The 57671-nt window shown below is 49.4% G+C and carries 49 protein-coding genes and 2 tRNA genes (1 of these 51 running past the window's edge); 43 read left to right on the top strand and 8 right to left on the bottom strand.

Features of this window, described 5'->3' with window-relative positions:
- Window positions 1–138: 138 nt before the first annotated feature.
- Entirely contained in the window at window positions 139–576 is a 438-nt protein-coding gene (locus tag JUF10_RS07520; protein WP_236008186.1) for an SDR family NAD(P)-dependent oxidoreductase, read from the top strand.
- 53 nt (window positions 577–629) lie between these two features.
- Here the strand turns inward: JUF10_RS07520 and JUF10_RS07525 are convergent, their stop codons facing one another.
- On the bottom strand, window positions 630–2582 hold the full coding sequence (locus JUF10_RS07525) for an ABC-F family ATP-binding cassette domain-containing protein (RefSeq protein ID WP_203641604.1): 1953 nt from the start codon (window positions 2580–2582) through the stop codon (window positions 630–632).
- Between the two features lie 237 nt (window positions 2583–2819).
- On the opposite strand from JUF10_RS07525, the gene JUF10_RS07530 reads away from it, so the two are divergent.
- From JUF10_RS07530 to groL, 4 genes are all read left to right on the top strand, one after another.
- Window positions 2820–3455 (top strand): redox-sensing transcriptional repressor Rex, encoded by a 636-nt coding sequence (locus tag JUF10_RS07530; RefSeq protein ID WP_143462934.1) that lies wholly within the window; start codon window positions 2820–2822, stop codon window positions 3453–3455.
- A 392-nt stretch (window positions 3456–3847) separates the two neighbouring features.
- A complete protein-coding gene (gene rsgA / locus JUF10_RS07535) occupies window positions 3848–4921 on the top strand; it encodes a ribosome small subunit-dependent GTPase A (RefSeq protein ID WP_203641605.1) in 1074 nt (357 codons plus the stop codon).
- Between the two features lie 496 nt (window positions 4922–5417).
- Window positions 5418–5702, top strand: a complete 285-nt coding sequence (gene groES / locus JUF10_RS07540; RefSeq protein WP_048736247.1) for a co-chaperone GroES — start codon at window positions 5418–5420, stop codon at window positions 5700–5702.
- A 58-nt stretch (window positions 5703–5760) separates the two neighbouring features.
- A complete protein-coding gene (gene groL / locus JUF10_RS07545) occupies window positions 5761–7386 on the top strand; it encodes a chaperonin GroEL (protein ID WP_203641606.1) in 1626 nt (541 codons plus the stop codon).
- A gap of 84 nt (window positions 7387–7470) precedes the next feature.
- Here the strand turns inward: groL and JUF10_RS14220 are convergent, their stop codons facing one another.
- Window positions 7471–8349, bottom strand: coding sequence for a CatB-related O-acetyltransferase (locus JUF10_RS14220; RefSeq protein WP_203641607.1), 879 nt, complete (start codon window positions 8347–8349; stop codon window positions 7471–7473).
- Window positions 8350–8897: 548 nt separating this feature from the next.
- Between JUF10_RS14220 and kimA the strand changes: the two genes are divergently transcribed.
- Window positions 8898–10736 (top strand): potassium transporter KimA, encoded by a 1839-nt coding sequence (gene kimA, locus JUF10_RS07555; RefSeq protein WP_203641608.1) that lies wholly within the window; start codon window positions 8898–8900, stop codon window positions 10734–10736.
- Between the two features lie 428 nt (window positions 10737–11164).
- On the opposite strand, the gene lrgB is transcribed toward kimA, so the two are convergent.
- The gene (lrgB, locus tag JUF10_RS07560) at window positions 11165–11974 is read right to left on the bottom strand and encodes an antiholin-like protein LrgB (RefSeq protein ID WP_203641609.1); all 810 of its coding nucleotides are present in this window, start codon (window positions 11972–11974) and stop codon (window positions 11165–11167) included.
- A 45-nt stretch (window positions 11975–12019) separates the two neighbouring features.
- Entirely contained in the window at window positions 12020–12460 is a 441-nt protein-coding gene (locus tag JUF10_RS07565) for a CidA/LrgA family protein (RefSeq protein ID WP_048732419.1), read from the bottom strand.
- Between the two features lie 409 nt (window positions 12461–12869).
- Here JUF10_RS07565 and JUF10_RS07570 point away from each other — a divergent pair, with 409 nt between their 5' ends.
- Complete coding sequence (locus JUF10_RS07570; RefSeq protein ID WP_203641610.1) at window positions 12870–13964, top strand: glycosyltransferase family 4 protein; 1095 nt, start codon at window positions 12870–12872, stop codon at window positions 13962–13964.
- Between the two features lie 207 nt (window positions 13965–14171).
- Here the strand turns inward: JUF10_RS07570 and JUF10_RS07575 are convergent, their stop codons facing one another.
- Window positions 14172–14831, bottom strand: coding sequence for a YigZ family protein (locus JUF10_RS07575; RefSeq protein ID WP_203641611.1), 660 nt, complete (start codon window positions 14829–14831; stop codon window positions 14172–14174).
- Between the two features lie 68 nt (window positions 14832–14899).
- Between JUF10_RS07575 and JUF10_RS07580 the strand changes: the two genes are divergently transcribed.
- The 30 genes from JUF10_RS07580 to JUF10_RS07725 all read left to right on the top strand — a co-directional run bounded on the left by JUF10_RS07580 (window position 14900) and on the right by JUF10_RS07725 (window position 50478).
- Complete coding sequence (locus JUF10_RS07580) at window positions 14900–16216, top strand: ATP-dependent helicase ComFA (protein WP_203641612.1); 1317 nt, start codon at window positions 14900–14902, stop codon at window positions 16214–16216.
- On the top strand, window positions 16213–16890 hold the full coding sequence (locus JUF10_RS07585) for a ComF family protein (RefSeq protein ID WP_203641613.1): 678 nt from the start codon (window positions 16213–16215) through the stop codon (window positions 16888–16890). Before JUF10_RS07580 ends, JUF10_RS07585 begins: the two co-directional genes overlap by 4 nt.
- A gap of 140 nt (window positions 16891–17030) precedes the next feature.
- Complete coding sequence (hpf, locus tag JUF10_RS07590; RefSeq protein WP_203641614.1) at window positions 17031–17585, top strand: ribosome hibernation-promoting factor, HPF/YfiA family; 555 nt, start codon at window positions 17031–17033, stop codon at window positions 17583–17585.
- A gap of 1101 nt (window positions 17586–18686) precedes the next feature.
- Window positions 18687–21050 carry a preprotein translocase subunit SecA gene (gene secA, locus JUF10_RS07595; RefSeq protein WP_203641615.1) on the top strand — a complete coding sequence of 788 codons (2364 nt, stop codon included), beginning with the start codon at window positions 18687–18689 and terminating at the stop codon, window positions 21048–21050.
- A gap of 475 nt (window positions 21051–21525) precedes the next feature.
- Window positions 21526–22642, top strand: a protein-coding gene (gene prfB / locus JUF10_RS07600) for a peptide chain release factor 2 (protein WP_203641616.1) whose coding sequence is annotated in 2 segments (ribosomal slippage) — window positions 21526–21597 and window positions 21599–22642 — 1116 coding nt in all. Because the reading frame shifts where the segments join, the coding sequence is not laid out codon by codon here.
- 115 nt (window positions 22643–22757) lie between these two features.
- Window positions 22758–23912, top strand: coding sequence for a PDZ domain-containing protein (locus JUF10_RS07605; protein WP_203641617.1), 1155 nt, complete (start codon window positions 22758–22760; stop codon window positions 23910–23912).
- 4 nt (window positions 23913–23916) lie between these two features.
- Window positions 23917–24624 carry a response regulator gene (locus tag JUF10_RS07610; protein WP_203641618.1) on the top strand — a complete coding sequence of 236 codons (708 nt, stop codon included), beginning with the start codon at window positions 23917–23919 and terminating at the stop codon, window positions 24622–24624.
- Window positions 24621–25985, top strand: a complete 1365-nt coding sequence (locus JUF10_RS07615) for a sensor histidine kinase (RefSeq protein WP_203641619.1) — start codon at window positions 24621–24623, stop codon at window positions 25983–25985. Before JUF10_RS07610 ends, JUF10_RS07615 begins: the two co-directional genes overlap by 4 nt.
- A 665-nt stretch (window positions 25986–26650) precedes the next feature.
- Window positions 26651–27532, top strand: coding sequence for a phosphate ABC transporter substrate-binding protein (locus JUF10_RS07620; RefSeq protein ID WP_203641620.1), 882 nt, complete (start codon window positions 26651–26653; stop codon window positions 27530–27532).
- Entirely contained in the window at window positions 27533–28468 is a 936-nt protein-coding gene (gene pstC / locus JUF10_RS07625) for a phosphate ABC transporter permease subunit PstC (RefSeq protein ID WP_203641621.1), read from the top strand.
- A complete protein-coding gene (pstA, locus tag JUF10_RS07630; RefSeq protein WP_203641622.1) occupies window positions 28468–29352 on the top strand; it encodes a phosphate ABC transporter permease PstA in 885 nt (294 codons plus the stop codon). Before pstC ends, pstA begins: the two co-directional genes overlap by 1 nt.
- A 72-nt stretch (window positions 29353–29424) precedes the next feature.
- A complete protein-coding gene (gene pstB / locus JUF10_RS07635) occupies window positions 29425–30213 on the top strand; it encodes a phosphate ABC transporter ATP-binding protein PstB (protein ID WP_203641645.1) in 789 nt (262 codons plus the stop codon).
- A gap of 17 nt (window positions 30214–30230) precedes the next feature.
- The gene (gene pstB, locus JUF10_RS07640) at window positions 30231–30989 is read left to right on the top strand and encodes a phosphate ABC transporter ATP-binding protein PstB (RefSeq protein ID WP_048732388.1); all 759 of its coding nucleotides are present in this window, start codon (window positions 30231–30233) and stop codon (window positions 30987–30989) included.
- An 11-nt stretch (window positions 30990–31000) separates the two neighbouring features.
- Complete coding sequence (gene phoU, locus JUF10_RS07645; RefSeq protein WP_203641623.1) at window positions 31001–31678, top strand: phosphate signaling complex protein PhoU; 678 nt, start codon at window positions 31001–31003, stop codon at window positions 31676–31678.
- A gap of 723 nt (window positions 31679–32401) precedes the next feature.
- On the top strand, window positions 32402–32749 hold the full coding sequence (locus JUF10_RS07650) for a PspC domain-containing protein (RefSeq protein ID WP_203641624.1): 348 nt from the start codon (window positions 32402–32404) through the stop codon (window positions 32747–32749).
- A gap of 1 nt (window position 32750) precedes the next feature.
- Window positions 32751–33122, top strand: a complete 372-nt coding sequence (locus tag JUF10_RS07655) for a phage holin family protein (protein WP_048732382.1) — start codon at window positions 32751–32753, stop codon at window positions 33120–33122.
- A gap of 90 nt (window positions 33123–33212) precedes the next feature.
- Window positions 33213–34148 carry an HPr(Ser) kinase/phosphatase gene (hprK, locus tag JUF10_RS07660; RefSeq protein ID WP_048732381.1) on the top strand — a complete coding sequence of 312 codons (936 nt, stop codon included), beginning with the start codon at window positions 33213–33215 and terminating at the stop codon, window positions 34146–34148.
- A gap of 3 nt (window positions 34149–34151) precedes the next feature.
- A complete protein-coding gene (gene lgt, locus JUF10_RS07665; protein WP_203641625.1) occupies window positions 34152–35015 on the top strand; it encodes a prolipoprotein diacylglyceryl transferase in 864 nt (287 codons plus the stop codon).
- A 15-nt stretch (window positions 35016–35030) separates the two neighbouring features.
- A complete protein-coding gene (locus JUF10_RS07670; RefSeq protein ID WP_203641626.1) occupies window positions 35031–36044 on the top strand; it encodes an NAD(P)H-dependent glycerol-3-phosphate dehydrogenase in 1014 nt (337 codons plus the stop codon).
- 35 nt (window positions 36045–36079) lie between these two features.
- Window positions 36080–36991 (top strand): UTP--glucose-1-phosphate uridylyltransferase GalU, encoded by a 912-nt coding sequence (galU, locus tag JUF10_RS07675; RefSeq protein ID WP_203641627.1) that lies wholly within the window; start codon window positions 36080–36082, stop codon window positions 36989–36991.
- Between the two features lie 65 nt (window positions 36992–37056).
- Window positions 37057–37998 (top strand): thioredoxin-disulfide reductase, encoded by a 942-nt coding sequence (gene trxB, locus JUF10_RS07680; protein ID WP_203641628.1) that lies wholly within the window; start codon window positions 37057–37059, stop codon window positions 37996–37998.
- Window positions 37999–38642: 644 nt separating this feature from the next.
- Entirely contained in the window at window positions 38643–39290 is a 648-nt protein-coding gene (locus JUF10_RS07685; protein ID WP_048732372.1) for a YfbR-like 5'-deoxynucleotidase, read from the top strand.
- The gene (locus JUF10_RS07690; RefSeq protein WP_203641629.1) at window positions 39287–39814 is read left to right on the top strand and encodes an acetyltransferase; all 528 of its coding nucleotides are present in this window, start codon (window positions 39287–39289) and stop codon (window positions 39812–39814) included. The genes JUF10_RS07685 and JUF10_RS07690 overlap by 4 nt, the downstream gene beginning before the upstream one ends.
- Window positions 39815–40330: 516 nt before the next feature.
- Entirely contained in the window at window positions 40331–42337 is a 2007-nt protein-coding gene (gene uvrB / locus JUF10_RS07695; RefSeq protein WP_203641630.1) for an excinuclease ABC subunit UvrB, read from the top strand.
- Between the two features lie 20 nt (window positions 42338–42357).
- Window positions 42358–45213 carry an excinuclease ABC subunit UvrA gene (gene uvrA / locus JUF10_RS07700; RefSeq protein ID WP_203641631.1) on the top strand — a complete coding sequence of 952 codons (2856 nt, stop codon included), beginning with the start codon at window positions 42358–42360 and terminating at the stop codon, window positions 45211–45213.
- 163 nt (window positions 45214–45376) lie between these two features.
- Window positions 45377–45922, top strand: coding sequence for an HdeD family acid-resistance protein (locus JUF10_RS07705; RefSeq protein WP_203641632.1), 546 nt, complete (start codon window positions 45377–45379; stop codon window positions 45920–45922).
- A gap of 928 nt (window positions 45923–46850) precedes the next feature.
- Window positions 46851–47735 (top strand): RNase adapter RapZ, encoded by an 885-nt coding sequence (gene rapZ, locus JUF10_RS07710; protein WP_203641633.1) that lies wholly within the window; start codon window positions 46851–46853, stop codon window positions 47733–47735.
- The gene (mgfK, locus tag JUF10_RS07715) at window positions 47732–48745 is read left to right on the top strand and encodes a gluconeogenesis morphogenetic factor MgfK (RefSeq protein ID WP_048732358.1); all 1014 of its coding nucleotides are present in this window, start codon (window positions 47732–47734) and stop codon (window positions 48743–48745) included. Before rapZ ends, mgfK begins: the two co-directional genes overlap by 4 nt.
- A 2-nt stretch (window positions 48746–48747) precedes the next feature.
- On the top strand, window positions 48748–49686 hold the full coding sequence (gene whiA, locus JUF10_RS07720; protein WP_203641634.1) for a DNA-binding protein WhiA: 939 nt from the start codon (window positions 48748–48750) through the stop codon (window positions 49684–49686).
- Window positions 49687–49914: 228 nt separating this feature from the next.
- Window positions 49915–50478, top strand: a complete 564-nt coding sequence (locus JUF10_RS07725; protein ID WP_203641635.1) for a GNAT family N-acetyltransferase — start codon at window positions 49915–49917, stop codon at window positions 50476–50478.
- Between the two features lie 459 nt (window positions 50479–50937).
- Here JUF10_RS07725 and clpP read toward each other — a convergent pair whose 3' ends face one another.
- Window positions 50938–51534: an ATP-dependent Clp endopeptidase proteolytic subunit ClpP gene (clpP, locus tag JUF10_RS07730; RefSeq protein WP_048732353.1), complete on the bottom strand. Its 597-nt coding sequence runs from the start codon at window positions 51532–51534 to the stop codon at window positions 50938–50940.
- A 406-nt stretch (window positions 51535–51940) separates the two neighbouring features.
- On the opposite strand from clpP, the gene JUF10_RS07735 reads away from it, so the two are divergent.
- A complete protein-coding gene (locus JUF10_RS07735; protein WP_203641636.1) occupies window positions 51941–52387 on the top strand; it encodes a LytTR family DNA-binding domain-containing protein in 447 nt (148 codons plus the stop codon).
- A gap of 6 nt (window positions 52388–52393) precedes the next feature.
- Complete coding sequence (locus JUF10_RS07740; RefSeq protein WP_203641637.1) at window positions 52394–53131, top strand: LiaF transmembrane domain-containing protein; 738 nt, start codon at window positions 52394–52396, stop codon at window positions 53129–53131.
- An 88-nt stretch (window positions 53132–53219) separates the two neighbouring features.
- Here JUF10_RS07740 and JUF10_RS07745 read toward each other — a convergent pair.
- Window positions 53220–53291, bottom strand: a tRNA-Arg gene (locus JUF10_RS07745).
- 127 nt (window positions 53292–53418) lie between these two features.
- Here JUF10_RS07745 and JUF10_RS07750 point away from each other — a divergent pair.
- The gene (locus tag JUF10_RS07750) at window positions 53419–54021 is read left to right on the top strand and encodes an ECF transporter S component (protein ID WP_203641638.1); all 603 of its coding nucleotides are present in this window, start codon (window positions 53419–53421) and stop codon (window positions 54019–54021) included.
- Window positions 54022–54179: 158 nt separating this feature from the next.
- Here JUF10_RS07750 and JUF10_RS07755 read toward each other — a convergent pair.
- Window positions 54180–54251: transfer RNA gene (locus tag JUF10_RS07755), tRNA-Arg, on the bottom strand.
- A 258-nt stretch (window positions 54252–54509) separates the two neighbouring features.
- Between JUF10_RS07755 and JUF10_RS07760 the strand changes: the two genes are divergently transcribed.
- The 3 genes from JUF10_RS07760 to JUF10_RS07770 all read left to right on the top strand — a co-directional run.
- Window positions 54510–55538 (top strand): sugar-binding transcriptional regulator, encoded by a 1029-nt coding sequence (locus JUF10_RS07760; RefSeq protein WP_203641639.1) that lies wholly within the window; start codon window positions 54510–54512, stop codon window positions 55536–55538.
- Window positions 55539–55606: 68 nt separating this feature from the next.
- Window positions 55607–56617, top strand: coding sequence for a type I glyceraldehyde-3-phosphate dehydrogenase (gap, locus tag JUF10_RS07765; RefSeq protein WP_203641640.1), 1011 nt, complete (start codon window positions 55607–55609; stop codon window positions 56615–56617).
- Between the two features lie 179 nt (window positions 56618–56796).
- A protein-coding gene (locus JUF10_RS07770) for a phosphoglycerate kinase (protein WP_203641641.1) crosses the window boundary here: on the top strand, window positions 56797–57671 show its 5' portion. 328 nt of this gene lie beyond the right edge of the window; only the first 875 of its 1203 coding nucleotides appear in the window; its start codon is at window positions 56797–56799; its stop codon lies off the right edge, out of view.

A 57671-nucleotide genomic window follows, 5' to 3' on the forward strand; every position in this document is an offset into this window, starting at 1 on the left:
CAGAGGTGATATGCCTCTTTTTTTATGCAAAAATGGTGTCGATGGATTTCTCCATCAACACCAAATATCATAGAACCCTTTTAGTTTGGCTCATTAGTGGCAACACGGTGGTGACCTTCGCCTTACCGGCCGCCAGATATGGCAAACTGGAATAAGGTCATCGCCATTGACCTGACAGGTGTTGTGCTGACAAACAAGGTTGCCGTGGCCCAGATGGTCAAGCAGGGCAACGGTAGCGTTATCAACATGAGCTCGATTCTGGGCGTAGTCGGCGCAGCTAAGTCGCAGGCCTATTCTGCAGCGAAAGCCGGCGTTGCCAACTATACCAAATCACAAGCAGTCACCTATGCCAAACAGGGGATTCGATTTAACTCGGTCGCTCCGGGCTACGTGGCAACGCCGCTGTTGAAGACCTTACCTAAGGAGGTCACGGACCTCATGGTGGATAAGATGCCAATTGGACGACTGGCCCAACCAGCAGAAATTGCGAACGTGATCGCCTTTGTGGCCAGTGACGAAGCGTCCTTTGTGACTGGAGCGACTATCAATGTAGATGGTGGCTATACCGCACTGTAAAAAACTGCTTAGTTAACAGGTCGTTAGGGCCATTAACTAAGCAGCTTTATTTTTTAATCATCAAAATCTTCCAAGGATAGACTCTTTTCGGTCCATTCTTCTTCGGTTGCGTCGAGGTCGGTGGTGACTGCGGTCAGTTGGGCCTGAAGATCAGCCAGCTTTTCGGCGTCGTTGAAGTTTTCTGGCGAACTCATGGCCGTTTCAATCGTCGACTTTTGCGTTTCGAGGTCACCAAGTTTGGTTTCCAGCGCATCGACTTGCCGACTGAGTTTCCGTTTAGCCTTTTGTTGTTCCTTCTGTTGTTGGTAGTCGACTTGTGTCTGTTTAGGCACGTCGATCGTAGGATTAGCCGCTTCGGCTTCGGCCGCTTCTTTGGCAGCGTAGGCGTCTTGTTCGGCCTTCTTTTCCACGTAGTAGTCGTAGTCACCCAAGTAGCGTGTCGTGCCGGCAGGGGCTAATTCAACGACTTGCGTGGCAACTTGGTTAATGAAGTACCGGTCATGGGAAACGAACAAGATGGTGCCGTCGAATTCATTCAATGCGTTTTCCAGGACTTCCCGACTGTCGATATCCAAGTGATTGGTCGGTTCATCCAACATTAAGAAATTGTCGTGGCGCAGAGCCAATTTCGTCAAGAGTAAGCGCGCCCGTTCACCACCACTTAGGCTGTGAACGCTCTTGTCGACATCGCTACCGGTGAACAGGAAGCTGCCGAGAATGGAACGGATGTCGCCCTCGGGTGTTGTGGGATGATCGTCCCAGAGTTCGTGCAGGACGGTCTTCTTCTCGTGCAAGGTCGCTTGATCTTGGTCGTAGTAACCGGTATCGACGCCGGTTCCAAAGATGATCTGACCCTGAATGGCGGGGATACGCCCCAGAATGGTTTTTAACAGGGTGGATTTCCCGATACCATTGGGGCCAACGATAGCCACGGCCTGGTGTTTCTTGATATCTAGGTTGACCGGTGCACAGAGAATCTGTTGGTCGTACCCAACCGCACCGTTGACCACGTCCAAGACGACGTTACCACTTTGCCGGTGAGGTCTAAACGTGAAGCGGGCAACCTTTTCGTCACCCTCGGGCTTCGCCATTTTGTCCATTTTCTCAAGCTGTTTCCGCCGGGATTGGGCCCGTTTGGTCGTGGAAGCCCGGACGATGTTTTTGTTCACAAAGTCTTCCAGTTTGCCGATCTCGGCTTGTTGCTTGTCGTATTCCTTCCATTCGCGCCGTAGCCGTTCGGCCTTGGCCTCGATGTAGTGGGAGTAGTTGCCGGGATAGTGCACCAAGCCACCATGGGCCATGTCGTAGACGTCGTTGACTACGTGATCGAGGAAATACCGGTCATGGGAGACGACGAGGATGGCGCCAGAGTAACCTTGGAGGTAACCTTCCAACCAAGTCAACGTTTCAACGTCCAAATGGTTCGTGGGTTCGTCGAGGATTAACAAATCGGGCCGTTCCAGCAGCAATTTCGCTAGGGCCAGCTGCGTCCGTTGTCCACCAGAGAGTTCGTTGATGGGCTTGTCATAATATTCTTCGCCGAACTCAAACCCGTGGAGTACGCCGCGGATCTCGGCTTGATAGCCATACCCGTTCTGGTCGCTAAAGTCTTGTTGGAGTTGGTCGTAGGTCTTGCTGACCTGCGTAAACTGTTCCTGGTCCGCAATAATCGCGGGATCACTCATTTGCTGCTCTAACTCGTGCATGCGCTGCTCCATTGCCCGGAGTTTGGCAAAGACGTCGAGCATTTCGTTCCAGACGGTCTTAGATGAGGCGAGGCCGGCATTTTGCGCCTGGTAGCCGATGGTGAGCCCGCGTTTCGTCGTAATTTGGCCGACGTCCGGCGTCGTTTCGCCAGCAATCATTTTAAGTAGGGTGGACTTGCCGGCACCGTTGCGGCCCACCAGCGCCACCCGTCCGTGTTCGGGAACGTCAAGGCTGACGTTTTCAAAGAGCACGGTCGCACCAAAGCGGCGCGTGACTTGTTGAACTTGTAAAAGAATCACGGTAAATGGACCTCCTTTTTGTTTTTCGCATAGGTTGATAGTTCTTATTCTAGCATATTTACCGGATAGACCGAAATATAGAAAGAATTGTGAAAAATATTTGCAATTTCTTTCACAAGACGGGCGGTTATGCTATAATCTGTAAGAAAGCAAATTTCACAATCAAAAAGCTATTTAGGGAAAGTGTCACCGTCGGTTGGCGATGACCAGTATTTATTGATTAGGAGGTCTCATGTTTTGACAGATCAAAAGATTCCTCGCGCCACAGCTAAACGGCTCCCCATCTACTACCGTTATCTAAACATTTTGCTGGACGCGGACAAAACTCGTGTGTCCTCGACGGAACTTTCTGAAGCCGTTAAGGTTGATTCAGCAACCATTCGTCGAGATTTTTCTTACTTTGGGGCCCTCGGTAAACGGGGCTACGGGTATGACGTTGAAAGCCTCATCAAGTTCTTCAAGAAGATTTTAAATCAGGACCGTTTGACTAACGTGGCCTTGATCGGGGTCGGGAACTTGGGCCATGCGCTCTTGAACTTTAATTTTCACCAAGACGGTAACGTTCGGATCAGTGCGGCCTTTGATGTCAGCAAGGATATGGCCAACACGATTCAAAGCGGGGTGCCGATTTATCCAATGACCGACTTGCGGACGCAGTTGGAAGAACAACAGATTCAGATCGCCATTTTGACGGTCCCATCTGACGTTGCCCAATCTGTGACGGAAGAAGTTGTTGCCGGCGGCGTGAAGGGAATTCTGAACTTCACCCCACTGCGGATCACGGTGCCCAAGGATGTTCGGGTGCAAAACGTGGACTTGACCAACGAGCTCCAAACGTTGATCTACTTCTTGGAACACTACAATAAAGACTAATCACGATTCGTGATGAAAGACACCTGCTTGGTTTAGTCCGAGGGGTGTTTTTTGTTTGGTGTAAAGTCTGGTTCGGTCGGTGGATGTTCTAACGATTGACAATGATTGGCGCGCAATGATAATCTCATATTAACTAAAAAAATCGGAGGGGTGCTGGATGTCGGTCGTTCAATAGGTGTTACGCAGGAAGCTGAAAAGTGGGCAAGTGCCTGCCAATTTTAGTGTACCCGCAGCGCTTGAACGAGAACTGACATCTGCGCTCATACAGGATTGATTTCAGGGGTGCAGTCTTAACTGTGCCTTTTTTCATCCAAACTATTAATAGAGTGGTCACAGTTATTTTTCGTTACCTGCCTTTCGGGTACCACCGTTTGCGAAAGGAATTATCGAAATTGAAAATTGACTTAACCCAATACGGCTGTACTGAACAACTGGAACAACTCGCCGCAGCGGACCCTGCCTTTGAGTTGGCTCGTGTGACCGAACAACACCGGGAAACTTACCAAGTTATGAGTGAGATTGGGCCGTTACCAGCAGGGATAATAGGTAAGCTCCGTCATGAGCTGACCGTGGCAACTGATTTTCCAACGGTCGGTGACTGGGTGCTGATCAAGATTGCCCCTGATCGGCAGCTCGCTCTGATTCAACGCGTTTTACCGCGGCACAGTGTGCTGGAGCGAGCGGCAGTGGGCAAGACCGGCGCCGGTCAGCTCATTGCAGCCAACGTCGATACCATTTTCATCTGTATGTCGCTCAATGCGAATTTTAATGCTCACCGGGTCGAACGCTACCTGACCATGGCGTGGGACAGTGGGGCGGTGCCGGTCGTGGTGTTGACCAAGGCCGATTTGTGCGCCGATGTCGCCGCCAAGCTGGAGAAACTGGCCGACGTGACGATGGGGGTGGACGTCATCACTTGTTCCGCACAGACGGGTGCCGGCGTTGACGCGCTCAAAGCTTATATGACTGGCAACCGGACCGTTTCCTTCATTGGGTCGTCTGGGGTTGGCAAGTCGACACTGATCAATGGCTTGTTGGGCAGCGACGTTCTGGTTACCAAAGCCATTCGTGGGGATGATGATAAGGGCCGCCACACAACGACATCACGAGAACTTTTACGGCTACCAACTGGGGGCGTGGTGATCGACACGCCGGGGATGCGTGAGCTGCAGGTCCAAGGCGGCGACCTGGCCAAGGCCTTTGCGGACATTACCACGCTCGCTAGCCAGTGTAAATTTCGGAACTGTACCCACCAAACGGAGCCGGGCTGCGCCGTCCAAGCGGCCATCGCGACGGGGGAGTTGGATGCAAGTCGTCTGGCGAGCTATCGTAAACTCCAACTCGAACTCAGTTACAGCGATATGAGCGCTCGTGAACGGGAGAACGCCAAAATTCAGCGCTTCTTTGGGAGCAAGAAGGAAATGAAGCGAACCATGGAACACGTCCAGAAAATTCGCCGGCGGTAGTTAGGTTGCTAATGAAAACAAACTCTGGCAGTTGAGTATCAATCAAATGAATGACTAATCAGTTCGTCCCATTCCAACTAGTGGCTTATTAGTTGAAATGGGACGATTTTTTTGGAATATATTTGGGCGATATCAATCGTACGGCGGATGATCTAACTGAAAGGGTAGCCGGCGATTCACTAGCAGTTGTGTCAGAGAGCAGTCTAAGCGAGAGGTGGTCGGTAATGCAGCCAGCTGCCGAGTGAGAGGACCGATTCTCAGTCCGAAGCGGCCCCACAGCAGGCAGAATCTCTAGCAGACGCAGTGCGGCAAGGTTTAACAATTCGGAATTTACCGCGAACCTATGGCGCCCAACCCCTCAGCGAGTCATGACCGAAATAGTTTGTCAAATTCCTTGATTTTTAAAAGGAAAAACCATATATTAGATATTGTGATTAGCACTTATGTTAGCCAAGTGCTAACAGTGCTAAAAAGTAAGTTTATTGGAGGGATTCAAGTGTTAAAACCATTAGGAGACCGCGTCATTTTAGATCAACCAGAAGAAGAAGAAACCACGGTTGGCGGCATTGTTTTAGCAAGTAATGCCCAAGAAAAGCCTTCAACGGCCAATGTCGTTGCAGTTAGCGATGGTCGTGTGTTAGACAATGGCGACAAGGTAGCCCCAACTGTTAAGGTTGGTGACAAGGTATTGTTTGATAAGTATGCCGGTACTGAAGTTAAGTACGATGGTAAGACGTATCTTGTTTTACACGAAAAGGATTTAGTCGCAGTTATTGACTAGTGACTTTCCCACTAATACGATTGAATATAAAAATTTTAGTATGAGGTGAATTTAAACAATGGCTAAAGAATTAAAGTTCTCTGAAGACGCACGCAGCAAGATGCTTGCTGGTGTTGATAAGTTAGCTAACACGGTTAAGACGACCTTAGGACCTAAAGGCCGCAACGTTGTTTTGGAACAAAGCTATGGCAACCCAACCATCACGAATGATGGTGTGACGATTGCTAAATCCATCGAACTCGAAGATCACTTCGAAAACATGGGTGCTAAGTTAGTTTCTGAAGTTGCTTCCAAGACCAACGATATTGCTGGTGATGGGACGACGACCGCAACTGTCTTGACGCAAGCTATCGTTAACGAAGGTATGAAGAACGTGACTGCCGGTGCTAACCCAGTTGGTATCCGTCGCGGGATCGAAAAAGCAACTGCTGCTGCCGTTGATGGCTTACACAAGATGTCACATGATGTTAAGACCAAGGACGATATCGCCCAAATCGCTTCCATTTCATCCGCAAGCAAGGAAACTGGTAAGTTAATTGCTGACGCTATGGAAAAGGTTGGTAACGATGGGGTTATTACGATTGAAGAATCCCGTGGTGTTGATACCAGCTTGGACGTTGTTGAAGGGATGCAATTTGACCGTGGCTACATGTCACAGTACATGGTTACCGACAACGACAAGATGGAAGCTAACTTGGACAACCCTTACGTTTTGATCACTGACAAGAAGATTGCCAACATTCAAGACATTTTGCCACTGTTACAATCCGTCGTTGAACAAAGCCGTTCATTGTTGATCATCGCTGATGACATCACCGGTGAAGCTTTGCCAACGTTGGTCTTGAACAAGATGCGTGGGACCTTCAACGTGGTTGCTGTCAAGGCTCCTGGCTTTGGTGACCGTCGTAAGGCACAACTGCAAGATATCGCTGTCTTAACTGGTGGGACTGTCATTACCGATGACTTAGGTCTTAACTTGAAAGACACGACCATTGATCAATTAGGTCAAGCACAAAAGGTTAACGTCACTAAGGACAACACCACAATCGTTGAAGGTGCTGGCTCTAAGGACCAAATCGCCGACCGTGTTGCTGAAATCAAGGGCCAAATCGAAGACACGACTTCTGACTTCGACAAGGACAAGTTAAAGGAACGTCTGGCTAAGTTAGCCGGTGGCGTTGCCGTTGTCCGTGTTGGTGCTGCTACTGAAACGGAACTGAAGGAACGTAAGTATCGGATCGAAGATGCTTTGAACGCTACCCGTGCTGCCGTTGAAGAAGGCTTTGTTGCTGGTGGTGGGACTGCTTTGATCAACGTCATCGCTGACGTTGCCAAGGTTGAAGCTGAAGGCGACGAATTGACCGGTGTTAACATCGTTCTGCGTGCCTTGGAAGAACCAGTTCGTCAAATCGCTCAAAACGCCGGGGTCGAAGGCTCTGTCGTCGTTGAACACTTGAAGAGCGAAAAGCCAGGCGTTGGGTACAACGCTGCTGACAACAAGTACGAGGACATGGTTAAGGCTGGTATTACCGACCCAACCAAGGTTACCCGTTCTGCTCTTCAAAACGCTGCCTCTGTATCTGCCCTGTTGTTGACGACTGAAGCCGTTGTGGCTGACAAGCCTGAAGACAACCCAGCACCTGCAGCCCCAGCTGCTAACCCAGGTATGGGCGGCATGATGTAAAACGTAAACGTTAGCGATTCTGGCTAATGTAAATAAAAGAAGCCAGCTGGTAAGCAATTACCGGTTGGCTTCTTTGTTGTCTATTTAGTCAGAACCGAAGTCCACATTCGAATCAGAATCTTCATCTTTCAACTCGCTGGCTTTAACCAGCATGTCGAAGTCTGTACTGCCAGGATTAAATGGTTTGAGCTCACCAGCGGCAGCTAGACTGCCGACCTTATCAATGAACGTTTCGATATCATCATCGGGCATTACACCGTGGAAATCACCGAACCCGTACTGCCACCATTTCAGATTCATTAATTGTTCAATGACTGAACTGGAAAAGCGGAACTTGAGAATTCGCGCGGGAACACCACCAACTACCGCATAGGGGGGAACGTCCTTAGTGACAACGGCGCCGCCAGCAATTACGGCACCATCGCCCACTGTGATTCCTGTGGGGGCAAAGCGCACGTCCTGGCCCACCCAGACATCGTTACCGATGATGACTGGGCTTCCGTTGGGAATGGGATTAGGCACGCGTTCGAAGGTGTTGGCGGTGTCTGCCAAGTAATCGTTGAAGGCATCTACTGAGCGACTGTACGTTAGCATTGATGTGGTGAATCGTGTGGTTGGGTGGCTACCTTGCATCCGGTTGACGTTCTTGGCAATCGAGGAGTAACGGCCAATGATGGTGTTTACCGGTAGAACACTGTTAGTAGAGCTGAATGCGCCCATGCTGAAAAACTGTTGGCCGGTCAGAAAGATACTGTAGGCCTCAGCCTGGAGCGTACCTGGAACACGAATCATTTGGCCAATTGGAATTCGTGATTGGACGACTCTGCGTGGCTGCGTATAGATGTGTCGTTGCGTTAGGAGCTGGTCGAGCTCGTTTGTGTAAGGTAAGAGTTGGTTCGTATGTGAGCGGGTGGCCACCAAGTTATCTTGGAAGAAAGTAACCCCGTTGATTGTGGTTGACATAACTTTCACTCCCCATTTTTTCTTATTTCAGACTATACATTAATAGTATAAATCACCTGCTCGATGTTAGGTACTAGTGTTTAATCTTTTTGCCGGGTGACTAGCGGCAAAAATAATTGTTTTGAGAGCTAGTATAGCTGGTGTGTGGGCAATTAGAAGCGTTCCGGGTGATTTGTTAACGCTCAAAACAGAGTTGATTTGATCATGGTTTGTAAATGAGTTTAAATGGGGAAGTTTTACTGATTCATCGAAGCGGCTGTTAAGCAATATGGGGGAGACTCATGGAAAAAGAAAGCGCAACCAACACTGACTGGCTAGGTAGCAACAGAACTATTTGAAAATCAAGGCTTTATTTAGCCCAACCTTTGCCGGATAATGGGGAAGTTCGACGTTGACTATTTCGCGGTTGCTAACTGCTGTAATTGTGGTAATGTTTAACTAGTTGTAGTAGAATTACGTCTGCACTTAAACTTGAATTAAATCAAGCATCTTTTAACGGCGGGCCTCGACCCGTCTTCATTATTTATGGAGATAAGGAGTAACTAGTCATGTGGCATTATTTAAAGCGGGTTTTAATTGGGAAACCCCTCAAGACCATGGACGAGGGCGGTCAAGCGATAACAAAGTTTAAGGCATTAGCTTTGCTGTCATCCGATGCGCTATCTTCCGTGGCTTATGGTACTGAGCAAATTACGACAGTTTTAATCACCTTATCCGCAGCGGCCTTAATGTATCAATTATGGGTTGCGGCGTTGGTCTTAGTTCTGTTATTTGCGATCACGCTTTCTTACCAGCAGATCATTCACGCCTATCCTTCCGGTGGTGGCGCCTACGTGGTGGCCAGCACTAACTGGGGCCAGACGGCTGGATTAGTCGCTGGGGGCTCTCTACTGGTTGATTACATGCTGACCGTGGCGGTATCAACGACGTCTGGGACTGAAGCGATTACGTCGGCGATTCCGGCGTTGTACCCGTACTCGGTTTTGGTGTCCGTGTTAATCGTGATTGGTATTATGCTCTTGAACTTACGGGGGATGAGGGAGTCAGCCTCATTTCTAACGGTGCCGGTCTACCTATTTATCGGAATGATCATTGTGATGATCGGTGTCGGCCTCTATAATATCATGAGCGGTCAGATTACGTATCACGCTGCGGCAACCCCATTAGGCGATCCCGTAAAGGGAATGACGCTGTTGCTGTTCCTGCGGGCGTTCTCATCTGGGTCATCTTCATTGACTGGGGTCGAAGCCATCAGTAACGCGGTGCCAAACTTCAAGGAACCTAAACGGCATAATGCAGCGGCAACGTTGGCTATTATGGCCGGTATCCTGGCCGTCTTCTTCGCTGGGATTACGTTCCTGAGTTACTACATGGGGATTCGGCCACAGAGTAGTCAGACCGTGCTTTCTCAAATTGGGGGAGCTGTCTTTGGCCACGGTGTGCTGTACTACATTTTCCAACTGTCAACGGCGATGATTTTAGCCGTGGCTGCGAACACTGGGTTCTCGGCCTTTCCAATCTTGGCGTACAACTTAGCCAAGGATAAGTTCTTGCCCCACGCATACCTTGACCGGGGGGACCGGTTAGGGTATTCCAACGGGATCATTTCGTTAGCCGTTGGAGCGATTGTATTGATTATTATCTTCCATGGTCAAACGACGCTGTTGATTCCACTCTATGCGATTGGGGTTTTCGTGCCATTTGTCCTGTCACAGTCCGGGATGATCATTCACTGGTTTAGAACACGCGAGGGCTGGTGGATCGGCAAGGCCATGATCAACTTATTGGGGGCTTTGATCTCCCTGGGACTGGTCAGCGTCTTACTGTTGCTGCGTTTTGGCAACGTTTGGCCTTACCTGATCATCATGCCATTGATTCTGTTGCTATTTTACCGGATTAATGGTCACTACCATAACGTAGCTAAGCAGCTACGGGTAGCGGAAAAGGAACGGGCGGACATCCACGAGTATGACGGGGCGACCGTTATCGTCCTGGTCAGCAACATTACCCGGGTGACGTCTGGGGCTATCAACTACGCGCGGTCCATTGGGGACTACGTGATTGCGATGCACGTGTCCTTCGATGAAAATCCGGAGAAGGAACACAAGACGGCGCAGGAGTTCAAAGAGGAGTTCCCGGACATTCGGTTCGTGGATATTCATTCTTCCTACCGCTCGATTGCAACGCCAACGTTACGGTTCTGTGATGTCATTGCGAAGCGCGCGGCGGAACGGAACTTTACGACGACGGTCTTAGTGCCACAGTTCGTGCCACGTCATCCTTGGCAGAATGTGCTGCATAACCAGACGGCGTTACGCTTACGGGCCATCCTGAACTCACGGGAAAACATCATCGTTTCAACTTATAATTACCACTTGAAAGAGTAGTTACTTAAGCCACCTTGTCGATTGACGAGGTGGCTTTTTTGACGTTCAATTCAGAGGCAATTTAGTGTAGAATTGCCGCACTGCGGCGGCCAGGGATTCCGCCTGCTGTGGGGACGCTTCAGCCGAAGAGCGGGCTTCTCGCTCGCTTTGAAGCCGGGGAGAGCACCCGTCTTCAAAGTCGCCCGTGGTGTAACCTGGCTGAGGAGACGCCAGCTAACACCACCTCCACGGCTGGCTACATCCCTGGCAGCCGCAGTGCGCCAAGTTCAGCATGTCAGGGACCTATGTTTTTGACCTGAACAACAAAAAGGACCGCATCCAAATCGAATGCGGTCCGTAGAATGATCGAGTTATGTGGTAAAGCCTGTAAGTGACCTGAAGCTATGTTCGCGGCTGGCCGAGCCGCAAAACTGAAGGCCAGTGGTTAATTACATGAGTCCCATTAATTTCGCGAATGAAGGCACCACGATGTCGACGACGATGGAAATGACGACGACGGCGATGGAAGCCATGGACCCTTGAATGGACCCGAGCTGAACCGCCTTAGCAGAACCAACCGTGTGACCGGCAGTCCCTAAACCAAGTCCAGCACCAACGGGGTCATTGTTGATCCGGAAGAACTTAACCAGCCAGTCACCCAACGCGTAGATAATCACGGCGTTCAGGATGCAGGCCATGGCAGTGACGGCGGAGTTCCCACCGATGGCTGTGGCGATTGGCATGGCAATCGCGGTCGTGGCGGCCTGTGGTAGCATGGAAGCAATCCCGACTTTGTCCAAACCAATCAGTTTAGCGGCAAAGTAGATGACGAAGAGCGAAACGAACAGCCCAACGATCAACGACAGCACGATTTCCAGCCAGAACTTTTTGACCACATCGTTCCGACGATACAGCGGAATAGCAAACGCAATCGTAGCTGGGTTTAAGAACCAGAAGATAATGTTTCCTCCGGGCAGGTAAGCTGATTTGTAGAAAGTGGCAGTGTCCGTCCCGAAGGCCTTAGCCAGCAGGAACAGGATAAAGATCCCTAAGACCATCCCGACGAAGAGGGGTTGGAATAAGAAGAACCCTTTGCCAATCTTGAACAACCATTGACCAATCAAGTAAACCACTAGTGAAAGAAAGATACCAAATATAGCGTTGCCGGCAGAGGCTCCAGCGGCGTTGGTGCCTAAAGCATCACCCAGCCACTTGCCCCAAATTGCCATATGAGGGGCGGTTTCAGTTAGAATAATCATAAGTTTTCATCCTTTTCTGTGAAAGTAGCGCGCAGTTGCGCGAATCTAATCGTCGACGTTAACGTCTCGATGGAAGACGTTCTTTCGGATCCAGATGAAGCCGGCAGTTGTGTAGGCCACGACAACCAGTAAGACGATCGTTGCAATCAGCACAACGATAACGATTTGAACCCCTTGAGCCTTTAAAATGTCCAAACTTGCCGCCAACTGAATTCCAGAGGGAACGAACAAGAAGGCAATCAAACTGATCATGAAGTCACCGAACTTTTCGACGTTCCGTAGCTTGACGATGTGCGTTGCGAGCAGGACATACAGCAGAACCAGACCGATAACTGGCGTCGGTACTGGGAAACTAGCGGGAAACAGCGGCGAAATCAAACTTGAAACAAACAGAATCGCAGCGAAAATTCCCATTTGAATTAGGATTGGTGACGCTGGTTCTTCCTTAGCTGTTTCTGCTTTAGTAACCTTATCATTAGCAGCCAATAGAAAAATCTCCTTTCAAAAAACAAGCGCTGAGTAACTAACAACTAGAAAAAATTCACAAGTGAATGGGATAGATAGCAGGTGCAAAAATAAATGTGAAACCCTTCTCAATAGGACAATATAATTATATGGCTTTTAGTTGATTTGCACAAGTTAAATCTCCTGCAATTGGGCATTTGCATGTATGATTGTGCACCTAAACTAGTTCTGTATAATGGTGAAAGCGCTTGCTTAAACGCTTGCCGATAGAATTTAATTCACAATATTAACCAGCCGGACTTTGTGAACTTGAAAAGGTCAATAAACTAACCATTAAGATTTAGGTCTAAAATTAAATCGCGGTTGTGTTTGAATTAGGAGATTTGTATAATTAGCAAAAGAACCGATAGAAAAGAAAGAGGACTCTTTAATGAAATTTGAGATTATTGTTAGCTTGTTTGCTACCATGATTATCTCCGCAGTCCTAACCCCGTTTGTGCGCCGCTTTGCGTTTCAAATTGGTGCGGTGGATAAACCTAATCAGCGGCGGGTCAATAAAGTACCCATGCCGACGATCGGTGGCCTAGCCATCTTCATTGCCTTTACATTTTCAACTATGTTCCTTTTAAGAGATCAAATGCCGACGCAACAGTTGTGGGGACTGTTCGGTGGCGAATGTATCATCGTTGCTGAAGGGATGATCGATGATATTTTTGAATTAAGTCCCAAGCAAAAAGTTTTAGGACAGTTACTGGCGGCGCTGGAAGTTTACTTTGTAGCGGGCGTCCGGATGCGTTACCTGACGTTACCATTCTTTGGCGTCTGGCACTTCGGCTGGCTGTCGTTGCCCATCACGTTGCTGTGGATCGTGGCCATCGTGAATGCCATCAACCTGATCGATGGGCTGGATGGCTTAGCAACGGGGGTCTCAATCATCGCGTTGACCACGACGGGGATTACTGGGTTATTCTTCCTAAACGTGGCCAATACATGGGTTGCCATCATGATTTTCGCGTTGGTCGCTGCCATGGTTGGCTTCTTGCCGTACAATTTCTTCCCAGCACGGATCTATCTGGGGGACACAGGGGCCCAATTCATTGGGTTTATGATTGCCTGCTTCTCGCTCTACGGATTGAAAAACGTCACGTTTATTTCCGTTATTATCCCTGTGATTATCTTAGGGGTCCCCATTACGGATACCGTCTACGCGATGATTCGGCGGATTCTAAACAAGCAGCCAATTTCGCATGCTGACAAGCACCATTTGCATCACCGGTTGATGCAGTTGGGACTGACTCACCGGCAAACGGTTCTGGTCATCTACGGTATTGCGTTGATCTTCTCGTTCATTTCACTGCTGTATCCGTTGTCTACGATTTGGGGATCGGTCCTACTAACGATTGCCATTCTGATTGGCCTCGAGCTCTTCGTTGAAGCCATCGGGTTGGTCGGTTCGGACCGGCAGCCGCTGTTGCATTGGATCAATCACATCGTCAAAAAGCTAACATCGAAAAATTCAGATTAAATGGATAATAAAAAGGTTCCACGGCGAGTTGTCGTGGAACCTTTTTTTTGCACAAAAATTGATAATGAAACTGAGGTGGTATTAGCTGGTGATTCTTCAGTCAGCTAATACCACGGGCGACTTTGAAGACTCGTATTCTTCCAGCCTGAAGCGTCCTCACAGCAGGCGGAATCCCTGGCAGCCGCAGTGCGACCTGGTTACACGAAGTTATTCATCACGCGTACTGGCGTGAATCTCGACCGGTACCTCGTGGTAATCCACATCGCCGGGTTTGACAGTCAACTGGTTGCTGAGCAAATCGACAATGGCTTGTTGCGTGTCAGCTACAGCATCCAAGTCCACAGCAATTGTCACGACAACGGCGGTGGTGTAGGCCGTGTCCAGCACGCTGATCTTATTTTCTGTGAGGTAGTGGCTGAGCTTGTCATAGTTGGCGTAGTCGACGGTCAGCTCAAGTGCCCGTTGACGCACTCGTTTGACGACGCCGACCGCTTCAATGCCGGTCGAAGTCGAGTTGCTATAGGCGCGGATCAGGCCGCCAGCTCCCAACTTGATGCCGCCGAAATACCGCGTGACCACGGCAATCGTATTGTGCAGCTGGTTACGTTGCAAGACGGTCAAGATGGGCACGCCGGCCGTTCCCGAGGGCTCACCGTTGTCGCTTTCTCGTTGAATCTCATCGTGTTCGCCCAGAACGTAGGCCCAACAATGGTGATTGGCCTTGGGTTCGCGGGCGGTGATGGCGGCGATAAAGGCTTTGGCCTCATCTTCGGTCGTGACGCGGCCAAGGTCGGCAATAAAGCGGGATTTTTTGATTTCAAGCTCGTGGTTACCGGCTTGCTGGATCGTAAGATAATCTGTTTCCATAAAAAACACCTTTCCCACAAAATTTTCGTTAGTTTTTACGGAGTTAAGTTGTATAAGGGGGACGTGAAATGAATGATGAACAAAGTTTATTTGGCCGCCAACTGCCCTTAACAGCGGGTCCGGCCAACAGCAGTGCGCAGCCGGCCATTGTGTCGGTTGGCCAAAGAAAACAGTGTCAGCGATGCCATCAATGGCTTTTGCCAACGGACCAGCTGCCTAATCAGGCGTGGTATTGTCGGCAGTGTTTACAGCTTGGTCGGTTAACGTCTCAAGATAAATTATACACTATTGCTGAGCCAAATCGGTTCGCCCAAGTGACGGGACCAATTTTGACCTGGCCCGGTAAATTGAGTCCGATGCAGGGGACGGCGGCGACTGCTATCTTAGACTTGGTGCGTCAACAACGAGACCAGTTGCTCTGGGCAGTCACGGGGGCGGGGAAAACGGAGATTGTGTATCCGGCGCTAGCTTGGGCGTTGGCGCAGAATTGGCGCGTGGCTTGGGTATCACCGCGGGTGGATGTTTGTTTGGAGTTGGCACCACGGTTGCAACAAGCTTTTGGCCACGTGCCGCAAACACTATTACATGGCAACCAGACGGCACCTTACCGCTACTGTCAGCTGACCCTCTGCACGACCCATCAGTTGCTCCGGTTTCACGCAGCATTTGATTGGATCATTGTGGATGAGGTCGACGCCTTTCCACTCGCAACCAGTCCGTTACTGCAGACGGCAATTGCAACGGCCCAAAAGCCAACGGGCAGTCATCTTTACCTGACGGCGACCCCCGGTGAGCAGCTACAGCGGCAGGTGCGTCAAAAACGGCTAGCGGTGACCTACTTGCCATTGCGTTATCACGGCGTTTTGTTGCCGCAGATTGCCGTCCGGTTGATTTGGCGGTGGCGAGAAAGTTTGGCTAAGGGCAAGCTGGCGCCAAAATTGGTCCGGCAGCTTCAAGGGTATCGGCGGCGTGGTCAACGTTTCCTTTTATTTGTACCACACGTGGTCGATTTAAAACCAGTGGCGCAAGCGCTCCAGCAAGCGGGCATAGTAGGCGGCCTGACCGTTCACGCTGCCGACGATGACCGGGCGGCAAAGGTTCAGGCGATGCGTGACCAGACAGTTTCATTTCTAATAACCACGACGATTCTGGAGCGTGGGGTGACCTTCCCAGATATCGCGGTGGTCGTTTTGGGTGGGGATGATCCAGTCTTCTCGACGGCCGCGCTGGTCCAGATTGCGGGCCGAGTTGGTCGCCATCACGACTTTCCCACGGGTGAGGTAACGGTCTACTGCCATAGCCAGAGTCGGCGGGTACGACTAGCACAGGGAATGATTGCCCGGTTGAATCGTCAGGGAAAACGGTTAGGGGGACAGCGCCAATGAGTCAGTGTTTACTCTGTCAGCAGGTCCTGCACCCCCAAATGACGTTGACGCAATTCTGGCGCTGGCAACCGTTGCCCGTACCGGTCGTGTGTCCGCGCTGTGAGCAGCAATTTGAGCGAATCACTACGATGCACTGTCCACAGTGTGGCCGCCAACAAACCAGCATGACGGTGTGCCATGACTGCGAGCGCTGGGGTGATCAGCAGCTACGGAATCACGCGGTGTATACCTATAATGACGCGATGAAGGCTTACATGCAGCAGTATAAGTTCCAGGGAGACTATGCGTTGCGGCAGGTGATGATGGCGCCGTTGACGCAAGCGCTGGCGCGACAGAACTATGACGTGTTAGTGCCGATTCCGGTTAATCAGGAAACGTGGCAGACACGGGGATTCAATCAGGTGACGGGGTGGCTGCAGAATCAGCCGTTTCAACAGGCCTTATTGGTGACGGCCGACCATAAGGATCAGCCACAATCGGCGAAGACCCGCCAACAGCGACTGCTCACGCAACAGCCCTTTTCTTTGGCGCCAAATGCCGCAATGGTGTTGGCAGGGAAGCGAATTTTACTGCTGGATGATGTCTATACGACCGGCCGAACCCTTCGTCATGCGGCCACACAAATTTATTTAGGAGGTGCGAAAGCGGTTACTAGCTTGACTTTAGCGCGTTAAAGACTGCTTAAAATCACGTAGATTAATTGTTTATGACAGGGCTTTCTATTATAATATTAGTAAGCAAAGCATATTAGAAGAGTGGTCCTTCTAATGCTAAGCAAGCCAAGCAATTTCTTGGTTGAAGGGAGAGAAGTTTTATGCTCACATTTAATATTCGTGGTGAAAACATCGAAGTTACTGACGCAATACGGGATTACGTTGAAAAGCGTATCAGCAAGTTGGAGAAATATTTCGACAACAAAGTTGAGGCAATTGCGCATATCAACCTGAAGGTCTACCAAAACAAGACATCGAAGGTTGAAGTAACAATCCCACTCCCATACTTGACATTACGGGCAGAGGAAACCTCTCCAGACTTATATGCAAGTGTTGACTTAGTTACGGACAAGCTGGAACGTCAAATTCGCAAGTACAAGACTAAGGTCAACCGTAAGTCACGGGAGAAGGGTTACAAAAACCTCGACTTCGCACCTGAATCAGCGGAACCAGAGTCGAATGAAGGTAGCGAATTAGAGGTTGTCCGGACTAAGCGGGTTTCATTAAAGCCAATGGATAACGAAGAGGCCGTTCTGCAAATGGACATGTTAGGCCATGACTTCTTTATCTACGAAGATGCCGAAACCAATGGTATCAGCATCGTCTACCGCCGGAATGACGGTCGGTATGGTTTGATCGAAGCTAACGAAGACTAATGTTAATTAAGCTAATAAAGCACTGCGATGCCGTAGTGCTTTTTAGTTTTGGCTTTTTTAAGCTGATGTATGATGGTCGCACTCCGGCGGCCAGGGATTCCGCCTGCTGTGGGGACGCTCCGGACTGGGAAGCGGTCCTCCGACTCGATTTGAAGCCACGAAGAGCACGTGTCTTCAAAGTCGCCCACAATGTAAGCCGGGAAGGAACCCCGCCTAACATTGTCGACACGGCTGGCTACATCCCTGGCCGCCTCCGGCTCTGGTTGTGCGTTGCTAGTTCAAACGTTGAATGACGACGGGGATGTCCTGAATGCTGGGCTGGTATTATATCAGTCTTGATGGTGTTTTCTACATAGGATGAGTAATCAATCAACGTGATTTATTTAGTCAGGCTGGAGATTTTCGATGTGTCAAAGTATCTTCGCATCAATTGTTTAATCCATAATGGCAGTTAGTGATGGAAAATGAAATCCATACAGTTGTTGGTATTATTGGCGTCATTGAGTGGGGGAGTTTAGGACTATCAGTTTGAATTAAAGGACAGGTAGAAATCAGTTTCAGGTAGTGCCTAGTTGTTTCGTCGCCAACATAGAAAGTTTGATCTGGCCACAGTTTCTAAATGATAGCTGCAAGAAAAATCAATCTAATCCGGTGGAACCTCTGGCAGCCGCAGTGCGACCAGTTCACACTGATTTTTACAAAAACAAATTCAGCTTCAAACCGATTAACCATTAAGCCATCCTGATACTAGTTACGATAATTTTCTAATCGTTGAGTAGGTATGGTATAATGACGAATCACGTCTGTTAAGTTAGCTTAACAACGATTTAATCGAAATGACGGTTCAACGTCTTGCACGGTGCTTGAAAGTGGCGAATTCAAGTTTTGCCATTTAGAATAAATATGATGGGCGCGGGATCATGCGTTGTCGTAGCAGGTTACAGGCTGGTTACGTTTAAAACGGGAAAACGCTTTAAACTGACCGGTCTTAGGGTAAAAGTTTCATCTTAACCTGGATAGTGGTAAAATGTAGGTTGATTTATCGCAAATAAATGGGTAACTTTAAATAGACTTATTAAATGTACTGAAGGGAATTCTCACATGGCAAATATTTTGAAACGATGGGTCGAAAGTGATCGAAGAACTTTACGACGCCTCAGTAAATTAGCGGATGAAGTTGGCGCTTACGCTGATGAATACGGAAAACTTTCAGATGAAGACCTGAAGGCTAAAACGCCAGAATTTAAGCAACGTTACCAAGACGGCGAAACCCTGGACGATTTATTGCCAGAAGCTTTCGCCGCTATTCGTGAAGGTGCTAAGCGGGTTCTCGGCCTCTATCCATTCCATGTTCAAATCATGGGGGGAATTGTGCTTCATGAAGGTAACATTGCCGAAATGAAGACTGGTGAAGGGAAAACCTTGACCGCAACGATGCCGGTTTATTTAAACGCCATCTCCGGCGAAGGGGTGCACGTGGTTACGGTCAACGAATACTTGTCCGCACGTGATGCCACTGAAATGGGTGAACTTTACAACTGGATGGGCCTGACGGTTGGGTTGAACTCGGCTGCCAAGTCTCCTGAAGAAAAGCGGGAAGCTTACCAAGCCGATATTACGTACTCAACCAACGGGGAAATCGGGTTCGATTACCTGCGTGACAACATGGTTGTGTACAAAGAAGACATGGTACAACGTCCCTTGAACTTCGCGATTGTTGATGAAGTTGACTCCATCTTAATTGATGAAGCCCGGACGCCATTGATCATTTCTGGTCAGTCTGAAGGAACGAGTGCCCTTTACCAACGGGTGGACCGTTTCGCTAAGACCTTACATGAAAAAGAAGACTTTAAGATCGACCTGGAATCCAAGACGGTGGCTTTAACCGATACTGGGATTGAAAAGGCCGAAAAGTACTTCAACTTGAAGAACTTGTATGATACCGACAACACCGCTTTGACCCACCATATGGACCAAGCGCTGCGGGCGAACTTCATCATGCTGCGTGATAAAGATTACGTGGTTCAAGATGGGGAAGTCTTGATCGTTGATTCCTTTACTGGACGGGTCATGGACGGTCGTCGTTACTCTGATGGCTTGCACCAAGCCATTGAAGCTAAGGAAGGCGTCGAGATTCAAGAAGAAACCAAGACGATGGCTAACATTACCTACCAAAACCTGTTCCGGATGTATGGTAAGTTAGCCGGGATGACTGGGACGGCGAAGACCGAAGCCGAAGAATTCCGGGAAATCTACAACATGGAAGTTATCTCCGTACCAACCAACAAGCCGGTTGTCCGGGTTGATGAACCTGACCTGTTGTACCCAACTTTGGAATCCAAGTTTGATGCCGTTGTTAAGGAAATTAAGATGTTACACGAAAAGGGCCAACCGATGTTAATCGGGACCGTTGCCGTGGAAACTTCTGAATACCTGTCTCAACGTTTGGATGATGAAAAGATTCCGCACGTGGTCTTGAACGCCAAGAACCATGCGAAGGAAGCCGATATCATTCAAAACGCTGGTCAACGGGGCGCCGTTACCATCGCTACCAACATGGCTGGGCGGGGGACTGATATCAAATTGGGACCCGGCGTGGTTGAAATTGGTGGATTGGCCGTTATCGGGACTGAACGTCACGAATCACGGCGGATCGATAACCAACTTCGTGGACGTTCCGGTCGGCAAGGGGATCCTGGTATGACCCAGTTCTACCTGTCCCTTGAAGATGACCTGATGCGGCGATTCGGTTCTGACCGAGTTAAAGCCTTCTTGGAACGGATGAACGTTGACGGTGAAGACGCCGTTATCCGGAGTCGCATGATTACGAAGCAAGTGGAATCCGCGCAAAAGCGGGTTGAAGGGAACAACTATGATTCCCGGAAGAACGTGCTGCAATATGATGACGTTATGCGCCAACAACGGAACGTTATCTATGGCGAACGTAACCAGATCATTAACCAAGATAAGTCACTGAAGTGGGTCTTAATGCCAATGATCAAGCGGACTGTCGACCGGGTGGTTAACTTACACACGCAGGGCGACCAAGCCGATTGGGATTTGGATACGTTACTCGACTTTGGGATTTCCGCAATGGTTTCACCAGACAAGATTAGCCTGAGTGATCTGAAGGATAAGACTGGCGATGAGATCAAGGCTTACTTCATGGACTTGGCAAACAATGTCTACGAAGAAAAGCAAAAACAACTCTACGATCCAGCACAAATGTTGGAATTCGAAAAGGTTGTTCTGTTGCGGGTCGTTGACTCACACTGGACCGATCATATCGACACCATGGACCAATTACGTCAATCCATTGGGTTGCGTGGTTATGGTCAGTTGAACCCACTGGTTGAATATCAACAGGATGGATTCCGGATGTTTGAAGAAATGATTTCTGACATCGACTATGACACGACACGGTTGTTCATGAAGTCTGAAATTCGGCAAAACATTACCCGTTAATGGGTGAGCGGACGAGGCGGGAGATTATTCCGGCCTCGTTTTTGCTTAAGAGCAATGCTGTTAACCAGGTCGAACAACGACTGATAGGGATTTTACCAACCGTGGGGGCACTCCGGACTAAGAATCAGTTATCCGGTTCTGATTAAATTTGATTAAGATAACCGTTGGAATTCTTATGCTACTTGAGGCTTATGAGTCAGCGAATAGCAAACTTAATGGTCATTATCTCTAGTTGCCATAGGACTACCGTGTAAGCCGAGAGGTCGGCAGATATGGGCTCAGGCGCGTCGTTCTGCTTAGTTGGCGTTTCTTGCCGGCTTAGCAGAAAACCAATCTTGAAGACTTGTGACTTTCAAGGCTTCAAGTTGTGTTCGCACCGTTCCAGCCCATATCTGCCGGCCGGTAAGGCGAAATTTACCACCAAAGTTGCCAAATTTAGATAAACAAAAAAATAACTTAAAAGGAGCCAATCAACATGGAATTAAGTGATGCCAAACGCGAAATTGCGACCATGCGTGAACAACTAACCGGCTTTAGGGGGTCGCTTTGACTTCGATGCCCTGAACGAAAGTATCAGTGTCAATGAAGCCCAAATGGCCCAACCGGATTTTTGGGACAACGCGCAGACGGCGCAGAAGTTAATTGATGAAACTAACGAAATGAAAAAAAAGGTGGATGAATTTCAACACCTCGCTGATCAAATCGATGACCTCGAAGTTGCTATTGAGTTGTTGCAAGAAGAACCGGATGCGGATATGCAGGCGGACTTCGAGAAAAACTTTGCGACGGCCCAAGCGGCTTTACGAAAATACAGCCTGAACATGCTACTGAATCAGCGATATGACCACAACAATGCTATCTTAGAAATTCATCCCGGCGCCGGGGGCACGGAATCCCAGGACTGGGGTGACATGCTGATGCGGATGTACACGCGTTGGGCAGAACAACATGACTTTAAGGTCACTGTCTTGGACTACCAACCCGGTGATGTCGCTGGGCTGAGCAGTGCAACGCTGCTGATTGCCGGGCACAATGCGTATGGCTATTTGCGTTCAGAAAAAGGGGTTCACCGACTAGTTCGCATCTCGCCATTTGACTCCGCTGGGCGGCGGCACACGTCGTTTGCATCGGTCGATGTCTTGCCCGAATTGGACGATTCCGTCGATGTTGAGATCAATCCAGCGGATCTAAAAGTCGACGTTTACCGGGCTTCTGGTGCCGGTGGACAACACGTTAACAAGACGTCTTCAGCCGTGCGAATTACGCATATCCCAACTGGTATCGTGACGCAGAGTCAGGCCCAACGGTCGCAACTCCAAAACCGGCAAACGGCTATGGGGATGTTGCGGGCAAAACTGTACGAGCGTGAAGAGGAAAAGAAGGCCGCTGAAAAGGCCAAACTCGAAGGCAACCAGATGGATATTGGCTGGGGCTCACAAATTCGGTCCTACGTTTTCCATCCCTACACGATGGTCAAGGATCACCGAACCAATTATGAGACCGGTAATGGGCAAGCAGTGATGGACGGGGATCTTGATCCGTTTATCGATGCTTACCTGCAATGGCAACTCAGCCAAAAGAATCCAGATTAAAAAGTGACCGGTTTAACAGTCGAATGATTGCAAGGGTAACACGAATGTCGTGTTGCCCTTTTTTGTTTCATGCTATACTGGGGACAACTATCTTTTCAGGAAAGGTGTCGATGACATGCGGACTTTTATTGCTTGTGGTAGTTTCTTACTACAACCATTAGTTTGGTTAGCTATTTTGCGAATCTGGTTAACCAGTCGTTCACGAATTAAAGGGGAACGGCATGATTTTGGCAGTGCGGTCTTTAGTGACCATTTTGAATTACGGCATTTATTAACGCAGGGGGTCGTTCTGGGATTAGGTCTATCCTTAGTGAACGTATTGATGGGCTTTAGCTTACCCATCCTGTGGATTATGGTTTATGAGGCCTTGGCGTTTGCAACGCTCCTCTTGATTCCGACCACGGTGCTCCCGGTACTCTTGATCGTAGTCACGACATTGATTACGGTTTTAGGTGGTTCTTACATAACGGATAAGCCGGACTTAACGACGGTGGGACTCCATTGGGGGAGTGTACCGGTGCAAAATTACTTCTGGTTAGCGGCTATGTTTTTCCTACTACTAGGACACTGGTTAGCCAATTACGGCGGCCGGTTCGTTAGTCCTAAAATTTATGCCAAACAGCGGGGCAAACGGATTGCGGGATACCCGTGGCGAGAATTTTTAGTGTTGCCCATGGTGACATTGGTTCCTGGCGATTGGTTTACCAGTCACTTGGCGTTTTGGCCAGTCTTTAGCTTTCACGGGCAAAGTTTTGCGGTCTTAGTGATTCCTTTGCTAGTGGGCCTGCGATTCACGGTTTTTCGACAGGTGCCACGGGAAGTTTATCAACGGTTAGGCAAGCAAATGATCTGGTTAGCCGTGATCGCCATGGCGTTCTTAGGGTGGTCAACGGCGCAACCACAAATTTTACCGGTCGGATTAGTCGTCCTGTTAGTTGGTTATGGGTTTATCCTTTGGCGAGCAAAACGTTATGATGATCGGCAACAATTCTGGTATTCTCAGGTAGATGACGGGGTCCGTGTTTTGGGGATTCGGCCCCGGACACCAGCGGTTAAGTTAGATTTGAACGCTGGCGATATTATTTTAGAGTGCAATCATCAAGCTGTGAATAGTGAAACGGCCTTCTATGAAGCCTTGCTGACTAATCCCACGTATTGTCATTTACGGGTGCGGAACATGACTGGTGAGTTGAAAGTCACCGAAACCGCCATTTATTCCGGGGCACCACACGAAATTGGTATCGTTCTATTCAGAGATCAGGAGGGGTAAACCTATGAGTAGAGTCCTAGTCGTCGACGATGAACCGGCCATCGTCACCTTACTGCAGTACAACTTGGAGCAAGCAGATTATCAAGTTGTGACGGCAATCGATGGTGAGCAGGCGCTGAATTTAGCCCTGCATGAGAAATTCGACGTAATTTTATTAGATTTAATGTTGCCTAAAATGGACGGCGTTGAAGTGACGAAACGACTACGCCAGGAAAAAATCAGTACGCCAATTATTATGATTACCGCGAAAACGAGTGAGTTTGATACCGTCTTTGGACTAGAGCTAGGTGCGGATGATTACATTACCAAGCCATTCAGCCCCCGGGAGGTCATTGCCCGCATGAAGGCGGTGATGCGGCGGTACCACGAAGACGATGGCCCAACGAGTATGGCGGCTAAGATGGATCACCGCTTACAGGTGGCTGATTTGACGATCGATCAGGACAAGTTTCAAGTGAAGCGTGGCGATCAGTCAATTGATTTAACGCCTAAGGAATTTGAGCTGTTACTCTTCTTTGCGAAACGACCGGGTAAGGTGTGGAGTCGTGAGCAGTTGCTGGAGGGCGTCTGGGGCTTTGACTACAGTGGTCAGACCCGAATGGTGGACATTCATGTTTCCCATTTGCGCGAAAAAATCGAACTGGACCCCAAGCATCCGGTGTTACTAAAGACGGTGCGGGGCTTTGGCTACACATTTGAGGGTCAACCATGATTGCGCTTCGACGCATGGCAGTTGCCTGGATCGTGATTGGTTTGAGTAATACGGTGCTCGTGTGGGTCGTTCGGCCGCAACATTTGGCCTTGGCGACCCTTATCGCGTGGTCGTGGGCACTAGTCGAGGCAGCCGGCGTCAGTCTGCTCTTTCACTGGGCGGACCAACGCATTAATATTTTAACTAAAAAGGTCGAAGGCATCCGTCATGAGGAAACGCCGGCGCACGTCTTGTTGTCACCGCACGACCCGTTTTACCAGTTGGCGTTACAGATCAACTACCTGCAGACACATCAACGTAAGGTGCAACGGCAAATGGCGGGGCAAAACCAGGAGTTTGCGACGTTACTGGATTATTTACCGATTGGCGTGATGGTTATCGACCGTTATCGCAAGGTGGAATTGGCTAATCCAGCGATGGAGCAATTTTTGCAGCACCGGATCTCGCCACGTCGCCATCCTTTTACGCAGGATGTCCGGCAATTTGAATTGGCTAGTCTGATTAACTCGGCGTTAAATGAGCGGCAGACGCAGCATCACACCTTGAAGTTACCGGGCTCGCCCAACGAGCGAACGGTCGATGCCCGGGCCATTTACACGGCAACGTCGCAGGATTACTTTCAGGTGCTGGTCCTGCTCTACGATGTGACCGAGGTCTATGCGGTCGAGCAGATGCAGATGGACTTTGTATCTAATGCGTCGCACGAGTTAAAGACGCCGGTGACGGCCATTTCCGGTTTTGCGAAGACCTTGTTAGCGGGAGCCAAGGATGACCCAGAAAAATTGGTCGAGTTCTTGGAAATTATTGACCAGCAGAGCGAACGTCTAGTCGAATTGATCAACGATGTGTTGACGATTTCACACATCGAGTCGGGCAATTCGGTCGAGGCCAGTGAGGTTCCGGTCGGCCAGGTGATCGCCAATCAGGTTCACTTGTTAACGCCGTTAGCGGCCGTTAATCAGGTAACGCTGGATAATCAGGTGCCGACAGACTTGATGGCGGTGACCGACCAACGGAAATTTGACCAGGTCCTGAAAAATGTCTTGAGCAATGCGATTAAATACAATCGACCACAAGGCAGCGTGACCCTGACAACTCGAGAAATGGGGCGTGAGTGGTCGCTGACGATTGCGGATACGGGCGTGGGCATCTCACCGCAGGATCAACTGCGAGTCTTCGAACGCTTTTACCGCGCGGAAATTTCACACTCTAATCAGTTAGTGAGCGGTAGTGGCCTCGGCTTGGCCATTGTCCGTGAACTTGTCCAGTCGTTGAACGGTAAGATTGACTTGCAAAGTACGTTGGACGTTGGGACTAGGGTCACGATGACCTTCCCGAAGGACTTTCCGGCACAAGATTAGTAGCGGATGGTTCATCTAGAATTTACGTTGAAGAGCCTGAGTAGCTTACTCAGGCTCTTTTTGTGCACGTACCTAAAAGCTGATAGATGGATTATGAGTTTCTTTCAGTGTTGGCACGGCTTAGAACAACTAATATTAGTTGTTCTAAACCGTGCGATTACTGACAGAGATGACGCTCCAGTCGAAAAATTTGATTTCCAAATTCGTTTTGGAGAATGTCTTCAATAATTATTGAAAGCCTGACGTATTCTGTAGGTTTACTGTCTAAGTAATAACAGTTTTTACATTCATCTCCTTAGTTGCCAAAGACTCATCATGTAAGCCGAGAGGTCGCCGGATATGGGCTCAGGCGCGTCGTTTTGCTTAGCTGACGGTGGGTTTCCGTCGGCTTAGCAAAACGACCAAGCTTGAAGACTCGTGGTTTTCGAGGCTTCAAGTTGTGTCCGCACCGTTCCAGCCCATATCTGGCGGCCGGTAAGGCGAAGGTCAGACAAGGTTAATTACTACAATCCTTGGCCGTTGACATCGATTTAACAGCTAAATTATCAGTATCGGGTTACATTTACATAACCTTTACAATACGTCTACATGATGTTTACATTCGTTCGCTATACTAACTTTTGAAAAGGTCGGGCGTGACGCGCGACTATTAGGAGGTTAGCGGTATGTCGAAGAAACGCTGGTGGCAAGGTCTAGGCTTGCTGATTGTGGTGGTACTGGGCGTGTATGCCTACCAGACGCGACAGGTCAGTCATGCTGGCGAATCAATCACTGCGGTTGGGTCAACGGCGTTACAGCCCTTAGTGGAGGCGGCCGGAGAGCAGTATACCGGGGAACACTTGGGAACGTTTATCAACGTTCAGGGTGGGGGAACCGGAACAGGTCTCAGTCAAATTCAAGAGGGCGCCGTCCAGATTGGAAATTCCGACTTATTTGCTGGCGAACAAAAAGGGATTCAAGCGGCCGATTTAGTTGACCATCGGGTTGCGGTCGTGGGCATTACACCCATCGTCAATCGCAAGGTCGGGGTAACAAATCTCTCAACCGCTCAATTGATTCGGGTATTCACGGGTAAGGTCACCAACTGGAAACAGGTGGGTGGCGCGGATTTACCGGTCGTTTTGATCAACCGGGCCCAAGGTAGCGGGACGCGCGCAACTTTTGAACAGTTTGGTCTGGCTAAGCATCGTTCCAAGACCGCGCAAGAGCAGGATTCCTCGGGAATGGTGCGGTCCATCGTTGCCACGACACCGGGCGCGATTAGCTACGTGGCATTTTCCTATGTGGATAAAACGGTGCAGGATCTATCCTTAGATAACGTGTCGCCAACTGAAGACAACGTCACCACGAACCGTTGGAAAATCTGGTCGTACGAGCATTTGTACACAAAAGGCCAGCCAACGGGCTTAACCAAGAAATTTATTGCGTACGTTGAGTCACCAGCGGTCCAAAAAACGTTAGTCCGGCAATTGGGTTACCTATCTCCCAGCCAGATGACGGTCGAACGGGACGCAGCTGGTAAAATTACCCCATTGGGAGGCGCCTAGATGAAGACCAAGACCACGCAGCAACTTGAACAACAACTCAAGCGTCATTCCAAGGCTGCTAAATTAGAAATCTGGGGGCGGACCATCAGTTTGACGGCCCTGCTCTTAATTGTGGCCGTTGTTGTGGCCATCATTGGCTTTGTGGCCTCAAAGGGAATCGCCACCTTTACCAGTAACCACGTGAACTTGTGGGACTTCTTGACCGGTAAGAGTTGGAATCCCAACATCACGGATGCCAATGGCAAACCGGAAGTTGGGGCGTTGCCGATGATTGTTGGGTCGTTTCTGATTACGATCCTATCAGCCATCGTGGCAACTCCGTTTGCGATTGGAACGGCGGTCTTCATGAATGAAATTTCCCCAAATAAAGGGGCGAAGATTCTCCAGCCCGTAACCGAACTCTTAGTCGGGATTCCGTCCGTGGTCTATGGGTTTATTGGCCTGTCCGTTGTGGTGCCAACTACCCGGGCTATCTTTGGCGGCAGTGGGTTTGGGATTCTGTCCGGGACCTGTGTGCTGTTCGTGATGATCTTACCCACGGTCACGTCGATGAGTGCGGACGCCTTGAAGTCCGTACCGCGCTATTACCGTGAAGCCTCGCTAGCTCTGGGCGCGACCCAATGGCAGACGATTTACAAAGTCGTGCTACGGGCTGCAACACCGGGCTTAATGACGGCGGTCGTCTTCGGGATGGCACGGGCCTTCGGTGAAGCCTTGGCCGTGCAAATGGTGATTGGGAACGCCGCTTTGATGCCCAACAGTCTGGTCTCACCATCTTCAACGTTAACGTCCGTCTTGACTACGGGTATCGGAAACACCGTGATGGGGTCGTTGCAAAATAACGCGCTCTGGTCATTGGCACTAGTCTTACTGCTGATGTCATTGGTCTTTAACTTGATTATCCGGTTGATCGGTCGAAAGGGGCGCTTACAGTAATGGATACTAAAAAACAAAATAAACTTGCGATTGGCGCCCTATATGGGATCGCCGGCCTAGTCGTCTTAATCTTATTGGCACTATTAGGCTACATTTTGGCCAGCGGGTTGCCACAACTCAGTTGGCATTTCTTGACGGCTCCGGCTAAAGCCTTTCTTAAAGGTGGCGGGGTCGGCGTCCAACTCTTCAACTCGTTTTACCTGTTGATTCTGGCAATGGCGATCTCCTTTCCGATTGCGTTGGGGGCGGCGATTTACCTGTACGAATATGCGCGGGACAATTGGGTCACCACGACGATTCGTACGGCAATTGAAATTTTGAGCTCGCTGCCATCCGTGGTAGTTGGACTATTCGGTTTCCTGTTCTTCGTGGTCAAGCTGCGCCTAGGATTTTCCATTCTGTCCGGGGCATTTGCACTGACCTTCTTCAACCTCCCATTATTGACGCGGAGTATTGAAGATTCCCTGCGAACTATCGATCTTGAGCAACGTGAAGGGGGCCTGGCACTAGGCCTATCACGTTGGGAAACGGTCACGCGGGTCATTCTACCGGCCGCTGTGCCCAGCATTTTGACCGGTGTCATCCTGAGTGCTGGTCGGGTCTTTGGGGAAGCCGCTGCCCTGATCTACACGGCGGGGCAGAGTGCGCCAGCCTTGAACTTTGCGGACTGGAACCCGTTCAACATCTCCAGCCCATTGAACCCAATGCGTCCGGCGGAAACGTTGGCTGTGCACATTTGGAAAATCAACTCTGAAGGCATCATGCCAGACGCCAAGGCTATTTCTTCTGGCTCTTCGGCAGTGCTGATCATTGCTATCTTATTATTTAACTTCGCTGCCCGCTACGTGGGTAAGCGACTATACAAGCGCCTAACGTCGGCGTAAAGGAGGGGTGCTATGTTTATCAATAACGATGTGACGAAGGCAACAGCCAACGATGTGACGAAGGCAACAGCCATGTTGGAGCGCCACGTGGTCCAGCCGAACGATGCGGGCCACCCAATCATTTTGTCGACGGAGGACCTGCACGTCTTCTATGGCAAAAAAGAAGCGCTGTTCGAAGGCGACTTGCAGTTCGGGAGCAATCAGATTACCGCGTTGATTGGCCCCTCCGGATCAGGAAAGTCGACGTATTTGCGGTCGTTGAATCGCATGAACGACCGCATTGCCACCGTGACCGGGAAAATTATGTACCGGGGCGTGGATATTAACCAACCCGCCATTGACGTCTACGAGATGCGGCGACGGGTGGGGATGGTCTTTCAACGGCCAAACCCGTTTGCTAAATCCATCTACGACAACATCGCGTTTGCCCTGCGGTTGCGGGGAACCACGGACAAACACGAGTTGGATGAAATTGTAGAGACGTCGCTCAAACAGGCAGCGCTCTGGGATCAGGTCAAAGACGATCTGAACAAGAGTGCGTTAGCCTTGTCTGGGGGACAGGCGCAACGATTGTGTATTGCTAGGGCGATTGCCGTAAAGCCTGACATTTTATTGTTGGATGAACCGGCAAGTGCTTTAGACCCCGTGTCGACCAGTCAGTTAGAGGATACTTTGTTGGATCTCAAGCAGCATTACACGATTATTATTGTGACCCACAACATGCAACAGGCCGCGCGGATCAGTGAATATACGGCATTTTTTAATCAGGGACGGGTGTTGGAGTATGACACCACGAGCCAAATATTTACGAATCCACAGGTTCAGGTCACTAGTGATTACGTTTCGGGGAACTTCGGCTAAGAGGAGGAAGAAAACAAATGAGTGAGGAAATTTTAACGACCCAGGATCTCCATCTGTATTATGGGGAAAAGGAAGCTTTGAAGGGCATCAACTTGAATTTTGACGCCAAGGGGATCACGGCATTGATCGGACCATCTGGATGTGGGAAGTCCACGTATTTACGGACGCTAAACCGGATGAACGATTTAATTCCTAACGTGACGATTACGGGGACCATCAAGTTTAAAGGGGAGAACTTGTACGCCCCCAACGCAGATACCGTGGAAATTCGTAAGGAAATCGGGATGGTTTTCCAACAACCAAACCCGTTTCCATTCTCAATCTACGACAACGTGATCTACGGATTGCGAATCGCCGGTGAGAAGGACAAGGAAAAGTTGGATGCGGTCGTTGAAAAGTCGTTGCGGCAAGCCGCTGTGTGGGATGAAGTCAAAGACCATCTGCACGAAAGCGCGTTGGCTCTGTCCGGTGGGCAACAACAGCGGGTCTGCATCGCGCGGGTGCTCGCGGTCTCACCAGAAATTATCTTGTTAGATGAACCAACGAGTGCGTTGGATCCGGTGTCCAGTAGCCAAATTGAAGCAACCCTCTTGAATTTACGGCACGATTATACGATTATTATTGTGACCCATAACCTCCAGCAAGCATCACGGATTGCGGATCGGACCGCCTTCTTTATGAACGGTGAGCTGGTGGAAGTGGACCAAACCAAGAATATTTTCATGAATCCAGCGAAGAAGCAGACGGAAGACTACATTAGTGGTCGATTTGGGTAAGGAGGCAGGCTATGAGAAGATTATTTGATGATGAATTAGCAGAATTGGACGCAGATTTCACCGAAATGGGGATGTTGGTCAGCGAGGTCATTCAACAGGCCGCAGATTCCTTTACGAATCGTGATGCGGTGGCCGCACAACGGATCATTGACCAGGACCACCAAATCAACGAACGAGAAATTGCGCTAGAGAAAAAGACGTTTGAAATGATTGCGTTGTATCAACCGGTAACGACCGACCTCCGAGAAATTGTCACGATTTTAAAGGCCGTTTCGGAACTGGAACGGGCCGGAGATCATGCCCGCAACATTGCGCACGCGACCATCAAGTTTGGCAGTAAGCAAAAAATTCCGGTGCTGGAACAATTGTTGGGCCAAATGGGACAGTTAACGACGCAGATGGTCAAAGACGTTCTAACAGCCTACGTGAACAAGGACGAAGAAGAAGCCCGTAAATTGGCAGTAGTTGACCGGAAGCTGGATCAACTGAACCATCAAGTGCGAGCAGACAGCTACGAGCAGATGCGCTTGGATCCCGCCTTTGAAACGGGCGCGTCAATTTACCTCAACGTTGCCCAGGACCTCAGCCGCATCGGCGATTACGTCACGAACGTCTGTGAATGGATCGTTTACCTGAAGTCGGGTCAAATCATCGAATTAAACTCGGCCAGCCAAGATGGCGAAGGCTAAACGTTAATCTAAATTGAAGATTTGCCGAGACGGCCACTGGAGACTTGCTTTCAGTGGCCGTCTTCGCTATTCTTGCCATAAGCCAGTCACTCATGGGTTCAGCAGGGGGTCCCGTGATATTAAATGACAAGGTTAACTAGTGTCGTATATAATAACTGATACAGGGCTGGCAACAGTGATGGTCTCTTCGCCTTACCGGCCGCCAGATATGGGCTGGAACGGTGCGAACGCAACTTGAAGCCTCGAAAACCACGAGTCTCCAAGATTGGTTTTCTGCTAAGCCGGCGGGAAATCACCGCCAACTAAGCAGAACGACGCGCCTGAGCCCATATCTGGCGACCTCTCGGCTTACATGGGTGTTCTATGACAATATGGAGTAACGAGTGTATCTGTCGTTACATGCTGAGTTGTAAATGCAGTAAGGTATGTACGGCCACGTTTTTAGCATTTGTCATGGTAATGGTCAACCAGAGCCGGAGGAGGTCAGGGATGTAGCCGGCCGTGAAAGTGGTGTTAGCTGGTGGTTTTCCAGCTTACAGCACGGCGACTTTTGAGACGTGTGTTCTGCACGGTTCAAAATCGAGCGAGAAGACTGGTGATTTTCCAGTCTGAAGCGTCCCCACAGCAGGCGGAATCCCTGGCAGCCGCAGTGCGTCCCAATTACGCCAACCCCAGTTTCATCAATTAATGTTTAATAACTGTCTTAAAAAGGAGTGTCCGCTGATGGCAGGTAACAAAAAACGTTTCGTCCGTTCCCGCACTAACCGTTTAGTCGGTGGGGTGTTGGGCGGTATTGCTGAATATTTTGGTTGGAATGCCAACCTTTTACGAATCATCTATGTCTTGATTTCCTTGGCGCTACCGACACACGGGGTGTTGGGGCTCTTGCTCTACGTCATCGTGATGTCCTTTATGCCGCTAGATGATTCTCGTCCAGCTGGGCCGAACCTGGGGAATCTGGGGGATCTCTTCCGTAACGGGGGATCATCCGACTCTCAGGACTCCGGTCGTAAGGTGATCCACGACGTTACGGAACAAGACGTGAAGGATCAGCACAAGGACGGTGAGTAGCATGCGCTTTTGGAGCCGAATTTTAGTAAACGCGGTGATTTTTCTGGCGTTGGCTGGGTTCTTCCAGAGCTCATTGGCCGGGTCATTCCAACACTCATTTTATGTGTCGAGTATTGGTATCGCCTTGCTGGCCAGTTTCGTGCTGGCGCTATTAAATGCGGTGGTCAAACCGATTTTATTTGTGCTGTCACTGCCAATCACCATTCTGACCCTGGGTTTGTTCAGCGTGGTGATTAACGCCATTATGCTGGAATTGACGTCCTGGTTTGTGGGGAGTAGCTTCACATTCACCTCATTTGGCACCACACTGATTATTGCCATCGTCATGTCAATTTTTAATGCAATTATCAGTGATCACTATGCGCACGATTAACTAGCGAACTCAAGGAAATTTGGTAGGAGTTCCCCCGTTAAAGTGCTAAAATTAAGGGTAGTTTTACGATGCAGTAAGGAGGAGCGCCCAATGCCAGAAAGCGTCACAGTGGCCGAACTTGTCAAAGCTAACCGGTTAGATGTCTACTCCGGCGAAGATGACTTGGAACGCAAGATTACAACTAGCGATATTTCACGGCCTGGTTTGGAATTAACCGGGTATTTTAACTATTATCCAGCAAAACGGATTCAACTCTTAGGAATCACGGAAACGTCCTTCGCTAAGGGCATGTCCCATGAACAATTGCTCGACGTTATGCGCAAAATGTGTCAGCCAGAAACGCCGGCTTTTGTGGTGTCTACGCAACTTGATCCACCAGAAGAACTGAAGCAGTCCGCACAAGAAGCCGGCATTCCCATTTTAGGAACGAAGCTGACCACGTCGCGGGTCCTCAGTAACATGACCAACTTCCTCGAAGGTAAGTTAGCCGAACGCCAGTCTGTTCATGGTGTCTTGGTCGATATCTACGGGGTTGGGGTCATGATTACCGGAGATTCTGGTGTGGGTAAAAGTGAAACCGCTCTAGAACTGGTTAAACGGGGGCACCGGTTGATTGCCGATGACCGCGTGGAAGTCTATCAACAAGACGAACAGACCTTAGTTGGGGCAGCCCCAGCGATCCTGAGCCACTTGCTAGAAATCCGCGGAATCGGTATTATTGATGTTATGAACTTGTTTGGGGCTGGTGCGGTCCGGAGCGAAACGGACATCGATCTCATTGTTCACCTTGAACTTTGGCACGATGATAACCACTTCGATCGTCTCGGTAACAACACAGAGTCTCAACGGTTCTTTGACGTGGTGGTCCCAAAGATTACGATTCCGGTAAAAACCGGTCGTAACTTGGCCATTATCATTGAAGCGGCGGCGATGAACTTCCGGGCACGTTCCATGGGATACGATGCGACGAAGGTCTTCGATGACAATTTGAATCGTCTGATTAAGCAAAACTCGAAAAAAGAATAGGAGATGGGCGTTATCTTCTCACCAATCATTGCGGCGTTGAATCCCATCGCCTTTCGTTTAGGGCCCATCGCGGTTCACTGGTACGGCATCATTATTGCTTCCGGCGTGGTTTTAGCGGTCACTTTGGCCGTGCGCGAGGGGCGTCTACGGGGGATTGACCCCGACGACATTTACGACATGATTTTATGGGCGTTGCCAGCGGCTTTGATTGCGGCACGACTCTATTATGTGGTCTTTCAATGGTCGTATTATCAGCACCACCCAGGCGAGATTATCGCCATCTGGGACGGGGGGATTGCGATATATGGCTCGTTGATCGGTGCCGGACTGGTCGTCTTCTTCTTTTGTCGGTCACGATTTATTCCGGTGTGGTTGATGCTCGACGTGGCAGCGCCCACAGTTATTCTGGGGCAAGCCATTGGTCGCTGGGGAAACTTTATGAACCAGGAAGCCTTTGGCCGGGTCACTACTTTGGCCTTTCTCCAAGGGTTGCATCTGCCACAATTTGTCCTCAATCAGATGTTTATCGATGGGGCCTACCGTCAACCGACATTCCTGTATGAGTCGACTTGGGATCTGTTGGGATTCGTCGTCTTGATGAGTCTACGACACTATCCAGGCCTCTTTAAGCAGGGTGAGGTCTTCTTGAGTTATGTGCTCTGGTATTCGCTGGGGCGTTTCTTTATCGAAGGCATGCGGACGGACAGTTTGATGCTTTTTGGCATCATTCGGATCTCGCAGTTACTTTCGGTCGTTTTGTTTGTTGGGGCGTTGGTCATTTGGATCTATCGGCGACGGGCAACCGTGACGCCACCGGATTATCTGGATGGCACCCCGTTTCGGGAACGAACTAATCTTTCTAAATAAGGAGAATCCATTACTATGTCAGAGAAAATTGCAGTACTCGGTGCCGGTTCATGGGGATCAATCTTAGCGAGCGTCTTGGATGGAAATGGTCACGACGTTCGGTTGTGGTCCTACAATCCCAAGCAAGTTGAGGAACTCAACACGCAGCACACGAATTCGCATTACATTAAGGATTTCACCTTTTCTCCCTCGTTAGTGGCTTACTCCGATTTAGCGAGTGCGTTAGTTGATGTTGACGCGATTTTATTCGTTGTGCCAACCAAGGCGGTTCGTGCCGTTGCTGGGCAAGTCAGCGAAATCTTGCAAAAGACGGGCCTACAACCCCAACTGATCCATGCCAGCAAGGGAATCGAACAGAAGACTTACAAACGGATTTCACAAGTGCTAGCGGAAGAGATTCCCGCAACCAACCGGAAATCCGTGACCGTTTTGTCCGGACCAAGCCACGCAGAGGACGTTGCGCGTAAGGATATTACTTTGATCACGGCGGCTAGTGAAAGCCCAGACGCCGCAAAGTACACGCAAAAGTTGTTCATGACGCCTTACTTCCGGGTCTACACCAACTCGGACGTCATTGGGGTCGAAATCGGTGCCGCACTGAAGAACATTATTGCCTTAGGTGCCGGTGCTTTACATGGATTAGGCTACGGCGACAACGCCAAGGCTGCGCTGATGACGCGGGGCTTAGCCGAAATTTCTCGGCTAGGAACCTCGTTTGGTGCCGACCCAATGACCTTTATTGGGTTGTCCGGAGTTGGGGACGTTATTGTAACGGCCACCAGCTCCAACTCACGTAACTGGCGTGCTGGTGACGAATTAGGCCGTGGGGAGGCCTTAGACGACGTCATCAACCATATGGGAATGGTGATCGAAGGCTTAGCCACGACTAAGGCCGCCTACGAATTGTCCCAAGAACGGGGCGTTTCCATGCCAATTACGGAAGCTATTTACCAAGTAATTTACGAGGGTAAGGACATTCGTCAAGCTATCTCAGACCTGATGCAACGTGAAGGTCGGTCTGAATTCTAAAAAGCTCTGGGGATACGGGAAAGGATATTTATATTATGAGAAAAGTCAGAAAAGCAGTCATTCCAGCCGCGGGTCTCGGTACCCGATTTTTACCAGCCACTAAGGCTTTAGCCAAGGAAATGTTACCGATCGTGGACAAGCCAACGATTCAATTTATCGTTGAAGAAGCCCGCAAGTCCGGTATCGAAGACATCGTCATTGTCGATGGGAAGTCCAAACGGTCGATTGAAGACCATTTCGACTCTAACCCTGAACTGGAAGCTAACTTAGCGGCCAAGCACAAGGACGAAATGCTCCGTCAGGTCCAAGAGACGACGGGGATGAACTTGTACTTCATTCGGCAACCTTACCCCCGTGGTTTGGGTGACGCCGTTTTGACGGCCAAGGCCTTTATCGGTGACGAACCCTTCGTTGTGATGTTGGGCGACGACATGACCGATAGCAAGGTGCCTTTGACCAAGCAACTGATCGACCGGTACAACGAAACGGGTGCGTCAACGTTAGCCGTGATGCGGGTGCCACACAAGGATACCGCTAAGTATGGGGTCATTAATCCTTCTGAGGAAACCGCACCGGGTCTGTACAACGTGACGAACTTCGTTGAAAAGCCACAACCCGACGAAGCCCCTAGCGACTTGGCCATCATTGGTCGGTACTTATTTACCCCAGAAATTTTTGAAGCTTTGGAAAATACACCAATTGGGTTGGGCAATGAACTTCAATTGACCGATGCCATTGATAATTTAAACAAGACACAGCGCGTCTTCGCCCACGAATACACGGGCAAGCGGTTCGATGTTGGTAACAAGTTTGGTTGGCTCAAGACGAATATTGAATATGGCTTGAACCATCCAGAAACCAAGGACCAACTGCGCGCCTACATTAAGGAATTGAGCACCCGTTTGGCTAAGGATGACGAGAAAGCTAAGACGCCCAAGTCAAAGTAGGTGACAAACTTACTTTTTAATAGTAGAGTAGCACCATGGCTTAAGAGCAGAAGGGAGCGTTAACGTTGAAAAACTATGATGTCATTGTGATTGGTGCGGGTCCTGGCGGTATGACCGGGGCACTGTACGCCTCACGGGCCAACTTATCCGTTTTGATGTTGGATCGCGGAATCTATGGCGGTCAAATGAACAACACAGCAGCAATCGAAAACTATCCAGGGTTCAAGTCTGTCTTAGGACCAGACTTGGCGAAGGATATGTACGATGGCTCGACACAATTTGGCGCCGAATTTGCCTATGGGAGCGTAGAATCTATCGAAAATCAGGGCGATCACAAGATCGTGAAGACCGATGATGGGGACTATTCTGCCAAGGCAGTTATCGTGGCCACGGGTTCCGAATATAAGAAGCTGGGCGTGCCCGGCGAAGATCAATTTGGTGGCCGGGGTGTCTCTTACTGCGCGGTCTGCGATGGTGCGTTCTTTAAGAACCGCGAAGTTGCCGTCATTGGTGGTGGCGATTCCGCAGTTGAAGAAAGTATCTACTTGGCTGGCTTAGCTTCTAAGGTAACTGTTTTTGTTCGTCGCGATAAGCTACGGGCACAAAAGGTCATCCAGGACCGGGCCTTTGCCAACGAAAAGATCGAATTCGTTTGGAACACGAGTGTGACTGAAGTGTTGGGTGACGACATGAAGGTGACCGGCGTGGCAACCAAGAATAACGTGACCGGTGAGACTGGCGAAAAGGCCGTTAGTGGGGTCTTCATTTACGTGGGGAACTTACCAATGACCGATTCCTTCAAGGGTCTCGGTATCACGAACGATGCTGGTTGGATTCCAACGAACGAATTGATGCACACGTCTGTCCCTGGCATTTTTGCCATTGGCGATGTGCGTGAAAAGACGCTTCGTCAGATCACGACGGCTGTCGGTGACGGCGGAATTGCTGGCCAAGAAGCTTTCAGTTACATTGAAACTTTGAAGTCACAAGCAGCTGCAACCAAATAAATGTTAAACTTAGCGGAGACAACCATTCAGGGATGTTTCCGCTTTTTTGTTACACTAAAAGGGACTACAATGTTTGGTATTAAAATGAATTTTGGTTAAATCCAATTTTTGTTTTAATCGTGAATTCTAACGGGTAAAAGAGCAATTGATATGTGTGGCATTGCTGATAATGATGATTGCAATTAGGTTGGTGGAGATTGGTCGCACTGCGGCTGCCAGGGATTCCACTTGTTGTGGGGACGCTCCAGCCTGAGAAGCTGGCTTCACGACTGGCCTCCTCCGGCTCTGATTGATCTCTTCCGCATCAGACGTTGAAACCTAAACGTATGCTGTGATTGAAATTAAGCTTATAATTGTCTTATTGGAATGGCGTTTGGTTGTCATAGAATCAGGATGTAAGCCGAGAGGTCGCCAGATATGGGCTCAGGCGCGTCGTTCTGCTTAGTCAGCGAGTGGTCTTCCCGATGGCTTAGCAGAAGACCAACCTTGGAGACTCGTGACTTTCGAGGCTTCAAGTTGTGTCCGCACCGTTCCAGCCCATAGCTGGCGACCGGTAAGGCGATGATAGTCACATTGCGGCCACAGGTATCTAGGAACTTCTAACCGGAAGTGAATTCCAAAAAATCAAGGGAGTTGGCAGAAGTATGGGGATGAATCAGTTTTTACAAAGTTTGAGTGACTTGGAAACAATCAATCGGGCACCGGGCTATTTTAAGTTCGAGCAACATTCCGTGGCAGCCCATTCGTTCAAGGTTGCTGAAGTCGCACAGTTCTTAGGCGACGTTGAGGAACAGGCAGGGCACGCGGTCAACTGGCGTTTGGTCTACGAAAAGGCGTTGAACCACGACTATACGGAGCGGTTTATCGGCGATATCAAAACGCCGGTCAAGTATGCCACGCCACAGTTGAGGCATATGCTGGCCGATGTCGAGACGTCCTTGACCGCCAACTTTATTGAGAACGAAATTCCCAAGCAATTTCAAGCGGCTTACACGCGGCGCTTGGGTGAGGGTAAGGATGATACATTGGAAGGCCAGATTCTTTCCGTGGCTGATAAGGTCGACTTACTTTACGAATCATTTGGTGAAATCCAAAAGGGCAACCCGGAACCCGTTTATACAGAAATTTACCGGGAAAGCTTGAGCACGATTTTAACGTTTAAGCGGCTGGATTGCGTGAAGTATTTCTTGGCCGAAGTGCTTCCAGAAATGTTGGCAGCGGACTTTAGTGATCGGCAAAAATTGGCACAGTTGACGGATGAACTTTTACAGCAGCAGGAGGCGCAGGCATGAAGTTAGCCGAAGTGTGGAACCAGAACTTAACGGGAGCAACGGTCCGGCCGTTGACTCACGCGGATGACGACCTGATTTATCAATTTCAGGCTGCCCATCCGGCCTATTTTGACCATTTTCAAGATCACCCTGTCACCCGGCAAGAAGCCATTCAGGACGTGACGGACATTCCTTTGAACGCGCAAGCCGACCAGAAGGCCTACATGGGCATCTTCGAGGGCGATGAACTCGTCGTCTTGGTGGACCTGATTATTGACTACCCATTGCCAAGTTTAGTCTGGCTAGGCATGTGGTTACCGGCTAAGAGCCTGACCACGGCGCAGTCAGCGGCTTACTACTGGAGTCTGGTCAAGACGTTGCGGGCCGCGGACGCCGTTCAATTACAGCTCAGCGTCTTCATGGGTGATCGTAAAATGAAACAGTTCTGGGATGACCTTGGGTTAACTGCCGTCCAAACGACCACGGTTGTTCGGGGCGAACGGGTTGCCAACGTGACGATTTACCAAGACAAGTTTGATCGATAGGACGCCAAAGTAGCGAAAGTATGTTCGGTATGGTAAAATAATTTAGCGTGATGGGAAACAATCCGTTTCCCATCTTTTCTGCTGAAATTAAAAGTTAAATTACCGTACAAAAGTTGAAAATTGGTCAACATGGTGGGTCTTTCGCCTTACCGGCCGCCAGATATGGGCTAGGACGGTGTGGGCACAACTTGAAGCCTCGAAAATCATGAGCCTTCAAGCTTGGTCTTCTACTAAGTCAGCAGGAAAATTACCTGCTAACTTAGTAGAACGACACGCCTGAGCCCATGTCTAGTGACCTCTCGGCGTACTCTGGTGCTTGCTGATAACTGAGATAATAATTGCAAAAATCGTTATCAGTTAAGTTAGAGCGTATGATTTACAACATATAGGATTTTTAGCGATGGTTGTGGCAGCAATCATTCTTAGCCATAGCGCGTGCCAGTTACACAACATCCAACCACACAAATGTACGGTAGAATGAATAGTAGTTTAAACGGGTAAGGAGGTTATTCACTTATGATTGATCGACAAACGGACCGTAAATTTGACCTCGTGTCGAATTATCAGCCGACCGGGGACCAACCGAATGCCATTGCGCAGCTGACAAAAGGGCTGAATGATGGTGAGAAGGCACAGATCCTATTAGGGGCAACCGGGACTGGGAAGACGTTTACCATTTCTAATGTCATTAAGAACGTTAATAAACCCACGTTGGTGCTCTCCCACAACAAGACTTTGGCGGGGCAACTCTACGGGGAATTCAAACAGTTCTTCCCGAATAATGCGGTGGAATATTTTGTGAGTTATTACGATTATTACCAACCGGAAGCCTATGTGCCGTCGAGCGATACTTATATTGAAAAAGACTCATCAATCAATGATGAAATCGATAAGTTGCGGCACTCGGCCACGAGTTCGTTGCTGGAACGAAATGATGTCATTGTGGTGGCCTCCGTTTCCTCTATCTTTGGATTAGGGGACCCAACTGAATATAAAAATCACGTGGTTTCTCTGCGTGTCGGTCAAGAAATCGAACGTGACGCGCTGTTACGGAAATTGGTCAACATTCAATTTGAACGAAACGACTATGACTTCCAACGGGGCCGGTTCCGGGTTCACGGTGACGTGGTTGAAATTTTCCCAGCATCACGGGACGACCGGGCGTTACGGGTCGAATTCTTTGGCGATGAGATCGATCGGATTCGTGAAGTGGATTCCTTGACTGGTGAAATTGTCGGCGACCGCGAACACGTGGCCATCTTCCCAGCGACCCACTTTATGACCAACGATGATGTCATGGCAAAGGCCACGAACGGGATCGAGGGTGAGCTAAAGGCGCGTGTCGCCGAACTAGAGGGTGACGGCAAGCTACTGGAGGCCCAACGTCTCAAGCAACGGACCACTTATGACCTGGAAATGATGCGCGAAATGGGGTACACCAGTGGGATCGAAAACTACTCGCGGTGGATGGATGGTCGAAAAGCCGGTGAGCCACCATACACGTTGCTCGACTTCTTCCCCAAGGACTTTTTAATGGTCGTCGATGAGTCTCACGTGACCATGCCTCAAGTTCGGGGGATGTATAACGGTGACCGCGCGCGAAAGCAACAGTTAGTCGATTATGGCTTCCGGTTGCCAAGTGCGTTGGATAACCGGCCTTTAAAGCTCAATGAAGTTGAACAACACATTAACCAAGTGATATACATGTCCGCGACACCGGGACCATACGAGTCGGAGCAAACGGACCACGTCGTACAACAGATCATTCGGCCGACCGGGCTACTGGATCCAACCATTGAGGTTCGGCCAATCATGGGTCAAATGGATGACTTGGTGGGTGAAATCAATGCGCGGGTCGATAAGAACGAGCGGACGTTTGTGACGACACTGACCAAGAAGATGGCAGAAGACTTAACGGACTACTTGAAGGATCTGGGTATCAAGGTGGCTTATTTACACTCGGATATCAAGACGCTTGAGCGGACGGAAATTATGCGTGACTTGCGTTTAGGGAAGTATGATGTGCTCGTCGGGATCAACCTGTTACGGGAAGGTATCGATATTCCCGAAGTTTCCTTAGTGGCCATTTTGGATGCCGATAAGGAAGGGTTCCTACGTAACGAGCGGTCCTTGATCCAAACCATCGGTCGGGCGGCGCGGAACTCTCATGGGGCCGTTATCATGTATGCCGATTCCGTGACGGATTCCATGCAGGCCGCCATTGATGAAACGGCGCGGCGGCGTCAGGTTCAGATCGACTACAATAAGAAGCACGGCATTACACCAACAACGATTATTAAACCAATTCGTGATTTGATCGCCGTCACGAAGAAGAATGACAATAGTGACGAAAAAGACGACTTTGTTGCGAGTGACTTTGAAGATATGACCAAGGAAGATCAAGAGAAATTAATTTCCCGATTGGAAGACGAAATGCGGGCTGCAGCTAAGAAGCTTGACTTCGAACAGGCGGCGTCCTTGCGGGATACAATCATGGACATGAAGACTGAAATCGGGGACTAGGTTAGTGAGGAGAATGCCAATTGGTAAACGATAAGATCGTGATTCACGGGGCGCGGGCCCACAATTTAAAAGATATCGACGTCACAATTCCCAAGAATAAGCTGGTGGTCATCAGTGGCCTGTCCGGTTCTGGGAAGAGTTCGTTGGCCTTTGACACGCTGTATGCGGAGGGCCAACGGCGTTACGTGGAGAGCCTGTCATCCTATGCACGACAATTTTTGGGGCAAATGGATAAGCCGGACGTTGATTCAATCGATGGTCTAAGCCCGGCAATTTCAATCGACCAGAAGACGACCTCGAAGAACCCCCGTTCCACGGTCGGAACCGTCACGGAGATCAATGACTACCTGCGGTTACTATGGGCGCGGGTCGGAACGCCAATCTGTCCGAATGATGGCACCGAGATCACTAGTCAGAGTGTTGAGCAGATGGTCGACCAAGTGTTGGCCTTGCCTGAGCGGACGAAATTGCAGATTTTATCGCCGATTGTCCGGGCCAAAAAGGGCCAGCACAAGAAGATCTTTGAAAAGATTCAGCGTGAAGGTTTTGTCCGGGTACGGGTCGATGGCGAGATTCTGGACATCGACAGCGTTCCCGAGTTGAATAAGAACCAGAGCCATGACATTGCCATCGTGATTGACCGGGTCGTTGTGAAAAAGGGGATTCGTTCTCGACTGTTCGACTCCTTTGAAGCAGCTTTACGCCTGAGCGGTGGTTATGCGATTGCCGATTTAATTGACGGTGACCCCATGATTTTTTCCGAGCACTATGCTTGTCCCGTCTGCGGATTTACCGTGGGTGAATTGGAACCCCGGCTATTCTCCTTTAACGCGCCATTTGGTGCCTGCCCGGACTGTGATGGGTTAGGAGTCAAGTTGGAAGTCGACTTAGATCTAGTCGTGCCCGACCAAACGAAAACGTTGCGTGAAGGGGCCTTAGAACCCTGGAATCCAATTAGTTCGCAGTATTATCCAGCCTTGTTGGAACAAGCCTGCGAGGCCTTTAAGATTGATATGGATACGCCATTTAAAGACTTGTCCAAGAACGACCAAGCCACGGTGCTGTACGGCTCACAAGGCAAGGAATTCCACTTCCATTATGAAAATGATTTTGGCGGTGTCCGCGACGTTGACGTGGCCTTTGAAGGGGTCATTCCTAACATTGACCGGCGCTACCATGAAACGAACAGTGACTTTACTCGCGATGTGATGCGCAAGTACATGACCGAGCTGACTTGTCAGACGTGTCACGGCTACCGGTTGAACCGTCAAGCATTGAGTGTGAAGATCAATCACCAACACATTGGTGAGGTCTCTAATTTACCCGTTGATAAGGAACTGGGCTTCTTTAATGACTTGAGTTTTGGTGAACAGGACCAGGTCATCGCCCAACCGATTTTAAAGGAAATTCGCGACCGGTTAACCTTCTTACGCAATGTGGGGTTGGATTACCTGACGCTGAGTCGGTCGGCACGGACGTTATCTGGTGGGGAAGCGCAACGAATTCGGTTGGCCACCCAAATTGGGTCCAATCTGTCCGGAGTGCTCTACATTTTAGATGAACCCTCAATTGGACTGCATCAGCGGGATAATGACCGCTTGATTGCCTCTCTGAAACAGATGCGCGATTTGGGGAATACCCTGATTGTCGTGGAACATGATGAAGACACCATGCGGGCCGCAGATTATATCGTGGATATTGGTCCTGGTGCGGGTGAAAACGGGGGTCACGTAATGGCTGCCGGGACACCTAAGCAAGTCATGCGTTCACGGAAGTCGTTGACGGGGCAGTATCTGTCTGGTAAGCAGTACATTCCAGTGCCGTTGGAACGACGCGCAGGTAACGGCAAAGAGATTCGGGTGACCGGTGCGGCCGAAAACAACTTGAAGGACATCACGGTTGATTTTCCTTTGGGTGAGTTTGTCGTGGTCACCGGGGTCTCTGGTTCTGGGAAGTCAACGCTGGTCAATACAATTTTGAAGCGCGCGTTGGCGCAGAAATTGAACCATAACTCAGAAAAGCCCGGGAAGTACAAGAGCATCGCCGGGGTCACGAACATTGAACGCTTGGTCGATATCGACCAGAGTCCAATTGGGCGGACGCCGCGGAGTAATCCGGCAACGTATACTGGGGTCTTTGATGACGTCCGGACGTTGTTTGCTCAGACCAATGATGCCAAACTACGCGGGTACCAAAAGGGCCGCTTTAGTTTCAACACCAAGGGTGGTCGTTGTGAGGCCTGCCACGGGGATGGTATCTTAAAGATCGAAATGAACTTTTTACCAGACGTTTACGTGCCCTGTGAGGTTTGTCATGGGACCCGTTACAACTCCGAAACGCTTGAAGTTGAGTACAAGGGCAAGAACATTGCGGATGTGTTGGACATGACCGTCAGCGAAGCCTTGAAGTTCTTCGACGCCATTCCAAAGATCACACGGAAGCTGCAAACGATTCAAGATGTTGGTCTGGGCTACGTGAAGTTGGGCCAACCTGCAACGACATTGTCCGGTGGGGAAGCGCAACGGATGAAGTTAGCTTCCGAACTGCACAAGCAACAGAACGGGAAGAACTTCTACATCCTTGACGAACCAACCACGGGGCTGCATGCGGACGATATCAAACGATTATTGGTCGTCTTGCACCGGCTGGTCGACAAGGGCAACACGGTTCTGGTCATCGAACACAATTTGGACGTCATCAAGACGGCGGACCATTTGATCGACCTGGGTCCTGAAGGTGGGGAAGCCGGCGGTAACGTTGTGGCGACCGGAACACCGGAAGAACTGGCCGAAGTGAAGACTAGTTACACCGGGCAGTACCTCAAGCCCGTCTTGGAACGGGACCGTGCACGCACGGAAGCCGACCAAAAGAAGTAGCTGACAGTTAGTCATAAAAACGTCATAATCGGGGTCTCAGACTGCTACAATGCGGTTTGAGACCCTTTTTGTTTGAAGTTAACTTGTGAGAAATGCCGAAAATCAGTACAATAGTTGAAAAGCCGGTCGGCACTTGGCCGGAGTTGTGAGGAGATGTAGGTTTATGTTTAATATGAATCGTACCCGTTGGGGATTTGACTGGGGTGAGTTCATCCTCGGTATCTTATTCATCGTTGCTGCGGTGGGCTTATTGCGGTCACCAAAGATCGGTCTGACGGGCTTAGCTATTATCTTTGCTTTCATGGCTTTACTAAGTGGGCTGACCACCATTGCGGGCTACAAAAAGTTACACGATGTGACGGGGTTCCGCGCTAATTTTGCGTTGGCTTTTGGGATACTAGATATCCTGATTGCCGTGGTGTTCTTCTTTGATATGAATAGCGCCATTGTGACCTTAGGCTACCTGTTTGCGCTCTGGTTTATCTTTGATTCGGTTGAGCGGTTGCTGGTCGCGAGTCATTTGCGCGACTTCGGTGGGGCCTTCTTCTGGCTGTCACTGATTTTGGATGTCGTGAGTTTAGCGTTGGGGATTATGCTGTTTATTCATCCGATTGCGGCCGCACTGTCATTGAACTGGTTGATCGCCATGTTCTTCATCGTCTTCGGTGTCAACGCCATCTGGATTGCGATTGCTCGGAGCCGGTCATAAGCTGCTGTAATTTGGCAACGGAGCGGGGCCTTCGCCTTACCGGCCGCCAGATATAGGCTGGAACGGTGCGAACACAACTTGAAGCCTCAAAAATCACGAGTCTCCAAGATTGGTTTTCTGCTAAGCCGGCGGAAATTCACCGCCAACTAAGCAGAACGACGCGCCTGAGTCTATATCTGGCGACCTCTCGGCTGACATGGGTAGTTCCATTGCGGCTGGGGGGATGATAATCAAGTCGTTATGGATTTGTTTCTCCAATGGGTTGTGGAAATAATTTCCGATGGTCGTAATGTGGCAAGGACACAAGTAGTTTTGCAATCATACGTAAAATAAATGAGGTTTCTCCCGTAAAATTTTGGAGGAACTTTTTTTGTACATTGGTCATCGCGATAGATAATGCAATGACTAACTGGCTGAAATTGAAGATTAAAAGCTGATGACTACTGATTATGCATATTGAAACAGTAATTATTGTTGTTAAGCGAATGTTGTTTTCTACGATTGGCTGATTGCCAGATATAGGCGATGGTACCAGGAGTTTAATGTTTGTTGTGATAGAGTCCAATCTGAGCCAGAGGAAGCCAGGGATGTAGCCAGTCGTGGAAATAGTGATCGCTGTAAGCGACCACTATGGGCGACTTGGGAGGACACGTGGTCTTCGTGGCTTCAAAGCGAGTCGGAGGACCGCCCCCACAGCAGGCGGAATTCCTGGCAGCCGGAGTGCGGAAACTTTCTACCAACCTAAACAGCCGACTAAAATCTACAGAAATATCCGGGGTGAACCGCGTGTTCCGGTCAGGTTTCATCAAAATTGTTATGATTTTCGGCGATATTTGTTGAGAATTTAGGAGAATTGTTAGGAAAAGACACACCCGGTGTGTTATACTGCTTAAAGATTGTTTTTGAAAAGGAAGCTGGAGGAAAAGCCATGACTGAAGATATTCGCCTGGTTATTATTACTGGGATGAGTGGTGCTGGTAAGACGGTTGCCATGCAAAGCTTTGAAGATTTAGGCTATTTCTGCATTGACAACATGCCGCCTTCGTTATTACCTAAGTTCTGGGATCTCGTGCGCGAGTCGGGGAAGCTGTCGAAGATTGCCCTGGTCATTGATTTGCGGTCTCGGGCGTTCTACGACGAAATTGTCCGCATGTTAAACGATGTGGCCGTTCATGGCACGATGAATGCCCAGGTGCTGTTCCTGGATGCTTCCGATGAAGAGCTGGTTTCCCGTTACAAGGAGACTCGGCGTTCCCATCCACTGGCGCGTAATGGTCGGGTCATGGAGGGGATTCAACGAGAACGTGGCCTTCTGGAACCCATTCGGCAGGCGGCCCAGCTGGTCATTGATACGACAAAATTAAGCCCGCGGAAATTGCGGGAAGAAATTTTCCATAATTATGAGGCGACGAACGTTCAGTTGTTCCATATCGAAGTCATGTCCTTTGGGTTCAAGTACGGCTTGCCCATTGATGCTGACATCGTGATGGATGTTCGTTTTCTCCCCAATCCTTACTATCTGCCCGAATTACGGGAACAGACTGGGTTGGATGAACCCGTCTACGATTATGTCATGCAACAGCCCCAGACCGAAGATTTTTATGAACGGTTTTTGAGCTTACTGACGGCCATCGTGCCCGGGTATCAAAAGGAAGGTAAATCTAATCTCACTATCGCCATCGGTTGTACTGGCGGGCAACACCGCTCCGTCGCTTTGGCCCAACGAATTGGTCAGGCCCTCGGGGATGAGTACCCCGTGCACGTGACTCACCGGGATATTGAGAAGCGAAAGGAGTCTGCTAATCGCTCATGAGAGATCCAATGCGCACCCGACGGCCTAAGATCGTGGTTATCGGGGGAGGGACGGGGTTACCCGTTATCCTCAGTAATTTACGCGATCAAGACGTCGACATCACTGCGGTGGTGACGGTCGCCGATGATGGTGGTTCTTCTGGTATCATTCGACACTACGTGAACGTGGTGCCGCCTGGAGATATTCGAAACGTCATGGTGGCGTTAGCGGAAGTCCCAGATATTTATAAGGATTTATTCCAGTACCGATTCGAAACGAGCGATGATTTCTTCGCTGGCCACGCCATTGGAAACTTGATCATTGCCGCCTTGTCGGAAATGAAGGGCGGTATTTTTGATGCGGTCCAGGAATTGTCACAACTGATGCGGGTCAACGGCCACATTTATCCGGCCGCCAATGAACCGCTGGAGTTGCACGCGCAGTTTGCGGATGGCAGTAAGCTCAGTGGGGAAGCCGAAATTACGGCGGCCCATAAGCTGATCAAACGGGTGTGGGTCGAAACCAGTGACCACCACCAGCAGCCACAGGCCGTCCAACCCGTAATCGATGCCATCATGAATGCGGACCAGATTGTCTTGGGACCCGGGAGTCTGTTTACCAGCATCCTGCCGAATCTGATGATCGACAGCGTGGGTCAGGCCGTACGGGATAGTTCTGCCGAGGTCGTCTACATCTGCAATATCATGACGCAGAAGGGCGAAACGGAGAACTTTACCGACGCCGATCACGTTCGCGTGTTAAATGAACATTTGCAAGCTAACTTTATTGATACCGTCTTGGTCAACACCCGCAAGGTGCCCGACCGGTACATCGACTATCAACGGTGGGATGAAATGTCCCAGCCGGTTCGTCACGATTTCCAGGGACTCCGCGATCAGGGGTGCCGGGTCATCTCCACGGACTTTTTAATGCTACGGGATAACGGGGCCTTTCATAATGGGCAAGAGGTCGTGCGCGAACTCTTGAACCTGATCGGCCAACCGCGAGCCCCCAAAGAACGGAGGTCTTAACGATGTCTTATGCCAGTGAAGTCAAAAAAGAATTAACCACGCTCGATGTTCATCGGGAAAATGCGAAGGCCGAGCTGGTCGCGTTGATTCGGATGAACGGCGCGTTAGGTTTGGCGAATCACCGCTTCGTGTTGAACGTCCAAACCGAAAACCCCGCCATTGCGCGGCGGATGTATCAGTTGCTCAAACAATTCTACGATTTGGAAAGTGAATTGTTAGTGCGGCGTAAAATGAAACTAAAGAAAAATAACCTCTACATCGTGCGGGTCAAGACGGGAGCGACCGAAGTTCTGTCTGATCTCGGAATTTTTGATGGGATGCAACTCTTGGAGTCGGTGCCGGATGACATTTTAAACGATGACATGCGGGTGCGGTCATACTTACGCGGGGCATTTTTGGCCGGCGGATCGGTCAACAATCCCGAAACGAGTCGTTACCATTTGGAGATTTACTCTTTGTATGAAGAGCATAACCGAATGATTGCGGATATGATGAACCGTTACGACTTGAACGCGCGGACTATCGAACGGCGGAGTGGGTATATTACCTACCTGAAGGGTGCCGAAAAGATTGCCGATTTCCTATCGCTGATTGGTGCCACAACGGCCATGTTGCGGTTTGAAGACGTACGAATCATGCGCGACATGCGAAATTCTGTCAATCGGTTGGTCAATTGCGAAAATGCTAACTTGGACAAGGTGGCCAACGCCTCGACTCGGCAGATCGACAACATTCAGTTTATCGATTCGACCGTGGGCTTAGGTCAATTGCCAACGAAGCTGCGTGAGGTCGCGGAAACGCGGTTGTCACATCAAGAAGTTAGCCTAAAGGAATTGGGTGACTTAGTTCCTGGTGGACCGATTTCGAAGTCGGGAATCAATCACCGGTTGCGGAAAATCAACGACTACGCTAAGAAGCTGCGTGAAGAAGCGACGGCGTAACGATATAACTTAAAGTTAACGCGTGAAAGGTCTGGGATTTTCCCAGGCCTTTTGTGTCTCCTAATTCTATATTGTCTTAATGCGCACTAACAGATGCCCTTTTTGCTTAGACAGATAGAAAATTTGACGGTGTCAGGTGTTATCTGTTAAGGTGGTTGGTAAATTGACTGATTGTGATGGGAGATCCCCATCGTTGGACTCATTTCTAAGCTAGGAGGCTGTTTTTACATGCAAATTCGGCAAGCACAACCGCAAGATGGTGCGCAAATTGCCCCACTGATTGCCATGATCTATCGTGATATGGAGATGCCCGTATTGAAAAATGTGACGGAATCGGCATTAATTTCGATGCTGACGACGCTGTATTCGATGCCAGATAATCTGAGTGGGATAGCGCAGACGCTGGTTGCCGGTGAAAAGGACCGCGTGTTGGGCGTGGCCTTTGGGCATCCGGCCGAAAATGAAGTGGCAGTGAACCAAATCCTGAAAGAGGTCTCAGCCAGCCAGACTGGCTTCACGGCGCCGTTGGAACTTGGTGGGGAGAGTCGGCCGGGTGAGTGGTATTTGAGCATGTTGGCAGTTGCGCCACAAGCGCAGGGTCGGGGAATCGGGAGCCATCTGCTGAACGCCTTACCCCAATTTGTAGAAAAACTCGGTAAGACTAAAATCAGTTTAAACGTCGATGATGGCAACCCCGGCGCAGCCAAACTCTATCACCGGCAGGGTTTTAAACCAGACGGTCGGTTGATGATTGGTGTCCATCCTTATCAGCATATGGGATTGGAAATTTAAGAGTAGATATAAAAAAGCGAGGTCCCGATTGTTGGGGGCCTCGCTTTAGCTATACTGGTCAGAATTATCAACATTAAACTAGTCACTGTACGTATACCAGATGTTCTATTTGTAGCGGGAGTGTCGCGCACCCTCGGGGGATGTCAATGGTGGGTTGTCGTCAATAATACAACAACGAACTGTCCTTTTGGTTATCCGGCTTAAATGAATCTATTCTGCTGTGAATTTTGATGACTACGAACATTCTGAATTTTAAAATTGTCAGATAACGTTTTCTATAGGGGACAACTCGTGTAATCGCAGAACATTCGTGTAAGCCGAGAGGTCCGGCAGATATGGACTCAGGCGCGTCCGCACCGTTCCAGCCCATATATGCCGGCCGGTAAGGCGAGGGGAAAATCAATGTTGCCCAAATAAAAAAACATCGACCAAATGGCCGATGTTTTTTTAAGAAGGTGATTACTTCTTTTGTTCACTGCTGTTCGTCATGATGTGGTCGATTAAACCATAGTCGACGGCTTCTTGTGCACTCAAGTAGTTGTCCCGTTCAGTATCTTGATTCAGACGTTCAACGGGTTGACCGGAATTGTCAGCCAAAATTTGGTTGATCAATTGACGGGTCTTCAAGATCTCACGAGCGGCAATTTCAATTTCCGTTTGTTGACCTTGAGCACCACCAGAAGGTTGGTGAATCATCACTTGGGCATGAGGCAAAGCAAAACGCTTGCCCTTAGTCCCGGATGAAGCCAAGACACTGGCCATGGAAGCTGCCATCCCCAACGTAATGGTTTGCACGTCGGATTGGATGAAGTTCATGGTATCGTAGATGGCTAAGCCGGAAGATACGACTCCACCTGGTGAGTTGATGTAAAGCGAAATGTCCTTAGTGGAGTCTTGGGCGTCCAAGAAGAGCAATTGCGCAATGATGGCATTTGCCATGTCATCTTCGATTGGGCCAGACAACATGATGATCCGGTCCTTTAATAGTCGTGAATAGATATCATAAGCCCGTTCGCCACGGGATGATTGTTCAATAACTGTTGGTACTAAATTCATGACAAGATAGCCTCCCTTATTAACAATTGTATGGCTAGCGATTAGCTAACATGATGTTAGTGTACCGCTAAGGTCAAAACAGGTCAAACAATTAGCCTCTGTTAATTCCCACAACCATTTGACTAGAACTATCATACCAGAGTTTGACCAAACGTCACGTATTCTGTCACATTTTTTAAGAGTGGTATCAGTAAGCAGAGATGGTGGTGGCCGTTGGGACAGTAGCCACGGTCTCAATTAAAGTGAGTTGGGAAGCGAGGGGCCGTTTGCTAAAAATGCGGCTTCGTTTGACCACTGACCGATCTTAAATTGACCACTTACGGGACTAACGTGACCGGTTACGGTGAACTTATTTTATTTCACCCTGCAATATGGTTTACTAGGATTAACGAAAGGGGGTGAGCGCTTGAAGATTCGCGTGGAAGTTGATGATCAGCTAAAGGAACCAGAAGTCACGATCCGAACGCCAAACGATGTCGATGTTGATCAAATTGTAAAGGCCATCGAAGCGGCGGAAGCAACGGCCGCACGAATGACGTTTAGTCAACGCGGGGAGAACTACCAGGTTGCCTTGCGCGATGTCTTATTCTTTGAGGCGGCGGACCACCAAGTGATGGTGCATACCGCGACTGATGTATTCTTGACCCGTCAGCGGCTGTACGAGCTGGAGGCCGTTTTACCGGTCAACTTTCTGCGCGTCTCCAAGTCGGCCATCCTCAATTGTGACCAGGTCTTTTCATTAACGAAGTCGGTCACGGGCAATCTCGTTAAATTTCAAAACTCACACAAACAGCTCTACGTGTCGCGGCGCTTTTATAAGGGCCTAAAGGAAACACTGGAGCGAAAGGGGTAAATACACATGCATAGAAATTGGTTTTGGGGGATCTTCTTCGTCTTAGGCGCGGGCATCCTCATCACAAGTCGGCTCGGTGTTCTGAGCTATCACATTGGCTTCTGGGCGTTACTCGTCGCCATGTTTTTAGTGGCGGCCTTCGTGGAAAGTCTGGTTCAGGTCAGCGTGACTGGAATGATCTTCTCACTGGCATTTCTGGCGATTATTTTCGCGAAACCACTGGGAATCGTGGCATTAGCACCATGGACGATCCTCGGGGCGGCACTACTACTGTCGATTGGCCTATCGATGATCATCAAGCCGCGGTGGCGCTGGCGGCGCAACATGGCGTTTATTAACGGTCACCATCACGGGCACGGGTGGGATAAAAATTTTCGCCATGGCTACGACGACATTAAGAACGTCAATGAATCCGAAACCATCGTTGACGTTAATATGAGTAGTAGCATTCGTTATTTGCAATCGAATGATTTCAAACAGGCGGTCATTAAGGTATCCATGGGGAACGCCAAGGTTTACTTTGACAACGTCATTTTAAATGAAGCGGGGGCGACCATTGTGGTTGACGGGTCCTTCGGCGGAGTCGAGTTATACTTGCCGCGGACTTGGAACGTCAAACAGGATGTGAATACGAGCTTTGGCGTCGTTGAGGAAAAGGGGACTCAGGAACTCAACGAAAATGGTCCAGTGGTGACTATTCAGGGTGATATTTCCTTTGGTAATTTGAGCGTGATTTATATTTAGTTGGTCTTAAGGCACGAGTAATCGTGCTCTTTTTTTGCGAAAAAAAACCACGTTCAATAAATGAACGTGGCTGACCGGTTGTTAGTGATGCGCCCGGAGGGAATCGAACCCCCATTTCAAGAACCGGAATCTTACGTGCGATCCATTACACTACGGGCGCATAAAACGTTAAGAAACAACACCAATTATGATAACTGATTTTGGATAAAAATACAAGGGACTTTCTATTTTTCAGGGGGAAAACCATGCTATAATAACGGCATTAACTTTAGTGGAGGTTCGGGTAAATGACGCGACACAAGACTTTTCGCCTGGTTGTGGATTCACTGTTAATGGCGATTGTTCTATTACAAAATATCTTACCGTTTCTGGGGTATATCCCATTAGGACCCTTTAGTATGACCCTAATTGGCTTAACGGTCATCGTTGCCGGAACCGCCCTGGGACCTAAGGATGGCATGCTGATCGGTGGTTTCTGGGGACTGATCACCTTCGTTCGAGCGTTCACCTGGCCATCAAGTCCGGTGGCACCGTTGATTTTTACCAATCCTTTAATTTCCATCTTGCCGCGGTTCCTAATGGGACTGGCGGCCGGGGGACTTTATCTGTGGGGCCGTAAACGCCAGTGGTCCATGCATCGGTCAATGGCTGTGGCAGCGGGATGTGCTGCCTTAGTGAACACGTTCTTAGTCCTGGGACTGGTGTTTCTCTTCTATCAAAACCCGACCGTGGCAGCCGCTTTTGGTGCAAAGGGGAATCAAACGTTGGGCTACGTCCTGATGATCTCGTTGGTTACGAATGGGGTTCCCGAATTTATTTTAGATATGTTAGTGGCGCCGTTGATCGCCCAGCCGTTGCGTCGGCGTTGGAATCAATTGAACCAGCATTAACTTGAAGACGAGTCTAGCTTTCCCATTGTTTATGGAAGCCAGGCTCGTCTTTTTAATGGCCTCGGTGATAGTTTAGAAAACACAGAGTTACTTCAACTTTTAAAGGGCAACAAAAAAGCCACATTCATCACTGAACGTGGCTGACCGGTTGTTAGTGATGCGCCCGGAGGGAATCGAACCCCCATTTCAAGAACCGGAATCTTACGTGCGATCCATTACACTACGGGCGCATAAAGCGCTGTACTTCAAGAGCACTTAACTACTATACCCGAAGCTGAATATAAATTCAAGTAGTGGTTGCGGCTTTTTTGAAAACAATTTATGTAAGGGCTTTCATCAATTAACGGTATGAATGACTTGCTAAAGTAGGGGGAGGGGCTTATACTTACACAGTAAAGGTTAGCTCTGGTTGGCCTTCAATTTTTTGACCAGGGTGGGCGCTAATTAGCCACCGCTGGTCGGTTATTGTCCCACTAGGAGGTAGTCGGATGCGTGAGGATTGGCAATGGGTGGAAGCAATCATGCCCCAAATGGTTACGAAATTAACCAGCCGGTTTCGAATGCTACAAGGTATCGCGAGCCTCCAACCGGTTGGCCGGCGCACCTTGGCAACTAGCCTCGACTGTTCCGAACGAACCGTGCGCACCACAACAGACGCCTTGGCTGACTTGGGATTCATTCAAATGTCGGTTAAGGGGATGCAGGTGACGGTGGCCGGACAACGGGTTCTTCAGGGATTGATTCCCATTATGGATGAACTCGCTGGTCGACAACAGCGAGAATTGGAGCTGGCCCAACGCCTGAACATTGCACACTGTACCATCGTTCCAGGCGATAGTACGGCGGCAAATGGCAATCTGGCTGGTTTAGCACAAGCTGTTAGTCAGGTGCTGGCCGATGAATTGCCAGCCGGGAAGAGCATCGTCGCGGTCATGGGTGGTCACACCTTAGCCAACGTGGCCGAGGCGCTAACACCGACATTGGCCATGAATCGTGAGTTACTGTTCGTTCCCGCTCGTGGGGGCGTTGGTGAGTCACCAGCAATTCAAGCCAACGCGGTCAGTGCCCGGATGGCGCAGCGGACCAATAGCGATTTTCGCTCGCTGTATGTGCCCGAACAGTTAACGACCGCAACTTATAAGCCGCTCTTTGCGGAACCGGCCATTCATGAGGTCTTGCAACTGATTGCGCAGAGCAACGTGGTCATTCACGGCATTGGTCAGGCACTCGTCATGGCCAAACGGCGGCAGATGACGCCGCACGTGATTGCTGACCTAACCGCGGCCCATGCCGTGGGTGAGGCCTTTGGCTATTTCTTTGATGCCGAAGGTCACGTGGTTAGTAAATTTCCCCGCATTGGTTTAGACATTGCGGATCTAGCCGCTAAACAATTAGTTATTGCCGTTGCCGGTGGTGCCGAAAAGGGCGCTGCAATTGCGGCGTACATGCGTTTAGCGCCAGCACAGACTTGGTTAATAACCGATGAAGGTGCTGCTGACTTTGTTTTAAAAAAGTGATACACTTAACATGTACTGCTTTTTAAAAAAATTATCTTTGTTTGCTTCCTGAAGGAGGAAATCACAGTATGACTGTAAAGATTGGTATTAATGGTTTCGGACGTATCGGCCGTTTGGCTTTCAAGCGGATTCACGAACTCCACTCAAGTGACATCGAAGTAGTTGCCATCAACGATTTGACGACACCTTCAATGTTGGCTTACTTGTTGAAGTATGACTCAACTCATGGCCGTTTCCCTGGCGAAGTTTCCGCTACGGACACTGGCATCGTGGTTGACGGTAAGGAATACCCTGTTTATGCTGAACCAAAGGCACAAAACATTCCTTGGGTTAAGAATGACGGTGTTGACTTCGTTCTCGAATGTACCGGTTTCTACACTTCCGAAGAAAAGGCTCACGCCCACATCGAAGCTGGTGTTAAGCGGGTATTAGTATCTGCTCCAGCCGGTGCTGTTACGACCGTTGTACCTGGTGTTAACTTGGACGTCTTGAGCAAGGACGATATCATCGTTTCTGCTGGTTCTTGCACGACCAACTGTTTAGCACCAATGGCTTACTTCTTGAATGAAGAATTCGGGATCAAGGCTGGTACTATGACGACTATTCATGCCTTCACTGCTACCCAACAAATCTTGGATGGCCCTCGTGGCAAGAAGATGCGTAACAACCGTACTGCAAGCATTAACACTATTCCTCACTCAACTGGTGCTGCTAAGGCTATCGGCTTAGTTATCCCAGAATTGAAGGGTAAGTTACAAGGCCATGCACAACGTGTTGGTGTTGTTGACGGCTCATTGACTGAATTAGTTACTGTTCTGGACAAGAACGTTACTGCTGACGAAATCAACGAAGCTATCAAGAAGCACACGGTTAACAACGATGCCTTTGGTTACAACGCTGATGAAATCGTTTCTACTGATATCATCGATGACGACCATGGTTCTGTCTTTGACCCAACCCAAACGGAAGTTACTACCGCTGGTGACACGCAATTAGTTAAGACTGTTGCTTGGTACGACAACGAATGGGGCTTCACTTGCAACATGGTCCGGACTTTATTGCACTTCGCAACTCTCTAATCCGACCGTTGTAAATTAGCTTAAAATAGACTCACAGACGCGGCGGGGGGTGGAATTTCCTCGCTGCGTTTTTTGTAAGTCGTTAAAAAATTGTACAAGTCCTTTGAAATTAGAAGGTAAGTGCTGTATATTGTGAAAGTAATCTTTTAAAAGATATTACTCAAGGAGGGTTTTCTAAATTGGCTAAATTAACAGTTTCTGATTTAGACTTAAAGGGCAAAAAAGTCCTGATGCGGGTCGACTTTAACGTCCCGATCAAAGACGGCGTCATTGGTAACGATAACCGTATCGTTGCCGCATTACCAACGATTAAGTACGTTATCGAACATGGTGGCAAGGCCATCCTCTTATCCCACTTAGGTCGGATCAAGAAGGAAGAAGACAAGCCAGCATTGTCCATGCGTCCAGTCGCAGAACGTCTGTCCAACCTGTTAAACAAGCCAGTTACCTTTGTTCCAACCACTGAAGGTAAGCAGCTTGAAGATGCCATTGATGGCTTGAACGACGGCGACGTCTTAGTTATGGAAAACACCCGTTACGAAGATGTTAAAGACGGCGAAAACGTTAAACGTGAATCCGGCAACGACCCTGAATTGGGTAAGTACTGGGCTTCATTGGGTGACGTCTTCGTTAACGATGCCTTTGGGACGGCTCACCGTTCACACGCTTCCAACGTGGGTATCGCTTCGAACATGGCCCAAACGGCCGCTGGTTTCTTAATGGAAAAGGAAATCACATTTATCGGTGGTGCCGTCGACAACCCTGAACACCCATTCGTTGCTATCTTGGGTGGTGCCAAGGTTTCCGACAAGATCGGTGTGATCGACAACTTGTTGGCTAAGGCTGACAAGATTCTTATCGGTGGTGGGATGACTTACACGTTCTACGCTGCTAAGGGTATGAAGATTGGGAACTCATTGGTTGAAACTGACAAGATCGACTTAGCCAAGGAAATCTTGGACAAGGCCGGCGACAAGTTGGTTCTCCCAACTGATTCCGTTGTTGCTGAAAAGTTCGACAACGATGCTGCCCACAAGACCGTTGATGGTGACAT

The sequence above is a fragment of the Levilactobacillus andaensis genome (assembly GCF_016861695.1).
In the GTDB taxonomy this organism is placed as follows: Bacteria; Bacillota; Bacilli; order Lactobacillales; family Lactobacillaceae; genus Levilactobacillus; species Levilactobacillus andaensis.

What these genes read in the sequence shown, in the direction of transcription:
- JUF10_RS07520 (WP_236008186.1), top strand. Translation starts at nt 139, where the DNA reads ATGGCAAACTGGAATAAGGTCATCGCCATTGACCTGACAGGTGTTGTG.
- groL (WP_203641606.1), top strand. Translation starts at nt 5,761, where the DNA reads ATGGCTAAAGAATTAAAGTTCTCTGAAGACGCACGCAGCAAGATGCTT.
- JUF10_RS14220 (WP_203641607.1), bottom strand. Translation starts at nt 8,349, where the DNA reads ATGTCAACCACAATCAACGGGGTTACTTTCTTCCAAGATAACTTGGTG.
- kimA (WP_203641608.1), top strand. Translation starts at nt 8,898, where the DNA reads ATGTGGCATTATTTAAAGCGGGTTTTAATTGGGAAACCCCTCAAGACC.
- lrgB (WP_203641609.1), bottom strand. Translation starts at nt 11,974, where the DNA reads ATGATTATTCTAACTGAAACCGCCCCTCATATGGCAATTTGGGGCAAG.
- JUF10_RS07570 (WP_203641610.1), top strand. Translation starts at nt 12,870, where the DNA reads ATGAAATTTGAGATTATTGTTAGCTTGTTTGCTACCATGATTATCTCC.
- JUF10_RS07575 (WP_203641611.1), bottom strand. Translation starts at nt 14,831, where the DNA reads ATGGAAACAGATTATCTTACGATCCAGCAAGCCGGTAACCACGAGCTT.
- JUF10_RS07580 (WP_203641612.1), top strand. Translation starts at nt 14,900, where the DNA reads ATGAATGATGAACAAAGTTTATTTGGCCGCCAACTGCCCTTAACAGCG.
- JUF10_RS07585 (WP_203641613.1), top strand. Translation starts at nt 16,213, where the DNA reads ATGAGTCAGTGTTTACTCTGTCAGCAGGTCCTGCACCCCCAAATGACG.
- hpf (WP_203641614.1), top strand. Translation starts at nt 17,031, where the DNA reads ATGCTCACATTTAATATTCGTGGTGAAAACATCGAAGTTACTGACGCA.
- secA (WP_203641615.1), top strand. Translation starts at nt 18,687, where the DNA reads ATGGCAAATATTTTGAAACGATGGGTCGAAAGTGATCGAAGAACTTTA.
- JUF10_RS07605 (WP_203641617.1), top strand. Translation starts at nt 22,758, where the DNA reads ATGCGGACTTTTATTGCTTGTGGTAGTTTCTTACTACAACCATTAGTT.
- JUF10_RS07610 (WP_203641618.1), top strand. Translation starts at nt 23,917, where the DNA reads ATGAGTAGAGTCCTAGTCGTCGACGATGAACCGGCCATCGTCACCTTA.
- JUF10_RS07615 (WP_203641619.1), top strand. Translation starts at nt 24,621, where the DNA reads ATGATTGCGCTTCGACGCATGGCAGTTGCCTGGATCGTGATTGGTTTG.
- JUF10_RS07620 (WP_203641620.1), top strand. Translation starts at nt 26,651, where the DNA reads ATGTCGAAGAAACGCTGGTGGCAAGGTCTAGGCTTGCTGATTGTGGTG.
- pstC (WP_203641621.1), top strand. Translation starts at nt 27,533, where the DNA reads ATGAAGACCAAGACCACGCAGCAACTTGAACAACAACTCAAGCGTCAT.
- pstA (WP_203641622.1), top strand. Translation starts at nt 28,468, where the DNA reads ATGGATACTAAAAAACAAAATAAACTTGCGATTGGCGCCCTATATGGG.
- pstB (WP_203641645.1), top strand. Translation starts at nt 29,425, where the DNA reads ATGTTGGAGCGCCACGTGGTCCAGCCGAACGATGCGGGCCACCCAATC.
- pstB (WP_048732388.1), top strand. Translation starts at nt 30,231, where the DNA reads ATGAGTGAGGAAATTTTAACGACCCAGGATCTCCATCTGTATTATGGG.
- phoU (WP_203641623.1), top strand. Translation starts at nt 31,001, where the DNA reads ATGAGAAGATTATTTGATGATGAATTAGCAGAATTGGACGCAGATTTC.
- JUF10_RS07650 (WP_203641624.1), top strand. Translation starts at nt 32,402, where the DNA reads ATGGCAGGTAACAAAAAACGTTTCGTCCGTTCCCGCACTAACCGTTTA.
- JUF10_RS07655 (WP_048732382.1), top strand. Translation starts at nt 32,751, where the DNA reads ATGCGCTTTTGGAGCCGAATTTTAGTAAACGCGGTGATTTTTCTGGCG.
- hprK (WP_048732381.1), top strand. Translation starts at nt 33,213, where the DNA reads ATGCCAGAAAGCGTCACAGTGGCCGAACTTGTCAAAGCTAACCGGTTA.
- lgt (WP_203641625.1), top strand. Translation starts at nt 34,152, where the DNA reads ATGGGCGTTATCTTCTCACCAATCATTGCGGCGTTGAATCCCATCGCC.
- JUF10_RS07670 (WP_203641626.1), top strand. Translation starts at nt 35,031, where the DNA reads ATGTCAGAGAAAATTGCAGTACTCGGTGCCGGTTCATGGGGATCAATC.
- galU (WP_203641627.1), top strand. Translation starts at nt 36,080, where the DNA reads ATGAGAAAAGTCAGAAAAGCAGTCATTCCAGCCGCGGGTCTCGGTACC.
- JUF10_RS07685 (WP_048732372.1), top strand. Translation starts at nt 38,643, where the DNA reads ATGGGGATGAATCAGTTTTTACAAAGTTTGAGTGACTTGGAAACAATC.
- JUF10_RS07690 (WP_203641629.1), top strand. Translation starts at nt 39,287, where the DNA reads ATGAAGTTAGCCGAAGTGTGGAACCAGAACTTAACGGGAGCAACGGTC.
- uvrB (WP_203641630.1), top strand. Translation starts at nt 40,331, where the DNA reads ATGATTGATCGACAAACGGACCGTAAATTTGACCTCGTGTCGAATTAT.
- JUF10_RS07705 (WP_203641632.1), top strand. Translation starts at nt 45,377, where the DNA reads ATGTTTAATATGAATCGTACCCGTTGGGGATTTGACTGGGGTGAGTTC.
- rapZ (WP_203641633.1), top strand. Translation starts at nt 46,851, where the DNA reads ATGACTGAAGATATTCGCCTGGTTATTATTACTGGGATGAGTGGTGCT.
- mgfK (WP_048732358.1), top strand. Translation starts at nt 47,732, where the DNA reads ATGAGAGATCCAATGCGCACCCGACGGCCTAAGATCGTGGTTATCGGG.
- whiA (WP_203641634.1), top strand. Translation starts at nt 48,748, where the DNA reads ATGTCTTATGCCAGTGAAGTCAAAAAAGAATTAACCACGCTCGATGTT.
- JUF10_RS07725 (WP_203641635.1), top strand. Translation starts at nt 49,915, where the DNA reads ATGCAAATTCGGCAAGCACAACCGCAAGATGGTGCGCAAATTGCCCCA.
- clpP (WP_048732353.1), bottom strand. Translation starts at nt 51,534, where the DNA reads ATGAATTTAGTACCAACAGTTATTGAACAATCATCCCGTGGCGAACGG.
- JUF10_RS07740 (WP_203641637.1), top strand. Translation starts at nt 52,394, where the DNA reads ATGCATAGAAATTGGTTTTGGGGGATCTTCTTCGTCTTAGGCGCGGGC.
- JUF10_RS07750 (WP_203641638.1), top strand. Translation starts at nt 53,419, where the DNA reads ATGACGCGACACAAGACTTTTCGCCTGGTTGTGGATTCACTGTTAATG.
- JUF10_RS07760 (WP_203641639.1), top strand. Translation starts at nt 54,510, where the DNA reads ATGCGTGAGGATTGGCAATGGGTGGAAGCAATCATGCCCCAAATGGTT.
- gap (WP_203641640.1), top strand. Translation starts at nt 55,607, where the DNA reads ATGACTGTAAAGATTGGTATTAATGGTTTCGGACGTATCGGCCGTTTG.